Raw genomic sequence first — 56387 nt, 5'->3', positions numbered from 1 at the left:
CCACCGGAGTCTGATCGCCGTCGGCGAGCCGTCATCGGGCGAGGAGGCCGTCCGGAGGGCTCGCCGACGGACGAGCGGCCGTCAGAGGGGCTGCCGCCCGGCGAGGAGTCGTCAGGCGAGCCGCTGTCACGTGAAGGGGCATGAGGCGAGAGGTTCCAGGGCTCTCAGGTGAGTGGGGCGTGGCGGGTCCACGGCCGGGCGGCCTCGAGCTGCCCGGCCAGGGCGAGGAGTTGCGCCTCGCCACCGGGGGCCGCGACGAGCTGGACACCGATCGGCGTGCCGGTGGAGTGCCTGCCGTAAGGGACGCTCATGGCGGGCCAGCCGGCCATGTTCCATGCCGCCGTGGCGGGCGCGTACGTGAGGTTGACGCGGGCGTTGGCGAGGAGCCCTCGGCGGCCCCAGCGCTCGGCGGGCGGCGGTACGGCGGCGAGTGTCGGGGTGACGAGCACGTCGGCGTTGCCGAACCACTGGTCCGCCCCGTAGGCGCGCCAGCGGTCGCGGCCCGTCGCGCCGTCCGCCCCGACCTTGGAGAGCAGCCGGCCGGCCCTCGCCAGGGACCGGGTGCGCCGCTCCAGCCCGCGCGGGTCGAGCCCTTCGACGTCGCCGGCGGCGCATGCGAACCAGGTGGTCACGGCGGCGGCACCGAGCCGCAGGGACATCCGTTCGGTGTGTTCCACCACGGTGTGCCCCGCCGCGCCCAGGACCTCCGCCGCCCCGGTCACCGCCCGCTGGAACTCGGCGTCCACCGAGAAACCCGGCGGCAGCGGCATCGGCGCGACCGCGATCCGCAGCCGTGGCGGATCCGACAGGGTGAGCCCGCCCGGGTAGTCGTCGATGGCGCGGCCCACGCCGAGGGCCTCGCTCTCGTCGGGCGTCGCCAGCGACATGTCACCCGCCATGACGGCGAGGGCGAGGGCGAGGTCGGCGACGGTCGTGGCCATCGGCCCGTTCTCCGACATCCGGTACCAGTCGTGCTCGGGCGGTGGGACCACCCCCTGCCCGGGCTTGATCGAGACCAGGCCGCAGCAGGCGGCCGGGATGCGCAGCGAGCCCAGCCCGTCGGCGCCGTGGGCGAGCGGGACCATCCCCGCGGCCACGGCCGCCGCGCTGCCTCCCGAGGAGCCGCCGGGGGTGCGCCTCAGGTCCCACGGGTTGCGCGTGACGCCGTACACGCTGTCGGTGACCCCGGCCAGGCACAGCTCGGGCACGTTGGTGATGCCGACGACCAACGCGCCCGCCGCCCTGAGCCTGGCGACCACCGGATGATCCTCCTGCGCGGCCACGTCGGGCGTCGCCGCGGAACCGTTGCGCGACGTCTCACCCCCGACCGCGACGTTGTCCTTGACCGCGATCGGCACCCCGGCGAGCGGCAGCCCGGCGAGGTCCTCCCGCTCCTGCAGGACCCGTGCCTCGGCCAGCGCCCGTTCGGCGAGGACCACGCGGAACGCCCCGACGCGTCCGTCACGCTCGGCGATGGCGTCGAGGTGCTCGGCGACCACCACGGGTGCCGTGACCTTCCCCCGTCGCACGGCATCCGCGATCTCCACTGCGGAACTTCCCACCCACGACATGCACCGAGTGTGGTCCGGCGAGTCCGCCAGGGGAAGCGTCCTACATCTCAATCAGATGACTTGTCCGGCTCGTCGGTGTTATTCCGCTCACCCCGCCGAGGCTCGCGCCCCGCCGCCTTGAGCGCCAACCGGAGTGCGTACTCCAGTTGGGCGTTGACGCTTCGCAGGTCGTCGGCCGCCCATTTGGCGATCACCTCGTAGACGGCCGGGTCGAGCCTCAGCAGGATCTTCTTGCGCTCAGCCATAGAGGCTGCCGGCATTGACCACCGGCTGCGTCGCCTTGTCACCACAGAGGACGACCAGCAGGTTGGAGACCATCTGCGCCTTGCGCTCCTCGTCGAGTTCCACCACCTCATCCTCCCGTAGTTTGGTCAGTGCGAGCTGGACCATGCCGACCGCGCCGGCGACGATGTGGGTGCGCGCCGCGACCACCTGGGCGGCCTGCTGTCGGACCAGCATCGCCTGGGCGATCTCCGGAGCATAGGCGAGGTGGGTGATCCGCGCCTCCAGCACCTCCACCCCGGCGAGCTGTGTGCGGTCGCTCAGCTCGGTGGTGAGTTCGGCGGCCACCTCGGCGCCGTCACGCAGGCTGGTACGGCCCTCCTCGTGGGCGTCGTACGGGTGACTGGTGGCCAGGTGCCTGACGGCGGCCTCGGACTGGATCGCCACGTACTGCTCGTAGTCGTCCACGGAGAACGTCGCCTTGGCGGTGTCGGAGACCTTGTAGACGACGACGGCGGCGATCTCCACGGGGTTGCCGTCGGCGTCGTTCACCTTGAGCTTGGTCGTCTCGAAGTTGCGCACCCGGAGGGTGACACGTGCCTTGCTGGTGAACGGCAGCACCCACTGGAACCCGGCCTGGTTCACGGTCCCGACGTAGCGGCCGAAGAACTGCACGACCTTCGCCTCGTTCGGGTTGATCACCGTGAATCCGGTGGCCGCAACCATCGCGACGACCCCCCACCCGGTCGCCGCGGCGATCAGCCCCGTTTCCCCCGCCGCCCACCCGGCCCAGGCCAGGACGGCCCCGAGCGCCAGGAGCCCGATCAGGACGCCGAATCCGCTCGCCCGGAAAGCACGTCGTTCCATGTACGCCACCTTTGCTATCGAAGTGATATCACTACGATAGCTCACGAAAGACGTCCGCGCGGGTCGCCGGGCGAGGTTTCCGGCATTGCCGCCGGGAGCGCCGGGAGCGCCGGGAGCGATTGCCCGGCTGGTACGGGAGGTGAGGGGGCGTGTGCCGGGCGATCGTGCCTGCTGCTCCGGGCCGGCGCCGTGTCAGCGTCGCGGGTTGGTACGGCGGGTGGCGGTGGCCGACATGGGGTCGTCCGGCCAGGGATGCCGGGGATAACGGCCGCGGAGCTCGGCACGGACCGCGCGGTAGCCCTCGCGCCAGAACGAGGCGAGGTCGGCGGTGACGGCGGCCGGGCGGCCCGCGGGGGAGAGCAGGTGGATCACGAGCGGAACTCCCGCGACGCGCGGGGTCTCGGTCCAGCCGAACAACTCCTGCAGCTTGGCCGCGAGCACCGGCCGCTCTCCCGAGTAGTCGATCCTGATCCGCGACCCGCTCGGCACCTCGACCCGCTCGGGGGCCGTCTCCGCCAGCCGCGCGTTCCACGGGACCAGGCGGTGCAGGGCGGAGACCACGTCGAGACGCTCCAGGTCGGACCGGCGGCGGGCCCGCGACAGCTCGGGCTCCAGCCAGCGATCGGCCGCCTCGATCAGCGCGTCGTCGTCCGTCGCGGGCCAGGGATCGCCGAGCGTACGGCGGCAGAAGGCGAGCCGCTCGCGCAGGGCCACGGCCTCGGGAGTCCAGCGCAGTATCGACAGGCCCTCGGAGCGCAGGCCCTCCAGGACGGCGGGCCGCACGTCGGCGTCGCGGAGCGCGCCGCTGGACAGCTCGATCGCGCCCAGCCGTTCCACCCGGCGCGCCGACACGTCTCCGCGCCGCTCTCCCGGCGGCACATGCCAGGTGATCTCCTCGCCGGAGTCGTACAGGGAGGCCGCGGCGAGCCTGGCGATCTCCTCGTCGATCACCACCGCCTGCCTGATCCTCGCCGACGCCGCTCCGGCGGGCCGGTCCGCGACCGCGACCGCGAGCCACTCCGCCGTCCCCAGCCGTGACCCGCGCGGCAGTTCGGCGGCCGTTCCCGAGGCCATCAGGTACGACCCGCCGCGCCGCCGCGCCACCCGCTCCGGGTAGGCGAGCGCCACGACGATCCCGGCCACGGCGTCGTCGCCCCCGGCCGTCGGAGCACCCGTGAACGTGGTGCCCTTGGACGTGGCGCCTGTGAACGTGGTGCCCTTGGACCTGGCGCCGGTGGATGTGCTGCTTGTGGACGTGGCGCCGGTGGATGTGGCGCTGCCGGCGCGGGCCGCCTCGGCGCCGCCGCTTCTCGCGGGTCTTCCCGCGGCATCGCCTTTTCCCGGCCGGGCGGCACCGGCGTCGGCGGGTTTTCGCCCCCGGTGCCGGTCGGTGGCGGGCACGGCTCGGGCCAGGCGCCTCGCCTCCTGGCGCCACCGGGCGGAGAAGCCGTCACCGCCCTGGCGCGCGGAGCGCCAGATCGCCACCAGGTCGTCGGCCGCGTCCCTGGGCAGCTGCTCCGACAGCAGCGCCACGACCTCGGCGGCCCGTGGGCCGGCGTCGATACCGTCCGCGCCGGTGTCCGTCCCCGCGTCGATCAGGGCACGTGCCAGGCGCGGGTGGACCCCGACCCCGGCCATTCGTCGTCCCCGGTCGGTCACCCGGCCGGGAGGGGGGCCCGAAGAGCGCTCCGGCCCGCCCGGTGTCCGCGGGGTGGCGGGGGAGTCCAGCGCGCCCAGGGCGTACAGGGTGCGGCGGGCGGCGTCCATCGCGGCGGGCGGTGGCGGGTCGAGCAGGGCGAGGCCGGTGGCCGAGGGGTCGCCCCAGCAGGCGACCTGGAGGGCGAAGCCGGTCAGGTCGGCGAGTGCGATCTCGGGCCGCGCGTGCTCGGGCAGCCGGTCGTGCTCGGCCCGCGACCAGCACCGGTAGACCACGCCGGGCGTCTCACGGCCCGCCCGCCCCGCCCGCTGGGTGGCCGAGGCCCTGGAGGCGCGGACGGTGGTGAGCGAACCGAGACCGCGGGCATGATCGGTGCGGGGCTCCCTCGCCAGGCCGGAGTCGACCACGATCCGCACGCCCGGCACGGTGAGGCTCGACTCGGCGACCGAGGTGGCGAGCACCACCCTTCTGCCCTCCCCCGGGGACAGGACCGCGTCCTGGACCCGGGCCGGGGCCTGACCGTGCACCTGGAGGACGTCGACGCCGGGGAGCATCGCGGCCACCCGGCCGATCTCGCCGACGCCCGGCAGGAAGCAGAGCACGTCACCCTCGTGCTCTGCCAGCGCACGCCGTACGACGGCCGCGACATGGGTGAGGAACGCCGGGTCCACCCGCATACCGTGGGGCGGTGCGACGGTCCCGGTGGGCGGCACCCAGACGGGCGTGACCGGATGCATGGTCCCGGAGGCGTGCACGATCGGCGCGGGATCGCCGGGACCGCCCAGGTCGCGGGAGGTGTCGGGATCGCCGGGACCGCTCAGGGCGCGGGAGGTGTCGGGGTCGTCAAGGTCGCCGGGGTCGCGGGAGGCGTCGGAGCCGGCGGGGTCGCCCGGGGTATCGGACAGGTGAGGGCCATCGGTGCCGCCGGACGGTGGGAGAGCGCCGGGGGAGCCGAGGAGGCGGGCCCAGGGGGCGGCGTCGGCGGTGGCGGAGGTGGCGACGATCCGCAGGTCGGGGCGGAGCGTGGCACGGACGTCGAGGAGGAACGCCAGCGCGGTGTCGGCGTCCAGGTGGCGCTCGTGGCACTCGTCCAGCAGGACCGTGTGCACGCCTTCGAGGTCGGGGTCGCGCTGGAGCCGCTGCAACAGCACTCCGGTGGTGACGACCTCGACGACCGTCCTCGGACCGGCTCTGCGCTCGCCGCGTATCGAGAACCCGACCTCCGCGCCCACCTCGGACTCCAGCAGCCACGCCATCCGCTTCGCCGCCGCCCGCACCGCCATCCGCCTCGGCTCGGCCACGATCACCCGCTTCGGTCCCGAGCCGTCGAGGAGCCCGGCGAGCGCGAGCGGGACGAGCGTGGTCTTGCCTGTGCCAGGGGGAGCGGTGAGCACGGCGACGCCCCGCTCGTCCAGCGCCGCGAGCAACTCGGGCAGGACGTGACGTACGGGCAGGCCGGACCAGTCGGAACGCACCCGTCCAGTGTCCCCGGTTCCGCCCGTGCGCGGGACGCGCGACCGGAATCGGGGGACGGTGTCGTGATCCAGAGTTCGCACGTGCGCGGGACGCGCGACCGGAACCGAGGACAGGAGCGGCACCATGATCCCGAGTCCGTTCGCGCGCGGGACGCGTGGCCGGATCCAGGGACCCGCACCGTGATCCCGAGTCCGCCCGCGCATGGGACGCGCCCTCGGGTGAACGGCGACCCGGGCTTCCCGGACCGGGCCTCGCCGGGCGCCGGTCCCGAGATCACCGCGACAGGTGGTCGAGGAGCAAGCCGATCATGATGCCATGGCGCCGTCGGCGTTCTCGGCGCCCTCGGGCCCTCGGTGGCGTTGGGGTTCCCGAGGTTCCCGAGGTCCTCAGCCTGACAGCGGCAGCGGTGGGTTGGCCGAGTCGAGGTGCTCGACGGTGGTGAAGACGAGGACCTCTTCGCCGACGTTCTCGATGTCGTGCAGGAGGAACCCTCCGGCGCCGAAGGCGAAGTGCCGGGTCTCACCGGCGACGTAGGACACCTCGCGGGTGGTGCCGTCGGCGGTGTGCTGGCGGCTGCGGCCCGCGTTGACGGCGGTCCAGAAGTAGTCGAGGACGTGCCGGTGCGCGTGCCACCGCTCGCCGGGTTCGAGGCGGATCTCCCACACCCGGACGCGGTCGTTCTCGCTGAGCAGCCGTGAGCCGACGTGCGGGTCGTAGGCGTGGGTCTCGAACTCCTCGCGAAGCGCGTCGGACCACCCCTCGAAGTCGGTGGCGACGACGGTGCCCGCCAAGGGGGCGTCGGTCAGGAATGCCGGTGTCGTGGTCATCGGGACCTCCTTTCTTATGGTGTCGTCACTGGCCTGGGCCGTAGAGGCCGAATCGCAGTTCGGGGTCGCCGGGCACCCAGGTGCAGTCGACCTGTGAGCGGGTGCCCATCTCCTTGACCCGGCGCAACAGGCGCTGGCCGAGTTCGAGCTGGCCCGGTTCCCACTTCGCCAGGGCGGCGGGGATGGCGCCCTCGGCCTCGCTCAGGGCGTCGTACAGGGCCCAGGCGTTCGCGGCGGCCTTCGCCGTACCGGCCGCCGCGTGCGGGCGCGCGGCGCTGGCCGCGTCGCCGATCAGCGCCACCCGGCCGGCGGTCATGCGCTCGACGCCGACGTCGTAGACCGCCTGAAGGTAGGGCTGCTCGGTGCGTCGCACCACCTCGGCCGCGGCGGGCGCCAGAACCGTGCCGGCCACCTCGCGCATCTCCTCGACGAACCGGTCCTGCACCTGGCCCGGGTGCACCGACACCTTGCCGAGGAAGCCGCGTTTGTCGGTCATCATCTCCTCGAGGTCGGCACCCTCGGCGACGTTGCGGTACCAGACGTAGTTGAGCAGCCGGTTCCCCGCCGTCAGCCCGCCCTCGTCCGAGGGGATCGGGTAGATGTTGATGTGGGTGTACGGCGCCACGCTGAAGCTGATCGAGTCGTGCAGGACCTCGAAGGTCTCCGGCGAGACCTCGGACTCCCGCACGGTGCCGCGCCAGCCGACGTAGCCGGAGTACTCCGGGACGCTGCCGGGTGAGATCCGGCTGCGGCTCGCGGAGCCGATCCCGTCCGCGAACACCACGAGATCGGCTCGCTCACGGCGCCCGGAGACGAAACGGACCTCGACGCCGTCGCCGTCCTGGTCGAAGCCCGCGGCGTACTCCCCGAGGTGATACCGCTCGGTGCCGAAGTCGGCGAGCAGGGCCCGGTAGAACGTGCCCCAGGACGTGTAGCGCCACGGCGTGGGGTCGCGGTGCAGGACCTCGTTGCCGGCGCCGAGATACTGGACGTACCGGGTCGCGGTGCTGACCTGCTCGGGGTGCTGCTCGCTGCACTCGGCGAACCAGCGCAGCGTGTCGGGCTGCAGCACGATGCCCCCGCCCCGGCCGTCCAGGCTGGTCGGCGTACGCTCGAAGACGGACACGTCGAAGCCCAGGCGACGCAGCAGCAGCGCGGAGGTGAGGCCGCCGATCGAGCCGCCGACGACCAGCGCCCGCCGGCCGGAGTAGGGGGAGTGGCCGTTCGTCTCATGCATCGTTGTCGCTCCCGGGTTCTGGCAGGTCGAGGAAGCGGCGGGCGGCGGCCTCCATGGCCCCGGCCCCGATGCCTTCCGAGACCGGCAGGTCCTGTGGGCGGTCCACGCCCATGTCGAAGGGGTAGTCGCTGCCGCACAACAGCCGGCCGGGATCCGCCTTGGAGCGCAGCAGACGCAGCGCGGGGCCGTCGTGGGTGAGCGTGTCGAACCACAGGTCGCGGAAGCCCTCGTGCGGTGTTCGGCCGGTGCCGGCCCCGGCGTCCGCGCGCCGCTCCCAGCCGTGTCGCCATCGGCCCAGGAGCGCGGGCGCGCATCCTCCGCCGTGGACGAAGCAGATGCGCAGCGAAGGAAGTGCCTCCGTGACCCCGCCGAGCACACAGGAGGCGACGGCCGTCGCCGTCTCCGTGGGGTTCCCGATCAGATTGGCGAGGTAGTACGACCGCCACTCCGGCCGAGGCAGCTGCATGGGGTGTACCAGGACGGCGAGGTCCAGCTCGGCGGCGATGCGGGCGATCTCGTGGAGCGGACCCTCGTCGAAGGAGGTGGCGTCGACCAGCGGGGGGACCGCGACACCGCGGACGACCGCCGACCCGGCGATCGCCTTCATCTCGGCACGGGCCGCGGCCGGGTCGTGCAGGGAGACCAGGCCCAGGCCCAGCAACCGGCCGTGGCTGTCGTGGCACAGGCGGGTGAGGGCCTCGTTGAAGTGGCCGACGTATTCGCCCACGCCGGGGTCGGCGACCACGGGGAACGCGAACGGCGGAGCGGACAGCACCCGGGCGCCCAGCCCGGCGCGGTCGGTCTCGGCGAGCACCCGGCCGGGATCGCTCATCGCCGACGCCGCGATGGACAGGGGGGTGTCGCCGAGGTACAGCTCCTCGTCTCGCGCGTTCAGCGGCGGGACCGGCGAGCCCGGCGGGAGGTCGAACAGCTCCCGGGGCAGCCAGTGGGCGTGGACGTCGATGACGCCCCGCCTCACCGCCGGGGGATCGAGGGCCGTCACGCCGCCGCCTCCAGTGCCTCGAAGCGGGCGAGCACCTCGGCCTGCAGCATGGCGACGGCCGGGTCGGAGGCGCGGCGTGGACGAGGGAGGTCCACCTCGATGGTCTCGTGGATCCGGCCGCCCGGCGCCAGGACGACGATCCGGTCGGAGAGCTGGACCGCTTCGGTGACGTCGTGGGTGACGAACATGACCGTGCGCTGTGACTCGAGCCAGATGCGCTCCAGGTGTTCGCGCAGGGAGCGTGAGGTCATCGCGTCGAGGTGGCTGAACGGCTCGTCCATGAGCAGGATGTCCGGCTCGACGGAGAAGGCTCGGGCGATGCCGATGCGTTGCTGCTGACCGCCGGAGAGCTGGGCCGGGTAGCGGTCGCCGAGGTGGCCGAGGCCGACCAGGTCGAGGTAGTGCTGAGCGCGCCGCTCCCAGCCCGAACGGTCGCGCTGGACGAACTTGAGGTTCTGCGTGACGGTGCGCCAGGGCAGCAGCCGTGGGTCCTGGAACACATAGCCGATCTTGGCGTCGCGGTCACCGGCGCGTAGGCGGACCGAGCCGCGGCTGAGGCTCTCGATTCCGGAGACGATGTTGAGCAGGGTCGTCTTGCCGCTGCCGGAGGGGCCGACGACCGAGACGAAGGTCTCGCCGCTGATGGTGAGGTCGATCCCGTCGAGCACGCGCGTCTGCCTGCCCTGACGGTTCTGGTATTCCTTCACCAGGCCGTCGATTTCGATGGAGGCCATGGGTTTCCTTTCGAGAAGGGACGTGCTGCTCAGGCGGTGCGCCAACGGGTGACGAAGCGCTCGATCGGGCCGAGGAGGATCTGGTCGGCGAGGACCAGGAAGACGATGAAGACGACGACCCAGGCGAGGAAGCCGTCGAGCTGGTTGGCGTCGTACCAGTAGCGGGAGCGCCAGCCGACGCCGGAGGTCGAGCCGAACCACTCCGCGAGGAGCAGGCCGTTCCAGGCACTCATGATCGCGAAGCGCACCGCCGCGACCGTCGAGCCCGCGACCGCCGGAGCCACGATGTGACGAAGGACGTGGGGGCGGCCGACACCGAACGAGCGGGCCATGAGCACGAGGTCGGCGGGCACCGCCCTGACCGCCTTGGCGATGTTCACGACCACGAAGGGCAGGGCCGAGAGGAAGACCGTCGTGACCGGGGTGAGCCAGCCGAAACCGAACCACATCGTGGTCAAAAGTGCCCAGATCACCGCCGGGGCGGCGAGCGCGGCCATGGTCAGGTCGGACAGGGCGTGATCGGCGAACCTGGACAGTCCCATCAGCACGCCCAGGGCCGTTCCGACGACGAGCGCCACGACGAGACCCAGGGTGAAGCGGTTCATGCTCACGGCCAGGTTGGCCCACAGGTGACCGCCGGCCGCCTCGCCGCCCAGCCGGCCGAACGTCTCGCCGATCGAGGGCACGCGGTGTCCGTACTCGGCCGCGAGTTGCCAGACGGCGAGCATGGAGAGCAGCGAGGTGACGAGCGCGATCACGGAGGACGACGTCGAGCGTCCGTGTCGCGACCACAGGGATGCCGTACCGCCGGCGGGCAGGGGACGAGGTGTCGCCTCGGGCGCGGTTGCGGTGCTCATCAGAGTTCCTTCCTCCAGGCGAACACCCTGGTCTCGATCCGGGCGAGGCCGCGCTCGATCAGCACCATCGCGATGACGAACAACATGGTCCAGGCGAGCATGTCGGCGACCTTGAACTCCTGGTAGGCGCGCCGGATCATGAAGCCGACCCCGTTGTCGGCGCCGAAGACCTCCGTGAGGGCCTCGACCTTCCAGGCCATGGCGAAGGCGTAGCGGACGCCCACGAACACGAAGGCCGTGACGGCGGGCAGGTAGACGTGGCGCACCACGTCGACGGGCCGCCGATCGAAGGCCCGGCACATGCGGAGCAGCCCGCCGTCGACGGAACGGACGCCCTCGGCGACGTTGATCGCGATGAACGGGACGGCCACCAGGGCCGACACCACGATCGGCCCGGTGGAGCCCACGCCGAAGATGACCAACCCGAAGACGGCGTAGGCGAGGCCCGGAACGTTCCCGAGCACGAACAGCGGCATCGAGAAGTAGGTCGTCATGAACCGGCTGCGGCCCATCACGAACCCGATCGGCAGGCCGACGGCGAGCGCCAGCGCGAAGCCGATCCCGATCTTCACGATGCTCGCGGCGAAGTTGCCGAACGCCTCACCGGAGGCGACGAGGTCGGCGACGCGTCCGAAGACCTTGAACGGGGCGGGCAGGATGTTGTCATCGATGATCCACGCGACCAGGGCCCAGGTGGCGAGTGCCCCCAGCAGCGCGACCGCCGAGACGAGCCACCGTGAGGAGCCCCGGGCGCCTTCGGGGCCGTTGAGTTTGTTGAATCCCGACCGCCGGCCGCGGACTCGCGCGTTCGGCGAACTCTGGCCGGGCTGGGTGACGGGTGGTTCGGTGGTGGTCGGCGAAGTCACCGGCGATCTCCTGCCGTGGGGAGGAATTTCGGGTTTTTCACGTCGTCCTCGATGACGCCGGTCTCGCGCATGAGGTCGAAGATCTTGCTTTCGTCGTCGGCCCACCGCCTGTCGAAACGGATGTCCTGGACCACCCAGTCGTGTTCGGCCACGTAGCTCTTCATGAACTCCACGTAACGGGGGGACTCGACGGCGAAGTGCTGCGGGTAGCGCTCGATGATCTCGTCGCGGTGCTCGCGCCACTCCTTGAGGCCGCGCGACCACAGGTCCAGGAAGGCCTCGACCTCCCGGGGGTGCTCCGCGGCCCAGTCCTCGCGGGCGACGAACACGTTGCCCATGGGACCGTCGTGGCCGGGTGCCTCCAGGTCGGCGAACAGGTCCGCGGACGACTTGCCGTCGTACAGGGCGCGGACGCTGCCCTCGCGCAGTTCGCGCGCGGACAGGTCGGGATAGCAGATGCAGGCGTCGATCTCGCCGCGGGCGAGCAGGTTGGAGAGGTTCTGGATGTCGGCGACGACGATCTTGAAGTCGGATTTCTCTCCGGCGATGGCGAGTCCGTGCATCTTCTCCACCAGGGCGTGCCACACCAGGGTTCCGGAGACCGAGGTGAACACGCCGAGCCGCTTGCCCCTGAGGTCGGCGAAGGACTTCGCCGGGTCGTCGGCGCGCACCATCAGCCGGCTCCGCTCGGAGTTGTAGCGTCCAATGATCACCGTGGCCCGCTCGGTCTCCGCCTCGAGTCCCGGCACCTCGAAGGACGCCGAGGAGATGATGTCGGCGTGGCCGCCGGCGAAGAGCCCGAACTCGTCCCAGGTCGCCGAGGTCTCGATGGAGATCCCCGTCTCCTTCTCGAAGTCCTCGATGATCCCCTCGTCGTGCATGTAGTCCCAGATCGGGTCGGGGGCGAAGGTGAACCGGATGACACCGTCGCGTGCCGCCCGGGAGGAGGCGGGACCGCCCAGACCCGCTCCGCAGGCCGTCGAGACGAACATGGCGCCGACCGTGAGCAGAGCCGCCAGCGCTCGGGATCTGTATTTGTTCAACCGCACGGCTTCCCTACCCTGCTTTCGTGGCACCGTGTGACGGAGGTCACCGGCCAGAACAACGATGCTCCAGCGGTAGCCACCTCCTCAATGTCTCAGCGCTCACACCTGCGGGCTTTATAGTGTGATTTCGAACATGAGGGGGGGCGCCGCGATCGTGGAACCGCATCATGACGAACTGCGGCGCTGGCTGGCCGGGATCGCCGACATCGGCGCCGCCGTCAGCCGCCAGGAGCCGCTCGGCGATCTCCTGAACCGGGTGGCCGAGACCGCGTGCTCACTCATGGGATACGACTTCTGCGGCGTCTTCCTGCCCAACCCCGAGGGCACCGCGCTCGTCATCCGCGGCTACCACGGGCTCTCCCCCGAGTACGTCGACCTGGTCAACGCCGAACGCCCGATCCTGCTCGGCGTCGGGCGGGAGGGTGAGGCACCCACCAGCCGGGCGTTCCGCACCGGCGACATCGTCGCCCTGGAGGACATCGGTCTCGAACCACGGTTCGGCCCGTGGGGCGGCGTCGCCCAGGAGCAGGGCTACCGGGCCCTGGTGTCCGTGCCACTGCGCAGCGCCGGCACGGTCGTCGGCACCCTGAACTGCTACCGTCAGCGGCCCCACCACTTCGACGACGCCGAACGCGAGCTCGTCGGCACCCTCGCGACCCAGGTCGCGATCGCGCTGGTCACCGCCCAGCTGCAGGTCAGGGAGCGGGCGACCATCGGCGAACTGCGCGAGCTCAACCGCTCCCTCTCCAGGCAGCACGCCCTGCTTCGCCGCGCGGAGGAGATCCACGTCGAGCTCACCGCGATCGCCCTGCGCGGCGAGGGGATCGGCGGTGTCGTCACCGCGCTCGCGGACCTGCTCGGCTCCGACGTTCTCGCCGACGACGCCCACGGGTCGGTGCTGGCACGTAGCGACGGCCGGTCGCTGGGGACCGACGCGCCGCCCTCGACGGCTCCCGATCTCACCGAGGGGTCGTTGGTGGAAACGATGCTTGAGGGCGAGACCTTCGTCGTATCGGCGGTCCTGCTCGACGGCGAGGTCGTGGGAAGGATCTGGGTCCGTCGGCCCCTCGCCTCCTTCACCGGGCTCGACATCCGCGCCACCGAGCACGCCTCGGTCGTCGCGGCCCTCGAACTGCTCAGGGAACGCACCGCCGCGGACGTCGAGGGGCGCCTGCGCGGCTCCCTCGTCGCCGACCTGCTCTCCGACGAGTCCCTCGACGTCGCCGCCGTGGTCGAACGGGCACGTCGCATGGGCCACGACCTCACCGGCACGCACACCCTCAGCGCGATCGCGGTACGCGAGACCGACGGCGCCGCCGGACTCCCCGCCGCCGAACGCGCGCTCGCGACCATCACCCGGCTCCTCGCGGGAATGAACCCGCCTCCGCTCGCCGCCGCGCACCGGGGCCTGGTCGTCGTGCTCTGGCCCGACCGGACCGTGTGGCGAGACGGTACGACGGACACACCGCGCGAGGCGACCGAGCGGCTGGCCGAGGTGCTCGGTAAAGCCCGCTCGGTGAGACAGGTGACCGCCGCCGTGGCGGCTCCGACACCGACCCTGCCGGGACTTCGGACGGCCTTCCGGACGGCGAGAGGGGCACTGGAGTTGGCCGCCGAGTCGCCGGAACCGGTCGTCCTCCATCTCGCCGAGCCGACCGTCGACAACCTGCTGCTTCAGGTCGGCGACACCGACGGGCTGCGCCGGTTCGCCCGGCGGGTGCTCGGACCGGTGCTCGACTACGATCGCGAGCGCTCGACCGACCTGGTGACCACCCTGCGTGTTCTCGTGGAGAACGACATGGACAGGAGGGCGGCGGCGAGGGAGTTGCACATTCACCCCAACACCGTGCTTCAGCGTATGCGCCGGATCGAGGACCTGACCGCTCTGAAACTCTCGCGTCCGCGCGACCTTCTTGAGATCACGACCTCGCTGGCGGTCGCCAGAATCGCCGGCCTGCGAGATCCGCGTCCTGGCGGGTCCGGGAAGTGACCTGGCCGGGTCTCTAGGCCGACGGGTCGAGGATTCCGAAGCTCACCAGGGCGATGATGATGATCCCGAGGGCGATCCGGTAGATCACGAAGCCGGTGAAGCGGTGGGTGCTGATGTACTTCAGGAACCACGAGACCGCCAGATAGCCCACGACGAACGAGATCACGGTGGCCAGGATCGTGGGCCCCCAGTCGGGGGCGCTGCCGTCGCCGATCTTGAACAGCTCCAGGAAGCCCGAGCCCAGCACGGCCGGGATGGCCAGCAGGAAGGAGTACTTCGCGGCCTCCTCCCTGCGGTAGTCCAGCAGCAGCCCGGCGCTGATCGTGCCGCCGGAGCGGGACACCCCGGGGATGAGAGCGAGCGACTGGGCGAAGCCGTAGATCATGGCGTGGGTGAAGCTGAGGTTCCGCTCCAGGGTGAGCTTGTTGCGGGCGGTGTGGTCGGCGAACCACAGGACCAGGCCGAAGACGATCAGCGTCGTGCCGATCAGCCGCAGGTCGCGGAAGGCACCCTCGATGGAGTCCTTGAAGAGCAGGCCGAGCACCACGATCGGGATGGTGCCCACGATGACGTACCAGCCCATCCGGGCGGAGTGGTGGCCGCGCAGGCCGGGGGTCCACAGGGAGCGCGTCCAGGTGGAGATGATCTCCCAGATCTCCTTGCGGAAGTAGATCAGCACCGCGGCCTCGGTGCCGAGCTGGATGACCGCGGTGAACGCGGCCCCCGGGTCCGGCCAGCCGAAGAACGCCGACGCGACCCTGATGTGGGCACTGGAGGAGATCGGCAGAAACTCCGTCAATCCCTGAATCAGCCCGAGGACCACCGCTTCGAACCAGCTGATCACTTGAAGCACCTTCCGTGCCTGCGCGTGGATAACCTACGCGAGGCTAGCGGAGCAGCGGGGCCGGTGTGACACGGGTCGTTCAGGGCACTGCCGAGTGGGGGCCAACGAAGATCAGATGGCGAGTCGAGTTGGCTCCTGAGCGCCGTTCGGCGAGGGTGGCACAGTACTCGGGCGTCGTCCGAGGACGACGATCGGAGGGCTGGGAATGACGATCAGGACGATCGCGGACTTCTGGTTCGACCCCTCCTGCCCGTACACCTGGATCACCTCCCGGTGGCTGGTGGAGGTGGAGAGGGTGCGGCCGGTCGAGGTGCGCTGGCACGTGATGAGCCTGGCGGTGCTCAACGAGGGCCGCGACGAGGATCCCGAGGGCGACACGGAGGGATACCTCTGGGTTCCCGTGCGCGTCTGCGAGGCCGTACGACAGGAGTACGGGCAGGAGGCGCTCGGGAGGCTGTACACCGCGATGTGGACCGTCGGCCGCGCTCGTGGGCAGGACTGGGCCGGTGCCCTGCACGACTCCCTCGCCGCCGCGGGCCTGCCGCCGGAACCGGCCGAGGCCGGGATGTCGACGGCCTACGACGAGGCGGTGCGCGCCTCGCACGCGGAGGGCATCGGCCTGATCGGCGAGCACGTCGGCACCCCGGTGGTCGCCGCCACCGGTCCCGCCACCGGTGGCGGGCGCGTCGTGTTCTTCGGCCCCGTGATCTCCCGGATTCCCGTCGGCGAGCAGGCGGGCCGCCTGTGGGACGGGACGCTGCTCGTGGCGGGAACCCCGGGCTTCCACGAGCTCAAGGGCACCGCGCACGAGAAACCCCGGCTCGACGATTCGGACTGACGGGGGTTCGCCCCGGAACGCGGGTTTTCCGCCCGCGGACGCCGGGTCGTTCGAGGGCGGTTCGTTCGAGGTTCGTCGGAAGGCGATTCGTTCGAGGGCGGTTCGTTCGAAAGGGGCCGCGAGAGGTCGTCCACGAGACCCGGGAGGGGTGCGACCCGCGTGGCGGGCCGTCCGGAGGTGATCCGGACGGCCCGTGGAGGGGGAAGGCGCGGGCCGCACCCGGTCTCGTCTACTGCCGCCGGGTCACCGCCCCGCTCACTGGCGGGTCACCTTGACGTCGTCCACCCCGGCCTCCACCAGGGAGGCGCCCGAGGCGTCGGCGGCCTCGACCAGGATCCGGACGCTCTGCCCCGCGAAGGCGGAGATGTCGACGTCCGCCGTACCCCAGGCGCCGTTGCGGTTGGAGGCCGCGCCGAGCTGCTGGAACACCTGGGTGGTGGTGGAGCCGACGACCTTCACGCGCAGGTAGTCGGCGCTTGAGGAGTTGGAGCCGTGCGCGAGATACCAGGAGAAGGCGAGCTTGAGCGTCCCGGTCGACGGCAGGGCGACGGCCGGGGAGCGGACGCTGGTGATGCCTCCGTCGACGTCGTAGTCGCCGGCCGCGGAACCCGCGAGCCTGCCGGTGACCAGGTCGTTGGTACCGCTCACGGTGGTGCCGAGCTGCTTGGCGCCACTGGAGTTGGTGGCCTGCGGGACGCCGCGCTCCCACTGGCCCGAGGTGGCGGTGTCGGTCCCCGACGGGTTGGTCGTCCAGCCGGTCGCCGTCTCGAAGGTGTCCTGCCAGACGACCGTCGGAGGTACGGCGGTCGCGGTCGTCCACACCGCGTAGGCGATGGCGTCGGCGTTGCGGTTCAGCGCGGTGTCACTGATGTTGGACGTCGTGTCGCACGCCCGGTGGTAGCAGGGGTCGAACGCCTGCCCCGCCGTACCGCCCCAGAGGGTGGCCTGGGCGCTGGACTTGACGCCCTCGGCGCCGGTGAAGGTGCCGCCCGCGGGGATGCCGACGGCGATGAAGGGCCCGTAGTCGGAGCGGCCGTCGAAGTCGGTGCCCCGGGTGGCGACGCCGATCGAGGTGAAGTACGCCTGGAGCGTCGCCTCCAGCTGCGCGGAACCCGCCGGGCCGGGGCCCGAGCCGACGCCGTCGGAGTTGTCGCCGTCGTAGATGAAGTAACCGGCGTTGGGCGAGCCGACCATGTCGAAGTTGTAGTAGCCCTTGATCTTGGCGCGCTCGGTGGCCGAGAGGTTGTTCACGTAGTACTGGGAGCCGCGCAGGCCCAGCTCTTCCGCGCCCCACCAGGCGAAGCGGAGGTGCTTGGTGGGTGCCAGCGACTGGCGGGAGACCTCGAGGGCGGTCTCCAGGATGGCGGCGCTGCCGGAGCCGTTGTCGTTGATGCCCGGTCCCGCGGTCACGCTGTCGAGGTGGGCGCCGACCATGAGGATGTCGTTCGGGTCGCCACCGGGCCAGTCGGCGATGACGTTGTAGCCGGTCGCGCCGTTGTAGGTGAACGACTGCAGGGAGGTGGTGAATCCCGCGCCGTCCAGCAGGCCCTTGACGTAGTTCGCCGAGGCGAGGTAGCCGGGGCGGCCGTGGGCGCGGTTGCCGCCGTTGGCGGTGGCGATGGACTGGAGCTGTGTGAGGTGTGCCTTCACGGCGGTCAGCGAGATGTCCGGTGGGACGGCGGCCGACGCCGATGGTGCGGTGAACGCCAACGGGATGGCCAGGATCGCCGCCATGCCCATGGTCCACAGACTGCGCATCATGCTCCTCGGGTTTGAGGGGTGTGGGGGGTCCCCGAGCGGCGCGCACCCGTGGCGGGTGCGCGCCGTACAGCGTGGTGGTGCGCTTGCGGAGCGAATCCCTAGCGGGCGGCCTCACCGTGGTGGTGGTCCGCCGCGGCCGACGCCGCGGACCTGGAGAGTGCCTTGGTCGCGGCGTTGCGGTCGGGAATGCCCTTCAGGTCGTAGGCGAAGTACGCGGTGGCGTAGCCGACGGCCTTGGAGTTGCGGTCGAGCGCGGCGGCGCTGATGTTGTTGATGCCGTCGCAGGCGGCGTGGTAGCAGGGGTCGTAGGCGACGCCCGCGGTTCCGCCGAACCTGGCGGCCTGCTCGGGGGTCTTGATGCCTTCGGCGCCGGTGAAGATACCGCCGGCCGGGATGCCGTTGGCGATGAACGCGCCGTAGTCGGAGCGGCCGTCGAAGTCGGTGCCCTCGAACGGCAGCTTGCGCTTGTTGTAGAACGACTCAAGGCGCTTCTCGACCTGGGCGGAACCGGCAGGACCCGCCGGGGCGCCCTCGGCGTCGGAGTCGTCACCGTCGTACAGGAAGGTGACGTCGTTGGGCGAGGCGATCATGTCGAAGTTCAGGTAGAGCCTGATCTTGTCCTTCTCCGCCTGGGACAGGCCCGCGACGTACTGGTCGGAGCCGAGCAGGCCGAGCTCTTCCGCGCCCCACCAGGCGAAGCGCACCTTGTACTTGGTCGGCACGTAGGCCAGCTTCAGCGCGGTCTCCAGGATGGCGGCGCTGCCGGAGCCGTTGTCGTTGATGCCCGCGCCCTCGGGCACGCTGTCGAGGTGGGCGCCGACCGCGACGATCTCGCCGGACTTGCCCCAGCGGGAGTCGGCGATCAGGTTCTTGGTACGGCCGACCTCGGTCTCGGCGTCGACCTTGAGACGGACGGTGGTGTTCGGGGCGGCGGCCAGCTCAAGGCCGACGGCCGTGCTCGTCATCACGATGGGGAAGCCGAAGCGCCACTCGCGGATGTCGAAGACGAGCGGGTCGGTCCTGCCGGGCTGGCCTTCGTTGAAGAAGATCACACCGGCCGCGCCGGCCGCCTTGGCGTTGGTGGCCTTGTCGATGAACGGGCAGGTGCCGCGCTGGAGCAGCGCGATCCGGCCGGGGACGAACCCGGCGAAGTCCGAGGCCTCACAACCCGCCGTCGAGGTGTTCGCGACCGGGGGCGGCGGGAGGACCGCGTCGACGACCTGCACCTGCGCGGTGACGTCGCCTCGGCTGGAGGAGATGACGGTGACGAAGTCGGCGGGGTTGGCGTAGGTCTTCGCCACGGGAGCGGTCTGCTGCAGGACGGAGGGGCTCGCCTCCTCCCAGCCCAGCGGGAACTCGACGTCGGTCGTGGAGGTCTTGTATCCGGCCTTGCGCAGCTTGTCCTGCACGTAGGCGAGGGAGGCGTCGTAACCGGGAGAGCCGGCGGCGCGGTTGCCGCCGTTGGCGGTCGCGATCTGCTGGAACTTGTCAAGGTGCTTCTTGACGTTGCCGCCCTTGATCTGCGTCGCGAACACGTTCGCGAGGACGTCGGTGACGTCCGTGGACGTGGTCGCGCTCGCCGGTGCGGTGAGGGCGAGAGGGAGGGCGAGGGCCGTGACCAGGGCGGCGGTCTGGACCAGGCTGCGTCGTAACCTCAGGCGCATAGCGCTCCTCGGGGTGGAACGGAGGGGAATCCCCTATTAGGTACATGGCGGAACGTACCGTGATCAACCGGTTTCGCCTAGATGTGCCGACGTTCGGGTGCGAAAAAAGTTATCAAGCCGACCCTGACAGGGTTTTCTCAGGGGTGTCTCGGGAACGGATGGGTTCCGGTCGTTCGTTTGAAAGGACGAAGAACATCGATTCGAGAGAGGCAACGTGTACCGTTCGAGAAATCACAAGATAATCGCCGGAGTCTGCGGCGGGATCGCGGACAGTCTCAACATGCCGCCCACCCTTGTCCGGGTGTTCTGGCTGTTGCTCTCGCTCATTCCAGGGCCCCTGTGGGTCGCCTACGTGCTGATGTGGATCTTCGTCCCCAAGGCGCCCGCGGCCCGCTACTAGGACGAGGGCCGGTGTTCCGGCCCCCGGGTCGCGACGCGTCCCGGTGAAATTAAGCTGGGGGCATGAGGCGACGCCCACTGTCCCTGGTCCAGGACGACCTGGTCGACTACGAGAAGGCGATGGAGCGGATGACCGACATGGTCGGTCAGCGGCAGCGCGACGAGCGCTCCGACACGCTCTGGTTGCTCAGCCACCCGCAGGTGTACACCGTGGGCAGGCGAACCCCTGAGCAGCACCTGCCCGACCCCGCTCACGGCATCCCGGTCGTGAGCACGGGTCGTGGCGGGCAGCTCACCTACCACGGCCCCGGCCAGCTGGTCGGATACCTGATCGTCAAGCTCGGCGAGGGCGAGGGGATCGTCGACTACGTCCGCGAGGTCGAGCTGAGGCTCGTCGGCGCGCTCGGCGCGCTGGGTGTCCCGGCCGAGCGCCGCGACACCCCGCCGGGCTCGGAACTGCTCACCGGCGTGTGGACGGCCGAGACGGGACGCAAGATCGTCTCGATCGGCATGCGGCAGAGCCGCGGTGTCACCAGTCACGGGTTCGCCCTCAACGTCGACGGCGACCTGACCCCGTGGAACTGGGCCGTGGCCTGCGGCATGCCGGATGTGGACATGACGTCCGTGGGACGGGAGGCCCCGGCCGCCGGGGGGACGACGTTCACGATGTTCGGTGGGGCCCCCGCCGCCACGGCGATGGATCGGGTCCGTGCGGCGGTGGCGGAGGCCTTCGAGGCGAGCTGACCGGCCCTCTCCAGGGCCGGTCGGCTCGTTTCCCGGTCCTCTCCGGGAACGTCGGCGGCGCGGCCTCGCGGCGCGGGGCTCGTTTCCCGGTCTTCTCAGGGAACGGTCGGCGGGGAGGTCCCGCGGGGCGGTCAGCCGGTCGGTTCCCCGCCGGCCGTGCCGGCCGGGTCGAACGCCTCGTTCATGTCGATCGTGCGGCGCGGGCCGGTGAACCAGTGCCTCGCCGACAGCACCCACCACAGGTCCACGGCCAGCACCATCACGCCGACCACGATCGGCGCGTAGTTGACCGCGGTCCAGGTGAAGTCGTCGCTGAACGGCACGGCGGCCGGGACGAGCGGCATGATGAAGTAGATCGAGACGATGACGATCTCGACGATCGCGATCCAGCACATGACCTTGTACTTCGACCCCAGCGTCCAGGGGCCGGGCTCGAACCGGTCACCCATCCGCAGCCGCAGCCAGATCGGGATCGCGAAGGCGATGTAGAGGCCGATGACCGCCACCGACACGACCGCGTAGAAGGCGAGCGGCAGACCGCCGGGGGCCTCGTACAACGCGGGCAGGGTGAGGACGAGCGCGGCCGCGCAGCCGAAGACGATCGCGTTGACGGGGGTCCGGTTGGCGTCCACCTTCGACCACAGGCGCCAGCCGGGGATGGCGCCGTCGCGGGAGAAGGCGTAGGTCATCCGGGACATCGAGGTCACGCAGCTCATCCCGCAGAAGAACTGGCCGATGGTGGAGATCGTGAAGATCGCGGTGGCCAGGTTGCCGGGGAGCGCGCTGTCGAAGATGGCGCCGACGAAGCCGCCCGCCTCGTTCACCGCGTCCACGTCGGTCGCCGCGAACAGGAAGGCGAGCAGCAGGATCCAGCCGCCGATCGCCGAGTAGAAGATCGACTGCCACAGCCCTCGGGCGGCGGCGGTGGAGGCGCCCTGGGTCTCCTCCGACACGTGGGCGCACGCGTCGAACCCGGTGATCGTGTACTGGGTGAGCAGGAAGCCGAGCGGCAGCACGTAGAACCAGTACGACGAGTCGGAGAAGCCGGAGTTGTTGATCGTCTCGGTGAAGACGAACGACATCGACTGGTGCGAGTCGGGGCCGAAGATCAGGATCAGTACGACGACCGCCGCGCCGAAGACGTGCCACCACACCGAGACGTTCTGCAGCGTCGAGATCAGCCGGTGACTGAAGATGTTGATCAGGCCGTGCAGGGTGAGGATGACCGCGAACAGGATGAACGCGTTGGTCAGGCTGGGGTCCCAGGCGGGGAAGAACCGGTTGAGGGTGATGTTCAGGAAGGTCGCGCAGCCGTAGTCGACCGAGGCCGTCACGGCGATCAGGCCGACGAGGTTGAACCACCCGGTGAACCAGCCGTGGATCGGCCTGCCCATCTTGGCGGCCCACCAGTAGATGCCACCGGCGGTCGGATAGGCCGAGACCAGTTCCGACATGCACAGCCCGATGATCAGGATGAAGATCGAGATCAGCGGCCACCCCCACGAGATGGCGATGGGTCCACCGTTGTTCCACGCCTGGCCGAACGTGGTGAAGCAGCCGGCCAGGATGGAGATGATCGAGAAGGAGATGGCGAAGTTGGAGAAGCCGCTCCAGGTCCTGGAGAGCTCCTGCTTGTAACCGAGTTCGGCGAGACGCTTCGCGTCCTCGTCGACCGACGTTGGCTTGGTCACTCAAGCCTCCTTGGGGGGTTATGCGGGGGGTGGAAATCCGGAGCTCGCGCCCCGGACGTCGTCGACGAGCCGTCCGAACCCCGGGTCGTCCAGGTCCCGCACGGCTTGCGAGAACTTGTCGGCGGCCTCGGCCTCGTAGTCGAAGTCGGCGTCGGCGGCCTGCTCCTTGAGCAGCCCGTGGTGTACGGAGAACCAGAGCGTCCAGGTCAGGTTGGACATGATCAGGTTGAGCCGGACCCTGGAGGTGAGCCGCCGGTCGTCGGTGCCGAAGTAGGCGCGGGCGAGCCGGGCGGTCAGGTCCGGGTCGTAGTCCGCCTCGGCGGCGATGTCGCCCAGTTCGAAGGCCGGGTCGTTGTTCCCCGAGAGCTGGTAGTCGACGATCCGCACCTCACCGCCGCAGCGGATGAAGTTCTCCGGCAGCAGGTCGTTGTGACACGGCACCGTGGGCAGCGGATCGGCGGCGAGCGCCCTTTCGATCTCCGCCGCCGCGGGAAGGCGGTCCCGGTAGCCGTCGGGTGTGCTCAGTTCGTGGGTACGGCACAGGGCGAGAAACTCGTCGAGCTTGCGGAAGATGGAGAAGTCGTTGACGAACCGAGGTCCGGCGTGCAGCCGGCGACAGGCCGCGGCGATGGGGCCGGGAATCGTCCGTACGGCGTGGGCGTCCAGGGTGACACCGTCGAGATACTCCAGCACCAGCGCGTCCGGCAGCCGGTGCAGCACCCTGGGTCCGACCCCGGCGTCCGCCGCGTGGACCGTGTTGGCGATCTCCTGGTCGAGAGGTATGCCCAGGCCGGCCTCCGACACCCGGGGATCCAGCACGCGCAGCAACCAGCGCTGCCCGTCGGCCGTGGTGAGCCGCGAGATCCGGTGGCTGAGGCCACCCTTGATCGGGGTCTCGGTTATGGGCTGACCAGCCCATTTTCGGACGTCCGCTCGAGGATCTGGCATGCCGCCCTCCTTTGGCCTACCTTCATACCATTGATCCGATTCTGTGGACTAGTTGTTACAGAGGGGTTCCCTGCCGTGAAACTTCCCGGATCCGCGCGAGCCGTCGTGATCGGCGGTGGAGTGGCCGGTTGCAGCGTGGCCTACCACCTCGCGAGGCTCGGCTGGAGCGAGGTGATCCTCGTCGAGCGGCACGAGCTCACCGAGGGCACCACCTGGCACTCGGCCGGTTTCGTGGGCCAGCTCCGCTCGACCGTCACGCAGACCAAGATGATCATGTACTCGGCCGGTCTCTACCCCGAACTGGCCGAGCTCACCGGGCTGGACCCGGGATGGCACGGGGTCGGCGGCCTCCGCCTGGCGACCACGCCCGAGCGGGTGGAGGAGTCGCTGCGGCTCGCCGGGGCCGGAGAGACCTACGGGCTCGGCCTGGAGATGATCTCCGGTGCCGAGGCGAAGGAGATGCTCCCGCTGCTGCGCGCCGACGACGTGCGGGCCGCGCTCTGGCTGCCGGGGGACGGCTGGCTGGACCCGGCGCTGCTGGCCAGGGCACTGGCGGCGGGGGCGCGGAAGCTGGGCGTGCGGATATACACCGGCACCCGGGTGACGGGAATCGACGTGAAGAACGGCACGGTCGCCGGGGTGCGGCTCGCGTCGGGGGCCGGGGGCTCCGGCGACGCCGAGGAGTGGTCGGTCCAGGCGGAGACCGTGGTCGTCGCGGCGGGCGCGGCGAGCGGGCGGGTCGGGCGGATGGCCGGGGTGGACATTCCGGTTGTGCCGATAAAACATCAATATGTAGTCACCGAACCATTCGGGGTTCCTTCGTCCATGCCTACGGTGCGGGATCCGGACAACATTGTCTATTTCCGGGAGGAGAATGCCGGAATTTTGGTAGGCGGATATATCAGGAACCCCGAGATATGGGACACGGCTGCTCCACTGGAGGAGCCTCGGACTCTCTTTCCCCCTGATATGCCGAAATTTCAAGAATCGTGGGAATCGGCGGTGCGGAGGGTTCCCGACCTGGCCAATGCCGAGATCACAAAGGTCGTTCACGGCCCCGAGGCGTTCACCCCCGACGGGGAGTTCCTGCTCGGTGAGACCCCGGTCCGCGGGTTGTGGGCGGCGGCCGGATTCTGTGTGCACGGCCTGGCGGCCGCCGGCGGCGTGGGCAAGGTGATGGCCGAATGGATCGTGGATGGTTCGCCGGAGTACGACATGTTTGGTATGGATCTGAGGCGTTTCGGATCCCATGCCCGTTCCGCATCGTGGACCCGCGCCAAGGCCCTGGACTCGTACTCGAAGTACTACGACATCGTCTACCCCGGCGAGGAGCGTACCGCCGCCCGCCCGCTCCGCCGCTCTCCCGCCTGGGTGCGGCATGTGGAGCTGGGGGCGGCGTTCGGCGAGAAGTCCGGCTGGGAACGGGTCAACTGGTACGAACCCGGCGGGCGCCCGGTCGGGGCGGGTGAGACTCCTCCGGTGGACGCCCCGCTCACCCGGGATCCGGAACCGGGCGTCCGCGAGGTCTCCCCGGACGTTCGCGAGGCCCATGAGGTCGCTCCGGCCGGCCACGGTGTCTCCCCGGACGTTCGCGAGGTGTCCCCGGACGTCCGTGACGTCCCCCCGGACGGCCGTAGCCCTCGCCCGCACGGCTGGGCGGGCCGGATCTGGTCGCCCGCCGTACGCGAGGAGTGCCTGGCCACCCGCGACGCCGCGGGCCTGTTCGACCAGACCTCGTTCTCCAAGCTGGAGGTCTCGGGGCCCGGAGCCCTGGAGGGGTTGCAGCGGGCCTGCGCCGGGCAGCTCGACAGGCCCGTGGGCTCGATCGTCTACACCCAGCTCCTCAACGGGCGCGGCGGCATCGAGGCCGACCTGACCGTCACCCGCCTGGCGGACGACCGTTTCCGTCTGGTCACCGGCACCGCCTTCGGCGTTCACGACGCCGCCTGGCTCCGGGGCCGGGGTCTCGACGTCCGAGACGTCACCTCGGCCCACGCCTGCTACTGCCTGTGGGGGCCGCGGGCGCTCGACATCCTCGGTTCCGTGTCCGGCGACGACCTCACCTTCGGCTACATGAAGGCGAGGGAGATCAGCGTGGGGAACGTCCCGGTGCTGGCCCAGCGGGTGACGTTCGTGGGCGAGTTCGGCTGGGAGCTGTACTGCCCGTCGGAGTACGGGCTGACGCTGTGGGACACGCTCATGGAGGCCGGAGCGCCGTACGGCATGCGGCCTGCCGGGTACCGCGCGATCGACTCGATGCGCCTGGAGAAGGGCTACCGCGTCTGGGGCATGGACATCACCCCGGAGACCACCCCCTACGAGGCCGGTCTGGGGTTCGCGGTCGCCCGCGACAAGGACTTCGTCGGCCGCGCGGCCCTGGAATCCGCGCGCCGCCTCACCGGCGACCGTCCAGCAGACGACCGCTCGTCCGGCGATCGTCTCGCTGCGGACAGCCCGGCCGATGCCCGTCCCGCCGACGACCACTCGACGGTCGACCATTCGACCGTTGACCGAGCGGTCGGCGCTCGTCCCGTGCGGCGTCTGTTCTGCCTGGTCCTGGACGACCCCCGCCAGGTCTGCCTCGGCGGGGAACCGGTCCGCGTCGGTGGGCTGCCCGCCTCGCGGGTGACGAGTGGCGGGTACGGCCACCGCGTCGACCGCTCGATCGCCTACGCCTACCTGCCCGAGGGCACCGCCCCCGGCGACCGGGTCGAGGTCGGCGTCACCGGGACCTGGGTGGGCGCCGCCGTCACCGCTGAACCTCTCTACGACCCGTCCTCGGAGCGTGTCCGGCGTCTGCCGTTCTCAGAATTCCGGTAAGTCTCTTCATCCTCCTGCGCATCGGTCATCCTGTGACCTGGAGGCCGGCGTCAGACATACCCCCCAGGGGTTGCTGAAAAGGGTGGTGGTGTGGCACTGTAGGCGAGCGAAAGGATACCCCCCATGGGTATTCGAGAGGGGTGATCGCGATGAACGGCGCGCTCAAGGTGGGTGCGTACGCGCTGGTGCTGACCGTGGTGTTCGGCGGCGCCCTGGGGGCGGGCCGGATGGCCGGTCCGATCGGAGACGCGGAGGCCCAGAGCTCTCAGGGCGCCGGCGCGGAGCAGGGCGAGGGTGGGGGCGCGGATCATGGAGCCCACCAGGACACGACGGCCGCGAAGGCGCCGACCGTTCCCGCGGGGCTCCAGGTCTCCCAGGACGGATACATGCTCATGCCGGAGACCGACGAGGTCAAGGTGGACAAGCGGACCGACTTCCGCTTCACGGTGATCGGTCCCGACGGCTCTCCCGTCACCGGGTTCACCACGCAGCACGACAAGAAGCTGCACCTCATCGTGGTGCGCCGCGACCTGACGGGCTTCCAGCACCTGCATCCCACCCTGCTGGGAGGCGGGGTGTGGTCGGTCCCGCTCAAGCTTCCCGCCGCGGGGGAGTACCGCGCGTTCGCCGACTTCGCCCCCGAGGGGGCGGAGCCGCTGACGCTCGGCATGGATCTGTCGGTGGCGGGCGACTACCGGCCCGAGCCGCTCGCGGTCCCGGCCGAGACCGCCACCGTGGGTGACTACACCGTCACCCTGAAGGGCGATCTCATCCCCGGCCGGACGAGCATGCTCACGCTCTCGGTCGCCAAGGACGGCGAGCCGGTCACCGACCTGGAGCCCTACCTGGCCGCGTACGGGCACCTGGTCGCGCTGCGCGACGGCGACCTGGCCTATCTGCACGTGCACCCCGACGGCGAGCCCGGTGACGGGCGCACCACGCCCGGCCCGAACATCACCTTCTACGCCGAGGTGCCGAGCGCGGGGACCTACGGCCTCTACCTGGACTTCAAGCACGGCGGGACCGTGCGCACCGCCGCGTTCACCGCCGCCACCAGCCCGGACCCCGAGGGTGGCGGAGCCTCCTCGGGTGACGGCCACGGGCACAGCCACCAACCGTGAAATACCCCATAGGGGTTACGTGTTCTCATAACGAGGAGAGACATATGTCTGGGCACACCCATCACGTGCCGGGACGGTGGACGGGCCCGCTCCCGGAGGGCGCGCTCCCGGACGGTGAGGTTTCCGCCCCGGCGGGCCGTCCGGTGACGACCCCGGACCACGCACGACGACCGGGACACGAGGCAAGGGACGAGGAGAGGTCGTGATGTCCATGACCACCGGCGAAGCATCCGCCCGCGGCGAGATCGAGCTCGCCATCGGCGGCATGACCTGCGCCTCCTGCGCGGCCCGCATCGAGCGCAAGCTCAACAAGCTGGACGGCGTGACCGCGACCGTCAACTACGCCACCGAGAAGGCGAAGGTCACCTACCCCGCGGCCATCACCCCCGACGACCTCGTCGCGGAGGTGGAGAAGGCCGGATACACCGCCGAGCCGCCCGCGCCGCCGGCGTCGGGGGAGTCCGGGGAGACGGAAGGGGCGGCCGGTGAGGAGGGGGAGCGTGACGTGCTCACCCCGCTCAGGCAGCGCCTGATCACCTCCGTCGTGCTCTCGGTGCCGGTCATCGCGATGGCGATGATCCCGGTGCTTCAGTTCGACAACTGGCAGTGGCTCTCCCTCGCCCTGGCCGGTCCCGTCGTGGTCTACGGAGGGTGGCCCTTCCACCGGGCGGCCTGGACCAACCTGCGGCACGGCGCCGCGACCATGGACACGCTGGTCTCGATGGGGACGATCGCCGCCTTCTCCTGGTCCCTCTGGGCCCTGTTCTTCGGCACGGCGGGCATGCCGGGCATGCGACACGGCTTCGAGTTCACCCTGTCCAGGGGCGACGGCTCGGGAAACATCTACTTCGAGGCCGCCGCCGGGGTGACCACCTTCATCCTCGCGGGCCGCTACTTCGAGGCGCGTTCCAAGCGCCAAGCCGGTGCCGCGCTTCGCGCGCTGATGTCGATGGGCGCCAAGGAGGTCACGCTCGCCTCGGGGGAACTCGTCCCCGTCGGTGCGCTCAAGGCGGGCGACCTCTTCGTCGTACGGCCGGGGGAGAAGGTCGCGACGGACGGCGTGGTCGAGGAGGGCTCCTCGGCCGTGGACACGTCCATGCTGACCGGCGAGTCGGTCCCCGTCGAGGTACGGCCGGGTGACGCGGTGGTCGGCGCCACCGTGAACGCCGGGGGGCGGCTCGTGGTCAGGGCCACCAGGGTCGGCTCGGACACCCAGCTCGCCCAGATGGCCAGGCTGGTGGAGGACGCGCAGAACGGCAAGGCCGCCGTGCAGCGGCTGGCCGACCGGATCTCCGCGGTGTTCGTGCCGATCGTGATCGCGCTGTCCGTGGCCACCCTGGGCTTCTGGCTCGGGACCGGTTCGGGCGCCGCCGCGGCCTTCACCGCCGCCGTGGCGGTGCTGATCATCGCCTGCCCCTGCGCTCTGGGCCTCGCCACACCGACCGCGCTGATGGTCGGCACCGGCCGGGGCGCCCAGCTGGGAATCCTGATCAAGGGTCCGGAGGCGCTGGAGTCGACCCACGGCATCGACACCGTGGTCCTGGACAAGACCGGCACCGTGACGTCGGGCACGATGACCCTCAAGGACGTCTTCCCCGCCGCCGGTGAGGAGCGCGAGGAGGTGCTCCGGCTGGCCGGAGCCCTGGAGGGCGCCTCCGAGCACCCCGTGGCCCGCGCCGTCGCCCGCGCGGCGGACTCCACCGCCGAGGTCGAGGACTTCGCGAACATCGAGGGCCTCGGCGTCCAGGGCGTCGTCGACGGGCACGCCGTCCTCGTCGGGCGTCCCCAGCTGCTCGCCGACTGGTCGCAGCACCTGCCGCCGGAGCTGGAGGAGAAACTTGAGGGGGCGCGGGCGCGCGGGGAGACGGCCGTCGCGGTCGGCTGGGACGGGAAGGCCCGCGCGGTGCTCACCGTCGCCGACGCGATCAAGCCCAGCTCGGCCGAGGCGGTCGCCGCGTTGCGCGCGCTCGGCCTGCGTCCGATCCTGCTCACCGGAGACAACGAGACGGTGGCCCGTACGGTCGCCGAGGCAGTCGGCGTCGAGGACGTGATCGCCGACGTGCTGCCCGCCGACAAGGTGGAGGTCGTCAAGCGGCTCCAGTCCGAGGGCCGCACCGTGGCCATGATCGGTGACGGGGTGAACGACGCCGCCGCGCTCGCCCAGGCCGATCTCGGCATGGCGATGGGCACCGGTACCGATGTCGCGATCGAGGCATCCGACCTCACCCTGGTCAGGGGCGACCTGCGGGTGGCCGCCGACGCGATCAGACTGTCCCGCCGCACGCTGCGCACGATCAGGGGCAACCTGTTCTGGGCCTTCGCCTACAACGTCGCCGCCATCCCGCTGGCCGCGTTCGGTCTGCTCACCCCGATGATCGCCGGGGGTGCGATGGCGCTCTCCTCGGTGTTCGTGGTGAGCAACAGCCTGCGACTGCGCCGCTTCAGGTGAGATGAAGAGAATCACGAGCGTGTCCCGGCAGGCGGCCGGGACACGCTCGTGGGGCGATCAGGGAACGGGGCAGATCCGATGATCGGGGCCCGGTGCTCTCTCGCCGGGCCCGTCACCCTCCGAGAGCCGGAGGATCTCCCCGACCGTCGCCTCGTCCGCGGCGTAGATGTGCGGCACGTCGACGAAGACCCGCATCGATCCGCAGCCCACGGTGAGGCCGTCCGCGACCTCGCGCTGGATGCCGCGCAGCGGTACGTAGTTCAGATAGGACGTGTAGACGTTCTGCGACCGGAAGGCGGCGGTCATGACCAGCCGCCCGGCACGGAGCCTGAAGGCGAGGCTGGTCAGGCAGGGCACCGCGTCGGGAGACTCGCCGGGGGCGGTGAGCGAGATCCAGCCGCTCTTGGTGTACGGCTTGGCGCGCAGCACGTCGGTGATCCAGCCGAGCTGGTCGACGCCGAGAAACTGGCGGAGGCGCCCTCCGTAACTGTATTTGAACGGCGGGACGATCGAGCGTTCGCTGAACTTGCTGGAGTACAGCGGGATCTTTCCGGCCTCGCCGTAGCTTTTCAGGACGGGATCGTCCCAGGCCAGGCTAGTGACCTCGAAGAGCACCGCCGGAGCCTCGATGATCGGGCCGCGGTCGTCCAGGGCGGGCCCGCCGTTGTGTGTCACGTGTCGCATCAGCCAGATCCACGTCTCCCCACAAGACGCGAATCTGAGGAGGTCGGGCATTCAGGTCTCCACGTTGGGGAAATGGAAGGGATTGTGTGGGAGCCGGCGTTGCCGGGAAACATTGGCGCGGACGTAGTAGACGAAATAGTGGACCAGCGCGAGCAGTCCGATGACCACCAGGAGCAGGGCGACGGCCGGTGCGGCCCCGATCATCCCGAGCACGCCGACCGCGATGTAGGAACTGTTGACCAGGGCGAGCATCATCACGTTGATCCCCGGCCAGGCGAGCGGCGCGTACGTCTCCGGATAGCGGGGATCCACCGGCAGGTTGGGAGTCCAGCCGAGGGCGGCGAACTGGTCCTTGAGGTGGACCGTGTAGAGCAGGCGGAAGTTGTTGAGCGCCCGCGCGGTCCTCATGTGCGCGTTGACCGCCTCGATCAGCCGGAGGAAGGGCAGCACGCTGAGCAGCCCGAACGCGGCGGTCATCGCGAACAGATACCAGGGCACGCTGTGCCAGGTGGTGAGCATCGCCGGGCTGACCACCTTCGCGCCGGCCAGGGCGACCGCGGCGGCGAACGGGGCGGCGAGCAGGCTCATGGACAGCCGGGTCATCTTGATCCGCTCGTCCTTGGCCGCCAGGTAGACCTGGTAGGTCCCGGTGAAGTCCACGGACACGAGGGCGAGGAATTCCCCGGGTTTGACGGGGAGCCCGTCCATGGTCTCGGGCAGTGCTTCCGCGGTCATCCGCGGTGACATCCTCCGCATCGGGACCCCACTTTCGAGGGATAGTGGATTTTCCCGTATGAAGATGTTGACTTATTTGTCAGGCGAATGAGCGCTTTTTAACGATATACGTCTCAGACTTCTGACGTCCGTGGAGGCCCCTCCCGGGGCGTGCCTTTTGTGGGTGTGGCTGCGGGGTGGCCCGGAGCCACCCCCAACGTCAGGATCCTTCCGCCGCCCCGAGTTCCTCTCCCGCGAGGGCCGTCTCCACGGAGGTGGCCAGCGTGAAGTGGGCGAGGAGCCCGGTGACGGCCATCATGTGACGCAGTGTCCGGCTCGCTCCGGCCAGCACCAGGCGGGTCCGCGTCTCCTGGCTCTTGCGCATGACCCACAGCAGCTCCGCGAGCCCAGTGGAGTCACAGAAGGTGAGCCCTTCCAGATCGAGGATGAGCCAGGGCTCGACCTCGGCTCCCGCCGCCGGGGACGTCTCAGGGGAGGGGGAGGCCGGTGGCGGGGAGAAAGGCGAGGTCATCGTGGGGGCCGATGACGGCCCGTCCGCCGGTGGCGTGTCCGGGGGGAGGGGAGAGGGCTCCTCGGGGAAGATCGGTGGCGGGCTTCCCGGGGCGGGGGGAGGCGGGCTCCCGGGGAAGAACGGTGAGGGAGGTTCGGGCGACAGCGGTGGAGGCGGGCCCGAGGGGTGCGGATCCTTCGGGGTGAGCGGGCCTTCCGAGAGGAGTGATGTCTCCGGGAGGAGAGGGGACTCCAAAAAGAGCGGTTTCTCCGGGAAGAAGGGGGTTTCCGGGAGGAGCGGTGTCTCGGGGAGGAAAGGCGAGCCCGAGAGGAGTGACGCCTCGGGGGGAAGCGGTGTCTCGGGGAGAAGCGGTGCCGGAGGCGCTGGAAGTTCGGAGGGTGCGTCCATCGGTGCCGAGGGTGCCGGCAACCCGGACGGTGCGTCGAGTGACGGGGGCGCCGCGAGTTCGGAGGGCGTGCCGAGTGACGGGGGCGCCGCGAGTTCGGAGGGCGTGCCGAGTGACGGGGGCGCCGCGAGTTCGGAAGGTGTGCCGGGTGCCGAGGGGGCCGGCAACCCCGGTGGTGTGTCGAGTAATGAGGGGGCCGCGAGGTCGGACGACGCGTCGGGGGTCTGGGACGCTGGAAGCTCCGATGGTGTGCCGGGTGCCGCAGGCGGTGTAAGCCTGGATGACAGGTTGCCGGTTCCCAGGCTCCAGGCCTGGGTGAGTTCCCTCCGCAAGATCGGCGCGTAGTCGTAGTCAAGCTCGCCGATCAGACGGACCACGATGGCGTTTCCGCGTACGTCGGCCGAGATCGAGAGCGTGTTCACACCTTCGGGTGACATGGAAAGACTCCTTAGACCCGCAGTTCACAGGGCGGGCGTTCCCTCCGTCTTACCAGGTATGCGACCGAGGCGGTCCCGGTCGGAGAATTACACTATAGTTGCACGCTTTCGTCCTATCTGGCGGATGTGGGATGAGCACCCGGCGTCCTGGCCCGTCGGACCCTCGCTCGGACGGGCGCCTTTCCTCGCGGACTTGACCGGCCCGGATGTGGGGGAGCCGGGGAGGCTGGAAACCGGGTGAGCGGACCGGGGCAGGCTGGAAGAGGCCCTGAAGAGGCTTGAAAAACCGGCAGGCCGGCCCCTCGTTCGAGGGACCGGTCTGTCGGCTCGGACAGGGGGACGGCCCGATCAGAGGCCGAGGGGTGTGCCCGATGCGGTCTGGGCCATCGTCGCGGGCTGAGCCGTCCTGGCGGAGGCGTGAGGTTCCGTACGGGATCGTGCCGCTTCTCCGGGAACCTCCTCCACCTCGGGTGTCCTCGGTGCCGGGCGGCGGCGCATGCCGCGCTCCGACATCGGTCGCGGCCCGATCTCCTTGCCGAAGCCCAGCTGGTGGAGGAGCCATCCCAGCGCACCGCCCAGGATCACAACCCCCGCGCCGATCCAGAAGAAGAGGACGCCGCCGGCCGTCATCGCCACCCCGGAGATCGCGAATCCGATGATGCAGACGATCGAGCCGGTCCAGCCCGCCACGGTGTGTCCCATGTCGTGCTCTTCGTGGATCGCGGCCAATTCCGCGAGGTCTTTCCTGATCCCCACGTCTCCTCCATCGAAAAGCACCGTCCCCGGGGGTCGCGGCGGATCGCGGGGGCGGCGGGCGCTAGGTTGGGTCGGCTCGTATAATTTAACTCACGAGCTAAGCTTCTTAGATAGTAAGGGGATTTTGTGGTGGAAGGCAAATCCGAAGCCGTCGTCTCGCCGCCGGAGGTCCTCGCCCGGATGGACCAATTGATCGCGTTGAGCCTCGTGGGGCAGCACACGATCGCCGAGCGCCTCGGGGTCAACGTCACAGATCTGACGTGTCTCGGCTTCATCCTCGGTGCGGGAGAGGAGGCGCTCACCGCAGGACGCCTCGCCGAGCTGGCCGGCCTCACCACCGGGGCCGTCACCGGGGTGGTCAACCGTCTGGAGAGCGCGGGCTACGCCCGGCGCGTCGCCGACCCCCGTGACCGCCGCCGCGTCCGGATCGTCCCGGAAGAGAGCTCGGCCGCCCGTGTCGCGACGGCGTACGAGCCCACCTATCGGCGGCTCACCGAGCTTTTCGAGAGCTATGGCCCGGACGAACTGGCCGCCATCTCCGACTGGTTCACGCGTGCCGCCGACGCCATGAGGATCTCTCTGGCCGAGATTCGCGAATCCCCGGCGTCCTGAGGGGAGCGGGTCTCATCCGGCTGCCGACGGGGCGGCCCCGAGTGCCGCCAGCGCGGCGGCCACCGCCGGAGGGCCGAGTGTCGCGGCCGGCACGTCGGCGAACTCCACGGTGCAGTCCGAGAGTCCGCCGATGGCCACGACCGCGCGGGCGCGAGCGGCCAGGTCGGGGTCCGGGCCGAGCAGCAGGGCGATGAGCCGCCGACGCCAGTGGCCCATGCGAGACCCCAGATCGAGGTGGGCCAGGGTGGACAGATCGCGTACCACCATCACGGTCACCTCCCGGTGTCTGAAGGTGATGTCGAAGTAGCCCTGGAGAAGGTCGCGAGGGCTCTGCGGGGCGTTCGCCTCGATGTCGGCCAGGAAGTCGTCCACATCGTCGACCAGCGGCTGGACGATGCTGCGGAGCAGGTCCTCCCGCGAGGTGAAGTGGTAGTAGAGCGCGGGTTTGGTGATCCCGAGCCGGTGGGCGATGTCCCGCAGGCTCGTCTGTTGCACGCCCTTCTCGGCGAACAGTTCTCGTGCGACCGCCTGGATGCGCGCCTTGGTGTCGGACGGCCTCGCCACCTGTTGTTCTCTCCTGTCCTCGCGCCGGGTCTCCCGTACGCGCGGGCGTCCTTGGGCTCGGGCCAAGGGTATCGGCACGGGGAGAGCGACCGGTTCGACGACAGGTGGAGACTTGTGCGGGCCTCCGACGGGTCACCTTCCGCCGGGCCCGCTCCCGGCGATCAAGAACTACTCGCGCGGGCGACGGGCAGGGCGCGAGCGGGTGCGTCGATCGGGTGATGCTCAGACCTCGTACTCGTCGTGCAGGCGCCACCACGTGTAGGGCGAGGTCTGCGGCCGGCCTTCCGGGGAGTCCTCCCAGGTCTCCTGCCGGCCGAACGGTGTCAGGTCGAGGAAGGTCCAGCCGCTGCCGAGCCGCTCGACTCCCCGCCCCGTGGTGAGGTAGGTGCGGTAGACGGTGTCGCCGTCGCGCAGGAAGACGTTCAGCGCGAACCCGTCACCGGCTCCCATGTCGTCGTTGAAGTCGTTGCCCAGCGAGGAGAACCACGGGATCGTCCAGCCCATGCGCTCCTTGAACGGTGTGATCTCGGCCATCGGGCCACGGGAGACCAACGCCACCGTGGTGTCGCGGGCGTGGAGGTGGCTCAGGTGCCCGATGTTGTCGGTGAACATCGAACACCCCGAACAGAAGGTGTCGGCCCCCAGCCACATGAAGCTGTAGACGATGAGCTGGCGCCGTCCCTCGAACAGGTCGAGCAGGCTCGCCTGTCCGTCCGGACCCTCGAACACGTACCCCCCGCCGGCCCCGCCCTCGCCGTTCTCGCCCCCGATCCGGACCATCGGCATCCTGCGCCTTTCGGCGGCGAGCGCGTCCTGCGCGCGGGTGAGCTCCTTCTCCTTCGCCAGCAGCGCTTCCCGCGCGGCCTGCCAATCCTGGGCCGAGACGACCTGAGGACGGTCCATGATGCTCCCCCTCCATTGGGTTCCCTCAAGGAACTAACGAGGGAACGTTAGCAGGAGACCGTTTCTTCAGGGAACCCTCTCGCCTAGACTGCCCCCATGCAGCGAACCCGATTCGGTGATATGGCCTGCTCGATCGCCCGCACGCTGGACGTCATCGGTGAGCCGTGGTCACCGCTGATCCTGCGGAACGTCTACGTGGGCATCAACCGCTTCGACCAGATCCAGCAGAGCCTGGACATCTCCCGCAAGGTGCTCGCCGAGCGGCTCAGGTGGCTGGTCGAGAACGGTGTGCTGGAGCGGCGGGAGTATTCGAGCCGACCGCCTCGCCACGAGTACGCGCTCACGACCAAGGGCATGGAGCTGTGCGACCTGCTCCTGGTGATGGTGCGCTGGGGCGACCGGTGGACGGCGGGCGAGGCCGGCCCGCCGGTTCTCTACCGCCACCACGCCTGCGGTGAGATCGGCCACGTCGAACTGCGCTGCGCGGTGTGCGACCGGCCGATGAACGCCGCGGATGTCGACGTGCTCCCCGGTCCGGGAGCGGAGCCTCCGGCCACCTCCCCCGACCGGGTGCGCGCGGAACGGTACGGGCACTGAAACGTGCGAGGGCACCGCGAACGGCGTCGCCGTCAGTCGTTCTTGAAGGGGTCGTGCTCGGCCAGCAGCTTGTCCAGCCTGGCCTGGTCGACGCGGCTGACGACGGCGGCCTCCTCGTTCCGGTCCCGGACGCACTTGGCGAGCGTGAAGGTCGAGGTCACCACATAGAGCAGCCCGAGTCCCATGAAGGACCGGACCCAGGTGTTCACCGGCAGGTAGGCGATGCCGATCCCCAGGGCCGCCACCGACAGTCCGAAGGAGATGACGGCCTGCGCGTAGAAAGCGGACGTCGTCGTGTTTTTCACCGGTCGTGTCATGCACATCATCTTCGGGACGATCGGTTCCCGGGGCGTGAGCGCCGCTACTTAGTTACTGGTGAGTACGACAGCTGGAACTCTCGACAGGAGGACTCCGGTTCACGGTGCCGGGCATTTCCCGCAGCCCGCGCCCTCAGCCGCCCGCGAGGCCAAGCGGGCGCGGAATCGGTGGCCGACGCTCGTCACATCGCGTGGGGTGCGGAATCTGCGGTCAGTGCTCGGCGGTCGCGCGGGCGAGGAAGAGGGTCCGTTCGCGCTCGTTTCCGGTGAGTGCGGCGGCCCGCTCGAACTCCGCGCGCGCCTCGTCGAGGCGGCCCAGCTTCGCGAGCAGGTCACCCCGTACCGCCGCCAGCAGCGGATAGTTCCTGAGCGCGCGCTCCGCCACCAGCCCGTCCACGATCTCCAGACCGCGTTCGGGGCCGTACGCCATGTCCACCGCGACCGCGCGGTTCAGCTCCACCACGGGCGAGGGGGCGACGTGGGCGAGCACCCGGTAGAGGGCGGCCATCCGCTCCCAGTCCGTGTCGCCGGCGGACAGCGCGCGGGCGTGGCAGGCGGCGATCGCGGCCTGCAGACCGTACGGGCCGAGTGTGCCGAGCGCCTCGGCTCGGGCGAGCGAGTCCAGCCCGCGGCGGATGAGCAGCCGGTCCCACCGGCCCCGGTCCTGGTCGAGGAGGAGGACCGGCTCGCCGCCGGGGCCCGTCCTGGCGCGCGTGCGGGACGCCTGGATCTCCATCAGGGCGACGAGGCCGTGCACCTCGGACTCCTCGGGCATGAGACCCGCCAGGATCCGGCCCAGGCGCAGCGCCTCCTCGCAGAGCGAAGGGCGCATCCAGTCGTCACCGGCGGTTGCCGAGTATCCCTCGTTGAAGACGAGGTAGACGACCTCCAGGACCGACGAGAGCCGGTCGCCCAGCTCGGCCGGGGTGGGCATCTCGATCCGTACCCGCCTGTCGGCGAGGACGCGCTTGGCTCGGAAGATCCTCTGCCCGACGGTCGGCTCGGGCACCAGGAAGGCGCGGGCGATCTCCTCCGTCGTCAGGCCGCCGAGCAGGCGGAGGGTGAGCGCCACTCGCCCTTCCGTGGACAGTACGGGATGGCAGGCCGTGAAGAGGAGGCGCAGCACGTCGTCGCCGATGTGGTCGTCGAGGGCGTCGTCCAGCTCGGCCTCCGCCGACTCCTGTCGGATCTCCATGTCCCGGCCGACCTCTTCGAGCTTGCGCTCGTACCGGTTCCTGCGGCGCAGCAGGTCGATCGCCCGGTGCTTGGCGGTGAGCATGAGCCAGGCACCGGGATTGTCGGGCACACCGGCCGTGGGCCACTGCTCCAGCGCGATGACCAGGGCGTCCTGTGCGAGCTCCTCCGCCAGGCCGACATCGTGCACCATCCGGGCGAGTCCCGCGATCACCCTCGCGGATTCGATCCGCCAGACCGCCTCGATGACCCGGTGGGGATCTCCAACCGTCATGCCCCCGATCCAACCACCTCGTCCGACGCCCCGGTGAGAGTCCTCTCGTGGGAACTCTCACCGGGGCGTCGGCGAGGACGGTCTCACGCGGGGGCGGCGAAGTCCTCGGGGCCGAAGACGCGGTGGATGTCGGCCTCGCCCTCCCAGCCCTCCCAGTGGTCGCGGTGGAGCTTCATGAAGCGGGAGGCCCACTCGACGGCCTCCTCCTTCGACCGGACCTGGTAGAGGGCGTAACTGATCAGTTCCTTCGCCTCGGCGAACGGACCGTCCGTGACGCTTATCCTGCCTTCGGTGAGCTCGACCCGCGCCCCCTCGACGCTCGGAGCCAGCCCGCCGTTGTCGAGCAACGCGCCCGCTCCGGTGGCCTCCTCGCCGAGCTTCATGATCGCCTCCATCAGCTCGGCGGGCGGCGGGGTGTCGGGCCGGTGGGTGACCTTGAGGGTGATCATGTATCGCATCGTGTCTCTCCTTGATCTTGTTTTCGAACGGGACGGCCGGTTCTCGTGTTCCTCCGGCCTTTGACCACGCTTCGAACGAGCACGGATCGATTCGACACGGCGGCCGGATTTTCTTTCAAGATTTTTTCTGACCCCGGGCCGCCTGCGGATCTCGGACATGGCGAGGGGGGATCACCCGGTGGGTCTCGAACTTCGCACCGCCGGGGTGGCGTGGGATGATTTCCCCATCATGCCCGCGACGTTGCCCTTCCGCCTCGCCCGCGCGGCCGCCTTCGCCGCGGTCTGCCTGGGGCTGAGCGTGCTGGCGCACGTCCTGGCGGGAGGCTCGGTCTCCGTGCCGAGCGCGGCCGCCGCGCTGGCTCTCGCCTTCCTCGCGGCCTTCGCGGTCTCGGGGCGCGAACGGACACTCGCGGTGATCCTGCCGCTGCTGGCGGGCGTGCAGGCGGGGGTGCACGTGATGTTCTCCCTCGCGCACGCCGCGTCCCCCGCCGAGATGGCCCAGATGATCGGGCACGTCCACTCGGGGCTGCTGCCCGGCCTGGGCATGCTGGTGGCGCACGGCTGGGCCGTCGGGCTCACCGCTCTGTGGCTGGCGCGCGGCGAGGCGGTGCTCTGGGAGTTGCTGCGACGGCTCGGTGTCCGGCTGTGCCGGGTGCTCGTCGCGGTCGTGACCCCGGCGTACACGTCCTTCCTCACCGCGGGCGCGATCGAGCCGGGAGCCCTGCGCTCCGCCGTGCTGCGCCACGTCGTCAGCCGGCGCGGCCCACCCCGGATCGTCACCGCCACCTTCGGCTGACCGGCTGACCGCTCTGGGTCATCCGGGCACCTGACCCGTTCCCAACCGCCGTACGCACCGTACGCGCGGTCCTGCGCCGACGCGGCATTTCCGGCTGCTCGGCGGACCTGTACCAGCGTGACAATCCCGGCCGCGTGTCCGGCATGGCCCTATCGAGGCGGCGTTCGGCCGCGGCCTGCCGATCCGGCCAGAAGAAAGGCGTCAACGTGCCTGCTCGTCGTATCACCCGTGCCGGAATCACTGGATTCCCCCGTAACGGAGTTCGCCGGACCACCCCCGCGGGACTCCTGGTCGCGGTCGCGATGGTCCTGGGCGGATGTGGTTCCCAGGGCGCCCAGGAACCGGCCGCCGCCCCCGGCACCGCCGCGCCCGCCGCCACCCCCTCCGCGACCCCTTCCGCGGCCGCCTCCGTGCTGACGGTCACCGATCCGTGGGTGAAGACCACGAAGAAGGGGATGAGTGCCGCGTTCGGCACCCTGGTCAACAACACCGACGCCGAGGTGACGATCGTCTCCGGCGTCTCGCCGATCTCACCGGTGATCGAGTTGCACGAGGTCGTCGACTCCAAGGGAAAGATGATCATGCGTCCCAAGGAGGGCGGGATCGTGATCCCTCCGCAGGGCACCCACCAGCTCCAGCCCGGTGGTGACCACATCATGCTGATGGGCGTCACCGAAGCGGTGAGGCCCGGCGCGCAGATCCCCTTCACCCTCACCCTCAAGGACGGCCGGACCGTGGAGTTCACCGCGGTCGGCAAGGACTTCGCCGGAGGCAAGGAGGACTACCAGCCCGGCATGGACATGGGAGGAGACAAGGCCGACAAGGGCGACGGCGACATGCACATGGGCGAGAGCGACGGCTGAGCGGGAAACGGAGAAGAGCCCATGCCAGAACCCCGACTCAGCCGCAGGGGACTGCTCGCGGGAGGCGCCGCCACCGCGGTCGGCGCCCTCGCCGCGTGCGCCCCCGACCAGGCTGTCCCCCCGGTCGCCCCCCAGCCCGCTCCGGCGTCCGGAGGTCCCGAAAGCCCCGAAAGCTCAGCGGGTGCCGCGACGGAGCCCTTCGACGGCCTCCATCAGGCCGGGATCGCGACGGCGCCCCAGACGTACGGGGTGTTCGTCGGACTGGACCTACGGCCGGAGGTCGACCGTGAGGCGCTCGCACGGATGATGCGGCTGCTCACCGACGACGCCCGGCGGCTCACCCAGGGCAGGCCCGCCCTGGCCGACACCGAACCTGAGCTGGCCGTACTGCCCGCGCGGCTCACCGTGACCTTCGGGTTCGGCCCCGGCTTCCTCACGGCGGCCGGGCTGACCGGCCGCGCTCCGGAGGCGGCGGCGCCGCTGCCCGCCTTCGCGATCGACAAGCTCAGGAAGGAGTGGAGCGGCGGGGACCTGCTGCTGCAGATCTGCGCCGACGACGCCCTCACCCTGGCCCACGCCCTGCGCATGGTCGTCAAGGACGCCCGTTCCTTCGCGAAGGTCCGCTGGATCCAGCGGGGTTTCCGGCGCGGCGCCTACACCCAGCCCGCCGGGCTGACCCAGCGCAACGTGATGGGCCAGCTGGACGGGACCGTCAACCCCGTACCCGGCACTGCCGAGTTCGACCGGGCGGTGTGGGTGAGCGACGGCCCGGAGTGGCTGCGCGGCGGCACCACGCTGGTGCTGCGGCGCATCCGGGCGGAGATGGAGACCTGGGACGCCGTCGACCGGGTCGGCAAGGAGTTCACCGTGGGCCGCCGCCTCGACAACGGCGCCCCGCTCACCGGGCGCGACGAGCACGACGAGGCCGACTTCGAGAAGCTCAACGCGATCGGCTTCCCCGTCATCTCCGAGCAGGCCCATATCCGCCGGGCCCATGTCGCCGACCCGAACCTGCGGATCTTCCGCAGGGTCTACAACTACGACGAAGGGCTCACCTCGCAAGGGCACGCCGACTCCGGGCTGCTGTTCGCCTCCTACCAGGCCGACGTCTCCCGGCAGTTCCTGCCGATCCAGCGCAGGCTGGCCGAGGCCGACCTGCTCAACGAGTGGACGACCCCGATCGGCTCGGCCGTCTTCGCCGTCCCGCCGGGCTGCTCACCGAACGGCTGGATCGGGGACGGTCTCCTCACCTGACAGGGGGCGCGGTACGTCCGTGACGGGCGAAGGGAGTCGCTCTCGGGGAGTCGCGGTACGTCCGTGACGAGCGGGTGTCCACGGCTCTCCGGGAGAGCCCTCCTTCGGCGAGCCGCCGTACGTCCTCGCGGGCGTACGGCGGCCTGGTGGGATCACGCTTCCGGCCGGGCGGAGAACCACGCCACCCACCGTCGTTGCCAGGGGGTTTCGACCGCGCGGCGGTGATAGTGCGCGCGAGTCCACTCGACGGCCTCCCGAGGGGGCAGGCCGGTGAGGGTCGCGAGGCAGGCCATGACGGTGCCGGTCCTGCCGACCCCGCCGTCGCAGGCGACCTCGACGGCGAGTCCCGATCGCGCCTGGTCGCGCAGGTGGACGATGGAGCGGGCGGCCGCGTGCCGGTCCACGGGCAGCAGGAAGTCCGGCCAGCGGATCCATTCGTGCGGCCATGACAGATCGCTCTGGTGGCGCTGCCGGAGGCGCGCGGAGCCGAGGTAGAGCGCGAAGTCGGGGGCCGGGCCGGTGGGGGCGGCGTTCCGCAGCCCTCGGCCGCGCACCCAGGTTCCGTCGGGGAGTTGGACCGCGCCGGTCAGTGGTGCCGTCATGAGGCGATTGTGGCTCACCGCCACACGCTCGCTCACTTGGTTCAGCTATCGGCGATCATCCGTGACGACGAGGGCCGGCCTCTCCCGGCAGGGATCGCCGGAAGCGAGGGCCACCGGAAACGGGCCGCCCGGCCGAAGAACCGGCCCTACCGGACCGATCTCGTACAGGTGGTTGTCGTCGGCCCGCCGTGGTCGGCCACGAGGGCGAGGAACTCCCCGGCACCAATCGCTCTTACTTCACGCCGTAAAAGCTGTAAAGAGCCGCCGTTAACGAATATCGGCGCAGATCTTCACGGAGATCTGTCTCGGCGTCACAGGATATTTCGCCTCATTGTTAGGCCGTGGCGGCGTCCCGCCGCGAGAGGTATCCCCCGGACAAAGGCAGAGTCCATGGTCAAGCGCGCCCTCGCAACCGTCTCCCTCTCCTTCGCCGTACTACTCGGATTAACCCTGCCCGCCTACGCGGTGACGTTGCAGCAAAAACTCGCCGCACTTTCCAATTTCAGTCAGCCTACGGCGGCGAGCGCCGCGAGCTGGGTTTCCGCCTGGCAGAACCAGGGAAGCTGGGCGGACTACAACTTCGACTGGTCGACCGACCTGTGTTCGGCCAGCCCCGACCAGCCGCTCGGCTTCGACTTCAGAATGTCGTGCCGACGCCACGACTTCGGCTACCGCAACTACAAGGCGGTGAGCCAGTTCCCGGCGAACAAGGCGCGCATCGACGACGCGTTCTACTTCGACATGAGGCAGGTCTGCGCGGGATATTCCACCATTCCCAGGGGTACCTGCAACAGCCTCGCCTGGACCTACTACCAGGCGGTCAAGGAATTCGGCACCCTCAACGTCACCCAGGCGCAGATCGAGCGGATCCGGCAGAGTGCGGAAAGGGCCACCCCGACGGGGGAGCAGGCCACCCCGACGGGGGAGCAGGCCGCCCCGACCGGCGAGCAGGCCGCTCCGACCGCGGAGATGTGAACCATCCCGCTCCCCCGCGGCGGCGGAATCGCCGCTACCCGCTGAAAACCCACTGAAGAAGAGAAGAGCGGCGGGCCGATGGGAGACCGGCCCGCCGCTCTGCTTCAGCTCCGCTCCCCGTCGGCGGTGGTGATCGTTCCCCCGGGGTTCCCGGCGAGCGCGCGGCCGATGACCAGGCGCTGGATCTGGTTGGTGCCCTCGAAGATCTGCATGACCTTCGCCTCGCGCATGTAGCGCTCGACCGGGAAGTCCCGGGTGTAGCCGTAGCCGCCGAGGACCTGAACGGCGTCGGTGGTGACCTTCATGGCGTTGTCGGTGGCGACCATCTTGGCGATGGAGGCCTCCCGGCTGAACGGGAGCCCTCGGTCCTTCAGACGCGCGGCGTGCAGCGTCGTCGCGCGGGCGCTCTGGACGGCCGCCTCCATGTCGGCGAGCAGGAACGCGAGGCCCTGGTGCTCGATGATCGGCTTGCCGAAGGTCTGCCGCTCCTTCGCGTACGCCACGGCCTGGTCGAGCGCCCCCTGGGCCAGCCCGGTGGCGACCGCCGCGATGCCCAGCCGGCCGGAGTCGAGGCCGGCCAGTGCGATCTTGAGGCCGTCGCCCTCCGCGCCGATCCTGCGCCCGGCGGGAACGCGGACGTGGTCCAGGCGTATGGTCGCGGTCGCCGATCCGGTCAGGCCCATCTTGCGCTCGGGCGGGTCGGCGCTCAGGCCCTCGGCGTCGGCGGGGACGAGGAAGCAGGAGATGCCCTTGCGGTCGTCGGAGGTCCGCGCCATCACCTGGTAGAAGTCGGCGTGCCCGCCGTGGGTCGTCCACGCCTTCGCGCCGTCGAGCACGTAGTCGTCGCCGTCCCGTACGGCGCGGGTGCTCATCGCGGCGGGATCGGAGCCCGCGTGTGCCTCGCTCAGGCTGTACGCGCCGAGCAGGTCGCCGCCGAGCATGTCCGGCAGCCACTCTCGCCGCTGTTCCTCGGTGCCGAACCTGACGAGCCCGAAGCACGACAGGGCGTGCACGCTGACGCCGACACCGACGCTCGACCAGACCGCCGCGATCTCCTCGAGCACCTGCAGGTACACCTCGTACGGCTGACCCGCGCCACCGTACTCCTCGGGGTAGGGGAGACCGAGGAGGCCGACGGCGCCGAGGGTCCTGAAGACCTCGCGAGGGAACTCCTCGTCGGCCTCGGCCTGGGCGGCCCTGGGCAGGAGTTCCTTGGCGGCGAGGTCTCGGACGAGGGTGATCAGGTCGGCGCTCTCGCTGGTGGGCATGACACGTGACGCGGGCATGTGATCCTCCAGAAACCGATATGAGTACTACGGTATCAGTTTCGGTACTCTGCCGTAGAGTCGGCCTCATGCCGATTCCGGGGAAGGCTCGCATGCGCCGCGAGGAGACGCTGGTCCAGCTTCGAGAGCTGTTCCTGAGTGAGGGATTCTCCTCGTTCGGCATCGGGGACCTGGCGGAACGGCTGAGGTGTTCGAGAACCACCCTGTACGCCGTGGCGCCGAGCAAGGAGCAGATCGTCGTCGCGGCCGTGCGCTCGTTCTTCAAGCACACGGCGGAACGCATCGAGGCCCGGGTCGCGGCCTCCGACGACCCGGCGCGACGACTGGTGATCTATCTGGAGGCCGTCGCCTCGGAGCTCCAACCGGCCTCGGCCAGGTTCTTCGCCGACGTGGCCGACTTCGGCCCGGCCAACGACGTGTATCAGGAGAACACCCGGTACGCGGCCAGGCGGGTACAGGCCCTGGTGACCGAGGGAGTGCGGGCGGGTGCGCTGCGCCCGGTGCACGCGTCGTTCGTGGGGGCCGTCGCGGCCGAGATCATGGGCGCGATCCAGCGCGGGACCATCCAGTCGAGCACCGGCCTCGACGCCGCCGAGGCGTACCGGCAGCTCGCCGACCTGGTCATGACCGGCCTGACCGATCCGAAGGAGCGAACGACGACCTGACCGCCGACGATCGGCTCCCGGTTCGCTCCCCACACGGAGAAGCAGAGTTCGTCAGTCGCGTTTGCGGGCGGTGAGCAGGAGATACTCCCATTCCATCACCGTTTTCTCCTCCCCCTGGAGATGGCCGCGTGCCAGTTCGGTGAGAGCCTGGTCCAGGGCGGCGACTCGGTCGGGATCCCCGGCCAGCCCTCGGTAGACGGCGATGGTCGGGCCGTAGTTGGCCTTGAAGTAGTCGACGAACGCGCCGGGGTGAGCGAACCGGTCGATCGTGACCGTCCGCCGGCGCGTGACGACGTCGGTGACCGCGTCGCCGAGCAGCGCGCGGACGTGATCCTCGTCGCCCCACAGCGGAGGGGGCTGCGCGCCGGGCGGGGGCGGGGGTGCGTACGGCTTCATCGCCGCGAACATCTGACCGATGAACCCCTGCGGCGTCCAGTTGAGCAGGCCGATCGTGCCGCCCGGGCGGCAGACCCGGATCAGCTCGCCCGCACTGGCCCGGTGGTCGGGAGAGAACATGACCCCGACACAGGACATGACCGTGTCGAACTCGCCGTCGGCGTACGGCAGGGCCTCCGCGTCGGCCTGCCGCCACTCGACCGTCGCGCCGCGCCGCGTCGCCAGGGCGCGTCCGGCCTCCAGGAGTTCCGGGGTGAGGTCGCCGGCCACCACGCTCGCCCCGGCGAGCGCGGCGGGAATGGCTGCGTTCCCCGATCCGGCGGCCACGTCCAGCACACGGTCGCCGCGTCCCACCCCGCAGGCCTCGACCAGGATCGCGCCCAGATCGGGGATGATCTCGGCGGCGACCGCGGGATAGTCACCCAGCGCCCACATGTCGCGGTGCCTGGCCTTCAGGGCACGGTCGGCCTCTAGTGGGTCGTTCTGTGGCGTCATCGCGCTGCTCCCTCGTCGTGATCCGCGGTGGACTGGAATCGACGGTAGGGAGTGCTGGATTCGCCATCCAGTACACGATCTGTACTGCCGTCCGGTGCTGTCCCCGCCGCCCTCCGTCGTCGCCCCCTGGCGTTTGTGGCGGCTGAATCTAGACTCCGAGGTATGGGCTCCTCGTATCACCAGTTCTGCCCGGTTGCCAAGGCCGTCGAACTGCTCGACGAACGATGGACGCTGCTCGTCATCCGGGAACTGGTGTGCGGGACCGAGCGTTTCAACGAACTGCGTCGCGGCCTGCCGCGCATGTCCCCCACGCTGCTTTCCCGACGGCTGCACCAGCTCATCCGCGCCGGCATCGTGGAGAGGCACGTCAAGAACAACGACGTGCGCTACGTTCTCACCCCGGCCGGCCACGAGCTGCGACCGGTGGTCGAGGCGCTCGCCGCATGGGGCATCCGCTGGATCGGTGAGCTGGGCGACGAGGACCTCGACCCGAAGCTGCTGCTGTGGGACATGCACCGCAACGTCGACCGGAGCGTCGTTCCCGACGGGCGGACGGTCATCGAGTTCCGCTTCCCGGACGTTCCGCCCAAAAGTCGGCGCTGGTGGATTGTGATCACAAGCGACGAGGTGGACGTCTGCGACACGGACCCCGGCCACGCCGTGACCGTGACGGTGACCGCCGGTGTGCGCAGCATGGTCGAGGTCTGGCGCGGCGAGCTGAGCTGGCCGGACGCGCTGCGCCTGCACGAGGTCGAGGTGCAGGGGCCGGAGGCGCTGCGCCGCGCCGTGCCCCGGTGGTTCACCCTTCCCGCGTGGGCCTCCGTGCCCCGGCCCGTCTAGCGTCCGCTCGTCGAGGCCGTGTCGCGGCCCTTCGTATCCACCTAGGATCGTCGGCGCAGGTGGGACGCCGGGAAGAAGCCCCGATCGAGGCGAGAGGTCGTGCGATGAGCGGCAGAGTGACCGGGGGCGCGAGAACGGCCCCGACGGACGGGGCGCCCCGGACCTCCGAGGCGGACCGCCCCCAGCTCAGCGACGCGGCCGCCTCCTACATCCGCAGCATGATCATGTCGGGCCGGTGGCGTCCTGGCGACTCGGTCCGGCCGGAGGCGGTGGGCCAGGCGCTGGGCATCTCCGCGACGCCGGCCCGCGAGGCGCTGCACGTGCTCCGGGTGGAGGGCTTCCTGCAGTTGCTGCCCCGGCGCGGCTTCCAGGTCGCGCCGCTCACCGGTCAGGACGTCCGCGACCTGTTCGAGGCGCACGCGCTGATCTCGGGCGAGCTCGCGGCCCGCGCCGCGGTACGGGCGACGCCGGAGGATCTGGCCGAGTTGGAAGCGCTGCACCACGAGCTGCTGGCCGCGGCGCACCGCAAGGACCTGACTCTGCTTGAGGAGAGGAACCACGCCTTCCACCGGCACATCAACCTGGTGGCGGGCGCCAGAAAGATCACCTGGGTGCTCGGCCTGACCGGCCGCTACATTCCCACCCGCTTCTACTCCGCGATCGAGGGCTGGCCCGAGGCGACCCTGCACGACCACGCCGGGATCCTGGCGGGGCTGCGGGCCGGGGACGCGGAGGCCGCGCGCAGGGCGATGCACGATCACATCGTGAACTCCGGCGACCTGCTGGCCAGGCAGTTCGATCGGCAGGCCGCGGACGATGAGACCCCGTCAGGGACCTCATAGGATATTTTCTCTCCGTTCACGCCCTCGGTCATGAATCGGCTGATCAGAAGGCATACCCGAGTAAAGCCTGATCACCCTGATGCCCTAGAGTAAAACTCTATATTTTATATTGATCAACCGAGGGGGAGCCGTGCTGCCGCTGACCGGGATCACCGTCGTGACGTTGGAACACGCGGTCGCCGCGCCGTTCGCGACCCGCCAGCTCGCCGACCTCGGCGCCCGCGTGATCAAGATCGAGCGACCGGGCTCCGGCGACTTCGCCCGTCGCTACGACGAGTCGGTGCACGGCCAGTCCAGCTACTTCGTCTGGCTGAACCGCTCGAAGGAGTCGGTCACCCTGGACGTGAAGTCCCCGCACGGCAGGGAGATTCTGCACGAGCTGGTGGACCGGGCCGACGTGCTCGTCCAGAACCTCGGCCCCGGCGCCGCCGACCGGCTCGGGCTCGCCGCCGCCGCCGTCAGGGAGCGGGACCCACGCAAGATCGTGCTCGGCATCACCGGGTGGGGCGGTGACGGACCGTGGGCCGGGCGCAAGGCGTACGACCTGCTGGTCCAGTGCGAGGCCGGTCTGGTCTCGCTGACCGGGTCGGCGGACGAGCCCGCCAGGGTCGGCGTCTCGGTGGCCGACATCGCCGCCGGGATGTACGGCTTCGGCGCGGTGCTGACGGCCCTGTACCAGCGGCAGGTCACCGGGCGGGGGGCCACGCTGGAGGTGTCGCTGTTCGAGGCGCTCGCCGAGTGGATGGGGCAGCCCGCCAACTACACCGCGGGCAGCGGGCGCCAGCAGCCGCGTGCCGGTGCCCGGCACGCCACCATCGCCCCGTACGGACCGTTCACCGCCCGCGACGGGCGGACCGTGCTGCTCTCCATCCAGAACGAGGCCGAGTGGATCCGGTTCTGCGCGGTGTTCCTCAAGGATCCCGAGCTCGCGACCGACCCGCGTTTCGCCACCAACACGCTGCGGGTGGCCGACCGGGACGCGCTGGAGGCCATCGTCGACGCGCGCTTCGCCGAGCTGGACGGCGCCGACGCCGCCGAACTGCTCGACCAGGCCGGGGTCGCGAACGCCGGGGTGAACACGGTGGCCGACTTCCTGGACCACCCGGTGCTGCGCGAGCGTGACCGATGGCGGGACGTCGGCACACCCGGTGGCCCCATCCGGGCACTGTTGCCGCCGATCTCCCTGGACGGGGCCGAGCCGCGGATGGACCCGGTGCCCGAGCTGGGGCGGCACACGGCCGACGTACTGGCCGAGCTGGGCCGCTCGCCGGAGGAGATCGCCGACCTCGCCGCGCGGTCCGTCATCTGACCCTCGCCCGGCCGGGCGAGGACGAGGGCGTGACGCGGTCGACGACGCGCACGCGCGAGGGCGCGGGACGTTCGAGCAGCCGATCCGGCCGTACGGGGACAGGGGCGGGGTAACGCCGCCCGATCCGGTGGCGCACGGCCGGTTAACGTTCCGTCCGTACGGTCGGCGGCATGGCTGAAGCATTCATCATCGACGCCGTCCGCACTCCGGTGAGCAGGCGCGGCGGGCCGCTGAGCACGATCCATCCGGCAGACCTGGGAGCGCACGCCATCCGCGCGTTGATCGAGCGAGCAGGGGTGGACCCCGGGCTCGTCGACGACGTGGTGTTCGGCAACGTGGACTCGGTCGGCCCGCAGTCCTTCGACATCGCCCGCACCTGCTGGCTGGCGGCGGGCTTCCCGGCCCACGTGCCGGGGGTCACCGTCGACCGGCAGTGCGGTTCGGCGCAGCAGGCCGTGCACTTCGCCGCCCAGGCCGTGATGAGCGGCACGATGGACCTGGTCGTGGCCGGCGGCGTGCAGAACATGAGCATGGTGCCGCTGATGTCGGCGGCCGACTCCGGTAGGGCACTCGGGTTCGAGGACCCGTTCTCCACCTCCGAGGGGTGGACGAGCCGGTTCGGGAAGGGGGAGGTGAGCCAGTTCCGGGGCGCCGAGATGATGGCGACACACTGGGACATCTCGCGCGACGAAATGGAGCGGTTCGCGGTCGAGTCGCACACCCGTGCGCTGCGCGCGAACGCCGAGAGGCTGTTCGAGCCGGAGATCGCGCCGCTGGGCGGCCTGTCCGCCGACAACGGCCCGCGCGAGCCCGACTGGGAGAAGATCAGGTCGCTGCCCACCCTGCTGCCCGACGGCCGGATCACCGCCGCCTGCGCCAGCCAGATCAGCGACGGCTCGGCCGCCCTGCTGATCGCCGGGGAGCGCGCGGTGAGGCATCTGGGGCTGACGCCGCGGGCGCGCGTTCACCACATGACGGTGATGGGCGACGACCCGCTGATGATGCTCTCGGCGCCGATCCCGGCGACCAGGCGGGCACTGGAGCGGACCGGGCTCACCCCTGACGACATCGACACCGTGGAGATCAACGAGGCGTTCGCGCCGGTGGTGCTCGCCTGGCTGAAGGAGACCGGGTTCGACCCGGCGAAGGTGAACCCGGACGGTGGGGCGATCGCGCTCGGCCACCCGCTCGGGGCGACCGGCGCGCGGCTGATGACGACGATGCTCAACCGGCTGGAGCGTACGGGCGGCAGGTACGGGCTGCAGACGATGTGCGAGGGCGGCGGCCAGGCGAACGTCACGATCATCGAACGCCTGTAGAGAGAGCCCCGGTGGTCCGGGCCGGGGGAGGCCGGACCACCGGGACGTCGGAAAGACGGGAAAGCCTCAGGCCAGGTAGGTCTCCAGCAGGCTGTTCTCGTCCATGTCCTTGCTGCGCCCGGACGCCACGATGTCCCCGACCACCATCACGTACGCCCGGTCGGCCACCTCCAGCGCGAGGCCCACGTTCTGTTCCGCCACCAGCACCGCGGTGCCGGTGGCGACCACCCGGTGCAGCGCGTCCAGCACGTCGCCCACGATGCGCGGGGCGAGCCCCATCGACGGCTCGTCGATCATGAGCAACCGCGGGCGGGCCATCAGCCCGCGCGCGATCGCGAGCATCTGCTGCTCGCCGCCGGACAGCACGCCGCCGAGGGAGTCGATCCGCCGCCCCAGCACCGGGAACAGTTCGATCATCTCGTCCATCCGCTCGCCGGCCTCGGAGCCGGGCAGCCGGCTGCCGCCCATGAGCAGGTTGTCCTTCACGGTGAGGGGGGACAGGATCGCCCGGCCCTCGGGCACGTGGCTGACGCCCAGCCGGGCGACCCGGTAGGCGGCGCGGCGCCCGGTCGCCCTGCCGTCGATCGTCACGGTCCCGGCCGTCGGCCGTACCAGACCGGAGATCGTGCGCAGCAGGGTCGTCTTGCCCGCGCCGTTCGGCCCGACCAGGGCCACGGCCTCGCCCGCACCGACCTCCAGGCTCACCCCGTGCAGCGCTTCGACGGCGCCGTAACGGGTGACCAGGGAATCAACGACCAGCATCCGGTGCCTCCACGGTGTCCGCTGTGCGACGTTCCTTGACGCCGAGGTAGGCCGTCTTGACCCGCTCGTCCTGCCACACCTCGTGCGGGCCGGCCTCGGTGAGCACGCTGCCCCAGTCCAGGACGACGACCCGGTGGCAGACCTCGGTGACCAGTCGCACGTTGTGGTCGACGAGCAGCACGGTCACGCCCTCGTCATTGATCATCTGGATGAGCCGTCCGATGTCGTCGGACTCGGCCCGGTTCATTCCGGCGGTCGGCTCGTCGAGCAGCAGCAGCCGAGGCTCGGTGGCCATCGCCCTGGCGATCTCGACCCGTCGCCGCATGCCGTAGGAGAGCTCGGCCACGTCCACGTCGATCACCGAGGTGAGGCCGACCCGGTCGATCAGCCGCCGCGCCACCTCGTGCTGCTCGGCCTCCTCACGCCTGCGCACCCGGCCGAGCTGCCAGCGGCGGCCCTTGAAGGACAGATGCCGGCCGATCAGCACGTTCTCCAGAACGGTGCTCTCGTCGAAGAGCTTCAGGTTCTGGTAGGTGCGGGCGATGCCCGCGGCGGCGAGCCGGTGCGGGCGCAGGTCGGCGAGATCGGACCCGGCGAGGGTGATCCGCCCGGCGGTGGGCTTCAGGTAGCCGCTGATCAGGTTGACCACCGTGGTCTTACCCGCGCCGTTGGGGCCGATCAGGCCGTAGATGGCGCCCTCTCCCACGGAGAACGAGACGTCGTTCACGGCCTTCATGCCGCCGAAATGCTTGCTGACTCCGGACAACTCCAGCAGCGCGGTCATCGGCTCGCCACCTTCTCGGCAGGATCTTGGACGGTGGGCGCGGGCTGGTCCCGTCTGCCGCGCCAGCGGCGCCGCAGGCCCCGGTAGAGCGAGCGGTCGGACAGGCCGTTCGGCGCGACCAGCAGGATCACGACGAGCAGTACGCCGTAGATGACGTCCTCCCAGTTGGAACCCGCGAAGTGCAGCGAGTCGCGCAGGATCGTGAGCCCCCAGGTGACCAGGATCGGCCCCGCCCAGTGCCCGTTGCCGCCCACCAGCACGTAGGTGAACACGATGACCAGCGTGGCGAAGCCGTACTGGTCGGGGCTGATCACCGTGGTGCGGTGCGCCTCCAGGGCACCCGCGCACCCGGCGACGGCGGCGGCCGCGGTGAAGCTCACGAACCGGACGCGGAACACGTTCACCCCCATGCCCTCCGCGGTGCGCTCGTCCAGCCGTACCGCCTTGGCGGCCCGGCCGAAGTAGGAGCGGTGGCTGAGCTCAAGCAGTACGAACGCCACCAGCAGCGCGACGACCAGGTGCTCGGTCCTGACCTCGACCGGGATGCCGGCGATGCCGTTCGGACCGTTGGTGTAGTCGTTGATCCGGATCAGCACCACGATGGCCTGGGCGAGGGCCAGGCTGCCCAGGGCCATGTAGATGCCGCGCAACCGCAGCACCGGCGGGGCGAACAGCGCGCCGATCATGCCCGCCAGCACCGTGGCGGCGAGCAGGCCGATCGCGAACGGCAGCTCGGACTTGGTCGCGATGAGGGCCGCGGTGTAGCCGCCGACCGCGGCGAACCCCATCGGGGCGAGCGACATGATGCCGACCCGGAACGTGATGTGCACGCTGATCACGAGCAGGGTGAGGATGAGCGCGGTGTCCAGCCGGAACAGCTGGAGCGGTTCGAGCCACTCAAACACGGGCGGCCTCCTTCTTGCCGAAGAACCCGGACGGCCGCGCGACCAGCATCGCGAGGATGACGGCGAACGCGATGATCTCCCTGAACGAGCTGGAGACGTAGGTGGTGGCGTAGACCTCGACCACGCCGAGGACGAGACCGCCGATGATCGCGCCCTTCACCGAGCCCATGCCGCCGAGGATGATCACCGCGAAGGCGATGAGCAGCAGCCCGTCGCCGGACGAGTACGACACCTGCGCCGCCGACGCGGCGACGAAGATGCCCGCCACCGCGGCGAGCGCGCCGGCGACGAAGAAACAGATCGAGAAGACGAGCTGGCTGTTCACACCGAGCAGCTCGGCGGTCTCCCGGTCGTGGGCCACCGCGCGGACGGACCGGCCGGACTTGGTCCGGTTCAGCCAGTACGCGAGGCCCACCATCGCCACCACCGCGATCACGAACATGACCACCTGGAGCCGGGGCACGTTCTGGCCGGCGAACTCGAAGGCGCCGACCGGGAAACCCTGCCGGGGGAACGCCTCGGTCTGCGCGTCGGTGTAGGTGCGCAGCACCGTGGTGAGCACCAGCGAGACGCCGATCGTCGCGACCACGAAGGAGAACTCCGGTGCCTTGCGACCGCGCAGCGGTGCGAGGACGACCAGGTCGATCAGCACCGACAGCACACCGGCCGCCACCATGCCCACCAGGATCGCGACCGGTACGGGGACGCCCAGGCGCAGCGAGGCCAGGGCGGCGAAGGTGCCCCAGGTCAGGATCTGCGCATGGGCGAAGTTGAGGAGGTTGAGAACACCCCAGACCAGGGTGACGCCCACGCCCAACAGGGCGTAGGTACTCCCCAAGGCCAAGCCGTTAATGGTCTGTTGCACACCGTCCTCCGTTCCCTCTCGTGGCCCCGGCCCTGGCTGTCCGCGGTGTGACGAGATCGGGGCCAGCGTTGCGTTTCCTCGTTAACACCGGCGTTACGTGAGCGGGAGAGCCCGGCGGGGGTATGGTCGCGGCCGTTATCGGTGTCCCGCGCGGGGCGGCGGCGCCGGTCATCCGCGCCCGCTCCCGGCCGGGGGTGCGGAGGGGCCGGAGAACTCCATCAGGTTCAGCAGCGTCCCGTCGGGGTCGAGGATGGTGACCACGCGCCGCTCGCGGCCCGGCATGGGGACGAGCGTGACCGGCCCGCCGACCACGGGGATGCCGTGCTCGGTGATCCAGGCCATCGTGGTGTCCATGTCCTCGACCCGCAGCCCCAGGCGGGCGAGCCCCGCGTCCTTGGCCGTGCGCGGCGCCGGTGCGCCGCCGTCGTCGGTGAAGTGCAGCAGGTCCAGATAGGTGTCGGTGTCCCGGGAGCTCCAGCTGAGCAGGGCCGCCTTGCAGCGGACCGGTCCGGTGACGTCCAGGATCGTACGGAAGTCGTCTCCGGCGTCGAACTCGAACGGCTGCCCGAGGACCCGGGCGCCGAGCAGGCGGGTGTAGAAGTCGAGCGACCGGTCGAAGTCGCTGCAGACCACGTTGGCGTGGACGAGGTGGTCGATTTTGAAGGTCATCGCGAGGTTTCCTCCGGGATGGGCGGCAGGGGCGATGGGCGAGGGTGATGGGCGGCGGGGGTGACGGGTGGTGGGGGCACCCGCCGACGACGACGCCCCGGCACACCGTGGTGCGGCGTGCCGGGGCGGCGGGTCGGTCTGGGCGGTCGGGTCGGTCTGGGCGTCAGGGCGGGTGGCGCGGGTCAGGCCTTGCAGCCGGGGGACTTCTGCTCGTCGAACAGGGTGATCTTGCTGTCCACGATCTGGAGCTTGGTGCCCTTGACGTCGGCGGCCCGGTTCTGGGTGAAGCCGATCTTGCCGAACGGGGTGTCGAGGTCGCTCAGGGCCGCCAGCGCGTCCCGGACGGCCTTCTTGTCGTTGCTGCCGGCGTTCTTGAAGGCGTGCGCCATCGACCACAGCGACGCGTAACCGGCCGCCTCGAAGACGGTGGCGGAGCGCTGCGCGCCGTTCTGCTTCCAGTAATCCAGGAAGTGGCTGTTGTTGCCCTCACTGCTCTGGCCGTTCCAGGCCGTCACGTACACGAAGCACTGCATGGCCTCGCCGGCCTGCTCCATGGTGGCGTCGCTGACGTCCGGCGCCATGAACACCTGCTTGTCGAAGCCGATCTCGTCGAGCTGCAGGTAGATCGTGCTCATCATGCCGGGCAGCGGCATGGTGACCAGCACGTCGGGGTTCAGCTGCTTGAGCTTGGTCAGCTGGGCGCGCACGTCGGTGTCGGTGCCGACGAAGGTCTCGGTGCCCAAGGTCTGGAGACCTGCCTGCTCCAGTGCCTCCTGGCGCTTGCCGATGACGTTCTTGGCCGCCTCGGAGTCGCTCTGGTACAGGTACGCCGCGGTCTTGAGGTCGCCGAACGCGGCGGCGAACTCCTTGTCGGCCGGGGGCATCACGTTGGCCATGTCGGGATAGAGACGGAACATGTAGTCGCCGATCTCGGTGACGCCGCCCGAGGAGAGGCCGACCGCCATGGTCGGGATGCCGTTCTGCTGCAGTTGCGGTCCCGCGGCGAGGAACGACGGGGTGAGGGTGAAGCCGACGACCGCGTCGACCTGGTCGGAGGCGAGCTTGAGCACCGCCTGCACGGCCTCCTGCTTGTCCGCCTTCGTGTCGATCTCCACCAGCTCGATCTTCGAGCTGCCCAGGAAACCGGTGTCGTTGATCTCCTTGGTCGCGAGTCGTACGCCGTCGCGCTCGCTGGTCCCCACACCGGCGATGCCCGCGGCGCCGCTGACGTCCAGCGGAACACCGATCTTGATGGTGGCGGGCAGGCCGCCCGACTGCGCGGTGCTTCCCTCGTCACCGCCGGAGCCGCACGCCGTCGCCAGCATGGCTATCCCGAGAACAGCTATTCCGAGTTTGCTCTTTCGCATGTGAACCTCTCATATCGCCGGCTCCGCTGCGGGGAGCCACCTGGGACGTGACGGCGAAGCGCCGGCAGGACCAGATACTGCGGAGGTCTCGTTAACGTGCGCGTTACGTTGGGCGGGCGGAGTCGCGGGGTCACAGACGGCAACGGTCGAATCAGGACAGACCTGGCCGATTTGCGGACGGCGACGGCCGATTCACGACGAACTCGGGGACGGCAACCGGCGATTCAGGACGGACCTGGCCGATTCGCGAACGGTTCAGGACGGACCTGGCCGATTCGCGAACGGCAACGGTCGATTAGGGACGGACCTGGCCGATTCGCGGACGGCAGTGGTCGAATCAGGGCGGATCGGCCGATTCACCGACCCAGCAGGTTCTCGGTGGGCCGGTCGGCGGCCGACAGGATCTCCGCCACCCGGGCGAGCACCTCCTCGTCGAGCTCCACCGCGAGGCCGCTCAGCCCGTCCGCCACCTCGGACGCGTTGCGGCAGCCGAACAGCGCGATGTCCGAGTACGGCTCCCGCACGGTCAGGGCGAGGGTGAACGCGGCCAGCGAGAGGCCCAGCGACCCGGCCAGCTCCCGCAGCCGCCCGGCGATCGCGACGTTGGCGGCGAAGGCGTCCCCGGCGAAGAACACGTTGCCCGACGTCCCCGAGCGGCCCTCGCGCCGGCTGCGGCCGCGCCAGTCCTCCGGCTCGAACTCGTGGTCGGGGCGGAAGTCCTCCGACAGCAGACCGTGCACGTACGAGCCGTAGGTGACGCGCAGCCCGCCGCGCGCCCCGGCGTCCGACAGCTCGGTCAGGTAGCGGTGGTCGAGCAGGCTGAAGCTGTACTCGACCGCGGACGGGATGCCGGTGGCGAGGGCCCGCCGGCTCGCCTCGGCGCCGAAGTTGCAGAAGCCGACGTCGCGGACGAGGCCCTCGTCCTTGAGCCGCTGCAGGTTCTCCATCTGCTGCTCGGGGGTGAGCGCCGGGTCGAACTGGTGCAGCAGGTACACATCGACCTGGTCGGTGCGCAGCCGGGTCAGCGACTCGTCCATGAACCGGCGCAGCGCGTCGTAGGAGGAGTCGCAGACCAGGGTGAGCAGGTTCGTCGGGTCGCTGTAGCGCACGCCTCCCTTGGTGCACAGCCGGACCTCCTCGCGCCGGCCCTCCAGCATCTCGCCGACGATCGCCTCCGACCGGCCCGAGCCGTAGAAGTGCGCGGTGTCGAAGAACCGCACCCCGGCCGTGTACGCGGCGTCGACGGCGCCCCGGGCGGACTCCTCGTCCACCGCGCCGTACCCCTGCGCGATCATCGTGCCGCTTCCGAAGCCGACGCGGCCGATCAGTTCGTT

54 protein-coding genes (2 of these 54 running past the window's edge) are annotated in these 56387 nt (G+C 70.3%); 19 read left to right on the top strand and 35 right to left on the bottom strand.

Annotated features, from left to right (window positions below; genetic code table 11):
- Nucleotides 1-14 carry the end of an aldehyde dehydrogenase family protein gene (locus AB0B96_RS04935; RefSeq protein ID WP_350942886.1) on the top strand. 961 nt of this gene lie to the left of the window's left edge, so only the last 14 of its 975 coding nucleotides appear in the window; its start codon lies off the left edge, out of view; it ends in the stop codon at nt 12-14.
- A 150-nt stretch (nt 15-164) separates the two neighbouring features.
- Here the strand turns inward: AB0B96_RS04935 and AB0B96_RS04930 are convergent, their stop codons facing one another.
- From AB0B96_RS04930 to AB0B96_RS04880, 11 genes are all read right to left on the bottom strand, one after another.
- Entirely contained in the window at nt 165-1571 is a 1407-nt protein-coding gene (locus tag AB0B96_RS04930; RefSeq protein WP_362896602.1) for an amidase, read from the bottom strand.
- Nucleotides 1572-1618: 47 nt separating this feature from the next.
- Nucleotides 1619-1816, bottom strand: coding sequence for a hypothetical protein (locus tag AB0B96_RS04925; protein WP_326635151.1), 198 nt, complete (start codon nt 1814-1816; stop codon nt 1619-1621).
- Entirely contained in the window at nt 1809-2660 is an 852-nt protein-coding gene (locus AB0B96_RS04920; RefSeq protein ID WP_362896600.1) for an SPFH domain-containing protein, read from the bottom strand. Before AB0B96_RS04920 ends, AB0B96_RS04925 begins: the two co-directional genes overlap by 8 nt.
- A gap of 192 nt (nt 2661-2852) precedes the next feature.
- Entirely contained in the window at nt 2853-5792 is a 2940-nt protein-coding gene (locus AB0B96_RS04915) for an ATP-dependent helicase C-terminal domain-containing protein (protein ID WP_362896598.1), read from the bottom strand.
- 387 nt (nt 5793-6179) lie between these two features.
- On the bottom strand, nt 6180-6620 hold the full coding sequence (locus AB0B96_RS04910) for a hypothetical protein (protein ID WP_362896596.1): 441 nt from the start codon (nt 6618-6620) through the stop codon (nt 6180-6182).
- Between the two features lie 25 nt (nt 6621-6645).
- Nucleotides 6646-7857 carry an FAD binding domain-containing protein gene (locus tag AB0B96_RS04905; RefSeq protein WP_362896594.1) on the bottom strand — a complete coding sequence of 404 codons (1212 nt, stop codon included), beginning with the start codon at nt 7855-7857 and terminating at the stop codon, nt 6646-6648.
- Nucleotides 7850-8860, bottom strand: coding sequence for an amidohydrolase family protein (locus AB0B96_RS04900; protein WP_362896592.1), 1011 nt, complete (start codon nt 8858-8860; stop codon nt 7850-7852). Before AB0B96_RS04900 ends, AB0B96_RS04905 begins: the two co-directional genes overlap by 8 nt.
- The gene (locus tag AB0B96_RS04895) at nt 8857-9594 is read right to left on the bottom strand and encodes an ABC transporter ATP-binding protein (RefSeq protein WP_362896590.1); all 738 of its coding nucleotides are present in this window, start codon (nt 9592-9594) and stop codon (nt 8857-8859) included. The genes AB0B96_RS04900 and AB0B96_RS04895 overlap by 4 nt, the downstream gene beginning before the upstream one ends.
- A gap of 29 nt (nt 9595-9623) precedes the next feature.
- The gene (locus AB0B96_RS04890) at nt 9624-10451 is read right to left on the bottom strand and encodes an ABC transporter permease subunit (protein WP_362896588.1); all 828 of its coding nucleotides are present in this window, start codon (nt 10449-10451) and stop codon (nt 9624-9626) included.
- Complete coding sequence (locus AB0B96_RS04885; protein ID WP_362896586.1) at nt 10451-11317, bottom strand: ABC transporter permease; 867 nt, start codon at nt 11315-11317, stop codon at nt 10451-10453. Before AB0B96_RS04885 ends, AB0B96_RS04890 begins: the two co-directional genes overlap by 1 nt.
- Nucleotides 11314-12360 (bottom strand): ABC transporter substrate-binding protein, encoded by a 1047-nt coding sequence (locus AB0B96_RS04880; protein WP_362896584.1) that lies wholly within the window; start codon nt 12358-12360, stop codon nt 11314-11316. The genes AB0B96_RS04885 and AB0B96_RS04880 overlap by 4 nt, the downstream gene beginning before the upstream one ends.
- 157 nt (nt 12361-12517) lie before the next feature.
- On the opposite strand from AB0B96_RS04880, the gene AB0B96_RS04875 reads away from it, so the two are divergent.
- Complete coding sequence (locus AB0B96_RS04875; RefSeq protein WP_362896582.1) at nt 12518-14353, top strand: GAF domain-containing protein; 1836 nt, start codon at nt 12518-12520, stop codon at nt 14351-14353.
- A gap of 13 nt (nt 14354-14366) precedes the next feature.
- On the opposite strand, the gene AB0B96_RS04870 is transcribed toward AB0B96_RS04875, so the two are convergent.
- Nucleotides 14367-15197, bottom strand: a complete 831-nt coding sequence (locus AB0B96_RS04870) for an undecaprenyl-diphosphate phosphatase (RefSeq protein ID WP_350942890.1) — start codon at nt 15195-15197, stop codon at nt 14367-14369.
- Nucleotides 15198-15402: 205 nt separating this feature from the next.
- Between AB0B96_RS04870 and AB0B96_RS04865 the strand changes: the two genes are divergently transcribed.
- Nucleotides 15403-16035: a disulfide bond formation protein DsbA gene (locus tag AB0B96_RS04865; protein WP_362896580.1), complete on the top strand. Its 633-nt coding sequence runs from the start codon at nt 15403-15405 to the stop codon at nt 16033-16035.
- 255 nt (nt 16036-16290) lie between these two features.
- On the opposite strand, the gene AB0B96_RS04860 is transcribed toward AB0B96_RS04865, so the two are convergent.
- A complete protein-coding gene (locus AB0B96_RS04860) occupies nt 16291-17796 on the bottom strand; it encodes a M28 family metallopeptidase (RefSeq protein ID WP_362896578.1) in 1506 nt (501 codons plus the stop codon).
- 98 nt (nt 17797-17894) lie between these two features.
- Entirely contained in the window at nt 17895-19460 is a 1566-nt protein-coding gene (locus AB0B96_RS04855; protein WP_362896576.1) for a M28 family metallopeptidase, read from the bottom strand.
- A 214-nt stretch (nt 19461-19674) separates the two neighbouring features.
- On the opposite strand from AB0B96_RS04855, the gene AB0B96_RS04850 reads away from it, so the two are divergent.
- Together AB0B96_RS04850 and lipB are read left to right on the top strand one after the other, a co-directional pair.
- Nucleotides 19675-19860: a PspC domain-containing protein gene (locus tag AB0B96_RS04850; RefSeq protein WP_350942895.1), complete on the top strand. Its 186-nt coding sequence runs from the start codon at nt 19675-19677 to the stop codon at nt 19858-19860.
- Between the two features lie 62 nt (nt 19861-19922).
- A complete protein-coding gene (gene lipB / locus AB0B96_RS04845) occupies nt 19923-20603 on the top strand; it encodes a lipoyl(octanoyl) transferase LipB (RefSeq protein ID WP_350942897.1) in 681 nt (226 codons plus the stop codon).
- A 131-nt stretch (nt 20604-20734) separates the two neighbouring features.
- Here lipB and AB0B96_RS04840 read toward each other — a convergent pair whose 3' ends face one another.
- Both AB0B96_RS04840 and AB0B96_RS04835 read right to left on the bottom strand, forming a co-directional pair.
- Nucleotides 20735-22294, bottom strand: coding sequence for an amino acid permease (locus AB0B96_RS04840; RefSeq protein ID WP_362896574.1), 1560 nt, complete (start codon nt 22292-22294; stop codon nt 20735-20737).
- Between the two features lie 18 nt (nt 22295-22312).
- Nucleotides 22313-23242, bottom strand: a complete 930-nt coding sequence (locus tag AB0B96_RS04835) for a phosphotransferase (RefSeq protein ID WP_362896572.1) — start codon at nt 23240-23242, stop codon at nt 22313-22315.
- Between the two features lie 75 nt (nt 23243-23317).
- Here AB0B96_RS04835 and AB0B96_RS04830 point away from each other — a divergent pair, with 75 nt between their 5' ends.
- From AB0B96_RS04830 to AB0B96_RS04820, 3 genes are all read left to right on the top strand, one after another.
- The gene (locus AB0B96_RS04830) at nt 23318-26062 is read left to right on the top strand and encodes an FAD-dependent oxidoreductase (RefSeq protein ID WP_362896570.1); all 2745 of its coding nucleotides are present in this window, start codon (nt 23318-23320) and stop codon (nt 26060-26062) included.
- Nucleotides 26063-26211: 149 nt separating this feature from the next.
- Nucleotides 26212-27183, top strand: a complete 972-nt coding sequence (locus AB0B96_RS04825; RefSeq protein WP_362896568.1) for a hypothetical protein — start codon at nt 26212-26214, stop codon at nt 27181-27183.
- Between the two features lie 211 nt (nt 27184-27394).
- Nucleotides 27395-29632 carry a heavy metal translocating P-type ATPase gene (locus AB0B96_RS04820; protein ID WP_362896886.1) on the top strand — a complete coding sequence of 746 codons (2238 nt, stop codon included), beginning with the start codon at nt 27395-27397 and terminating at the stop codon, nt 29630-29632.
- Between the two features lie 57 nt (nt 29633-29689).
- On the opposite strand, the gene AB0B96_RS04815 is transcribed toward AB0B96_RS04820, so the two are convergent.
- From AB0B96_RS04815 to AB0B96_RS04800, 4 genes are all read right to left on the bottom strand, one after another.
- The gene (locus AB0B96_RS04815; RefSeq protein WP_362896566.1) at nt 29690-30316 is read right to left on the bottom strand and encodes a hypothetical protein; all 627 of its coding nucleotides are present in this window, start codon (nt 30314-30316) and stop codon (nt 29690-29692) included.
- Between the two features lie 51 nt (nt 30317-30367).
- Nucleotides 30368-31051, bottom strand: coding sequence for a hypothetical protein (locus AB0B96_RS04810; RefSeq protein WP_350942902.1), 684 nt, complete (start codon nt 31049-31051; stop codon nt 30368-30370).
- A 199-nt stretch (nt 31052-31250) separates the two neighbouring features.
- Entirely contained in the window at nt 31251-31562 is a 312-nt protein-coding gene (locus AB0B96_RS04805; RefSeq protein ID WP_362896564.1) for an STAS domain-containing protein, read from the bottom strand.
- Between the two features lie 1170 nt (nt 31563-32732).
- The gene (locus AB0B96_RS04800; protein WP_362896562.1) at nt 32733-33140 is read right to left on the bottom strand and encodes an HGxxPAAW family protein; all 408 of its coding nucleotides are present in this window, start codon (nt 33138-33140) and stop codon (nt 32733-32735) included.
- A 129-nt stretch (nt 33141-33269) separates the two neighbouring features.
- On the opposite strand from AB0B96_RS04800, the gene AB0B96_RS04795 reads away from it, so the two are divergent.
- Nucleotides 33270-33752, top strand: a complete 483-nt coding sequence (locus AB0B96_RS04795) for a MarR family transcriptional regulator (protein ID WP_350942907.1) — start codon at nt 33270-33272, stop codon at nt 33750-33752.
- 12 nt (nt 33753-33764) lie between these two features.
- On the opposite strand, the gene AB0B96_RS04790 is transcribed toward AB0B96_RS04795, so the two are convergent.
- The gene (locus AB0B96_RS04790) at nt 33765-34316 is read right to left on the bottom strand and encodes a TetR/AcrR family transcriptional regulator (RefSeq protein WP_362896560.1); all 552 of its coding nucleotides are present in this window, start codon (nt 34314-34316) and stop codon (nt 33765-33767) included.
- Nucleotides 34317-34538: 222 nt separating this feature from the next.
- On the bottom strand, nt 34539-35219 hold the full coding sequence (locus AB0B96_RS04785; protein ID WP_362896558.1) for a DUF899 domain-containing protein: 681 nt from the start codon (nt 35217-35219) through the stop codon (nt 34539-34541).
- 96 nt (nt 35220-35315) lie between these two features.
- Between AB0B96_RS04785 and AB0B96_RS04780 the strand changes: the two genes are divergently transcribed.
- Nucleotides 35316-35816: a helix-turn-helix domain-containing protein gene (locus AB0B96_RS04780; RefSeq protein WP_362896556.1), complete on the top strand. Its 501-nt coding sequence runs from the start codon at nt 35316-35318 to the stop codon at nt 35814-35816.
- Nucleotides 35817-35848: 32 nt separating this feature from the next.
- Here the strand turns inward: AB0B96_RS04780 and AB0B96_RS04775 are convergent, their stop codons facing one another.
- From AB0B96_RS04775 to AB0B96_RS04765, 3 genes are all read right to left on the bottom strand, one after another.
- Nucleotides 35849-36133: a YiaA/YiaB family inner membrane protein gene (locus tag AB0B96_RS04775; protein WP_350942913.1), complete on the bottom strand. Its 285-nt coding sequence runs from the start codon at nt 36131-36133 to the stop codon at nt 35849-35851.
- Nucleotides 36134-36344: 211 nt separating this feature from the next.
- Complete coding sequence (locus AB0B96_RS04770) at nt 36345-37601, bottom strand: RNA polymerase sigma factor (protein ID WP_362896554.1); 1257 nt, start codon at nt 37599-37601, stop codon at nt 36345-36347.
- A gap of 83 nt (nt 37602-37684) precedes the next feature.
- The gene (locus tag AB0B96_RS04765) at nt 37685-38059 is read right to left on the bottom strand and encodes a YciI family protein (protein WP_362896552.1); all 375 of its coding nucleotides are present in this window, start codon (nt 38057-38059) and stop codon (nt 37685-37687) included.
- A gap of 178 nt (nt 38060-38237) precedes the next feature.
- Here AB0B96_RS04765 and AB0B96_RS04760 point away from each other — a divergent pair, with 178 nt between their 5' ends.
- The 3 genes from AB0B96_RS04760 (at nt 38238) to AB0B96_RS04750 (ending at nt 40972) form a co-directional block, all read left to right on the top strand.
- Nucleotides 38238-38855, top strand: a complete 618-nt coding sequence (locus AB0B96_RS04760) for an MFS transporter (protein ID WP_350942917.1) — start codon at nt 38238-38240, stop codon at nt 38853-38855.
- A 206-nt stretch (nt 38856-39061) separates the two neighbouring features.
- The gene (locus AB0B96_RS04755) at nt 39062-39718 is read left to right on the top strand and encodes a copper chaperone PCu(A)C (protein ID WP_362896550.1); all 657 of its coding nucleotides are present in this window, start codon (nt 39062-39064) and stop codon (nt 39716-39718) included.
- A gap of 21 nt (nt 39719-39739) precedes the next feature.
- On the top strand, nt 39740-40972 hold the full coding sequence (locus AB0B96_RS04750) for a Dyp-type peroxidase (protein WP_362896548.1): 1233 nt from the start codon (nt 39740-39742) through the stop codon (nt 40970-40972).
- 152 nt (nt 40973-41124) lie between these two features.
- Here the strand turns inward: AB0B96_RS04750 and AB0B96_RS04745 are convergent, their stop codons facing one another.
- The gene (locus AB0B96_RS04745; protein ID WP_350942920.1) at nt 41125-41574 is read right to left on the bottom strand and encodes a protein-tyrosine phosphatase family protein; all 450 of its coding nucleotides are present in this window, start codon (nt 41572-41574) and stop codon (nt 41125-41127) included.
- A 390-nt stretch (nt 41575-41964) separates the two neighbouring features.
- On the opposite strand from AB0B96_RS04745, the gene AB0B96_RS04740 reads away from it, so the two are divergent.
- On the top strand, nt 41965-42549 hold the full coding sequence (locus AB0B96_RS04740) for a phospholipase (RefSeq protein WP_362896545.1): 585 nt from the start codon (nt 41965-41967) through the stop codon (nt 42547-42549).
- 104 nt (nt 42550-42653) lie between these two features.
- Here the strand turns inward: AB0B96_RS04740 and AB0B96_RS04735 are convergent, their stop codons facing one another.
- The gene (locus AB0B96_RS04735) at nt 42654-43835 is read right to left on the bottom strand and encodes an acyl-CoA dehydrogenase family protein (protein WP_362896543.1); all 1182 of its coding nucleotides are present in this window, start codon (nt 43833-43835) and stop codon (nt 42654-42656) included.
- 68 nt (nt 43836-43903) lie between these two features.
- Here AB0B96_RS04735 and AB0B96_RS04730 point away from each other — a divergent pair, with 68 nt between their 5' ends.
- A complete protein-coding gene (locus AB0B96_RS04730) occupies nt 43904-44500 on the top strand; it encodes a TetR/AcrR family transcriptional regulator (protein ID WP_350942923.1) in 597 nt (198 codons plus the stop codon).
- A 51-nt stretch (nt 44501-44551) separates the two neighbouring features.
- Here the strand turns inward: AB0B96_RS04730 and AB0B96_RS04725 are convergent, their stop codons facing one another.
- The gene (locus AB0B96_RS04725) at nt 44552-45391 is read right to left on the bottom strand and encodes a class I SAM-dependent methyltransferase (protein WP_362896541.1); all 840 of its coding nucleotides are present in this window, start codon (nt 45389-45391) and stop codon (nt 44552-44554) included.
- A 162-nt stretch (nt 45392-45553) separates the two neighbouring features.
- On the opposite strand from AB0B96_RS04725, the gene AB0B96_RS04720 reads away from it, so the two are divergent.
- The 4 genes from AB0B96_RS04720 (at nt 45554) to AB0B96_RS04705 (ending at nt 49701) form a co-directional block, all read left to right on the top strand.
- Nucleotides 45554-46231 carry a helix-turn-helix domain-containing protein gene (locus AB0B96_RS04720; RefSeq protein ID WP_362896539.1) on the top strand — a complete coding sequence of 226 codons (678 nt, stop codon included), beginning with the start codon at nt 45554-45556 and terminating at the stop codon, nt 46229-46231.
- A gap of 104 nt (nt 46232-46335) precedes the next feature.
- On the top strand, nt 46336-47073 hold the full coding sequence (locus AB0B96_RS04715; protein ID WP_362896537.1) for a GntR family transcriptional regulator: 738 nt from the start codon (nt 46336-46338) through the stop codon (nt 47071-47073).
- A 130-nt stretch (nt 47074-47203) separates the two neighbouring features.
- On the top strand, nt 47204-48382 hold the full coding sequence (locus AB0B96_RS04710) for a CaiB/BaiF CoA-transferase family protein (RefSeq protein ID WP_350942927.1): 1179 nt from the start codon (nt 47204-47206) through the stop codon (nt 48380-48382).
- A gap of 170 nt (nt 48383-48552) precedes the next feature.
- A complete protein-coding gene (locus AB0B96_RS04705; RefSeq protein WP_362896535.1) occupies nt 48553-49701 on the top strand; it encodes an acetyl-CoA C-acetyltransferase in 1149 nt (382 codons plus the stop codon).
- 66 nt (nt 49702-49767) lie between these two features.
- Here AB0B96_RS04705 and AB0B96_RS04700 read toward each other — a convergent pair whose 3' ends face one another.
- The 7 genes from AB0B96_RS04700 to AB0B96_RS04670 all read right to left on the bottom strand — a co-directional run.
- Entirely contained in the window at nt 49768-50463 is a 696-nt protein-coding gene (locus AB0B96_RS04700) for an ABC transporter ATP-binding protein (protein WP_362896533.1), read from the bottom strand.
- Nucleotides 50450-51247 (bottom strand): ABC transporter ATP-binding protein, encoded by a 798-nt coding sequence (locus AB0B96_RS04695; RefSeq protein WP_350942932.1) that lies wholly within the window; start codon nt 51245-51247, stop codon nt 50450-50452. The genes AB0B96_RS04700 and AB0B96_RS04695 overlap by 14 nt, the downstream gene beginning before the upstream one ends.
- On the bottom strand, nt 51244-52152 hold the full coding sequence (locus AB0B96_RS04690) for a branched-chain amino acid ABC transporter permease (protein WP_350942933.1): 909 nt from the start codon (nt 52150-52152) through the stop codon (nt 51244-51246). Before AB0B96_RS04690 ends, AB0B96_RS04695 begins: the two co-directional genes overlap by 4 nt.
- On the bottom strand, nt 52145-52996 hold the full coding sequence (locus tag AB0B96_RS04685; protein ID WP_350942934.1) for a branched-chain amino acid ABC transporter permease: 852 nt from the start codon (nt 52994-52996) through the stop codon (nt 52145-52147). The genes AB0B96_RS04690 and AB0B96_RS04685 overlap by 8 nt, the downstream gene beginning before the upstream one ends.
- Nucleotides 52997-53185: 189 nt before the next feature.
- Nucleotides 53186-53686, bottom strand: coding sequence for a VOC family protein (locus tag AB0B96_RS04680; RefSeq protein ID WP_362896530.1), 501 nt, complete (start codon nt 53684-53686; stop codon nt 53186-53188).
- A 182-nt stretch (nt 53687-53868) separates the two neighbouring features.
- The gene (locus tag AB0B96_RS04675) at nt 53869-55053 is read right to left on the bottom strand and encodes an ABC transporter substrate-binding protein (RefSeq protein ID WP_350942937.1); all 1185 of its coding nucleotides are present in this window, start codon (nt 55051-55053) and stop codon (nt 53869-53871) included.
- A 356-nt stretch (nt 55054-55409) separates the two neighbouring features.
- Nucleotides 55410-56387: the 3' portion of an aldo/keto reductase gene (locus AB0B96_RS04670; protein ID WP_350942938.1), read on the bottom strand. 12 nt of this gene lie beyond the right edge of the window; the window shows 978 of its 990 coding nt (coding positions 13-990); its start codon lies off the right edge, out of view — the gene reads right to left on this strand; it ends in the stop codon at nt 55410-55412.

The organism is Streptosporangium sp. NPDC049046 (assembly GCF_040649155.1).
Lineage (GTDB): Bacteria > Actinomycetota > Actinomycetes > Streptosporangiales > Streptosporangiaceae > Streptosporangium.
The sequence above is the reverse complement of the archived record's forward strand: the minus strand, read 5'-3'. Positions and strand labels throughout refer to the sequence as shown.

Coding starts and splice junctions, on each gene's coding strand:
- AB0B96_RS04680 (WP_362896530.1), bottom strand. CDS start 53,686: ATGACCTTCAAAATCGACCACCTCGTCCACGCCAACGTGGTCTGCAGC.
- AB0B96_RS04725 (WP_362896541.1), bottom strand. CDS start 45,391: ATGACGCCACAGAACGACCCACTAGAGGCCGACCGTGCCCTGAAGGCC.
- AB0B96_RS04930 (WP_362896602.1), bottom strand. CDS start 1,571: ATGTCGTGGGTGGGAAGTTCCGCAGTGGAGATCGCGGATGCCGTGCGA.
- AB0B96_RS04715 (WP_362896537.1), top strand. CDS start 46,336: ATGAGCGGCAGAGTGACCGGGGGCGCGAGAACGGCCCCGACGGACGGG.
- AB0B96_RS04735 (WP_362896543.1), bottom strand. CDS start 43,835: ATGCCCGCGTCACGTGTCATGCCCACCAGCGAGAGCGCCGACCTGATC.
- AB0B96_RS04765 (WP_362896552.1), bottom strand. CDS start 38,059: ATGCGATACATGATCACCCTCAAGGTCACCCACCGGCCCGACACCCCG.
- AB0B96_RS04775 (WP_350942913.1), bottom strand. CDS start 36,133: ATGACACGACCGGTGAAAAACACGACGACGTCCGCTTTCTACGCGCAG.
- AB0B96_RS04910 (WP_362896596.1), bottom strand. CDS start 6,620: ATGACCACGACACCGGCATTCCTGACCGACGCCCCCTTGGCGGGCACC.
- AB0B96_RS04895 (WP_362896590.1), bottom strand. CDS start 9,594: ATGGCCTCCATCGAAATCGACGGCCTGGTGAAGGAATACCAGAACCGT.
- AB0B96_RS04750 (WP_362896548.1), top strand. CDS start 39,740: ATGCCAGAACCCCGACTCAGCCGCAGGGGACTGCTCGCGGGAGGCGCC.
- AB0B96_RS04675 (WP_350942937.1), bottom strand. CDS start 55,053: ATGCGAAAGAGCAAACTCGGAATAGCTGTTCTCGGGATAGCCATGCTG.
- AB0B96_RS04695 (WP_350942932.1), bottom strand. CDS start 51,247: ATGACCGCGCTGCTGGAGTTGTCCGGAGTCAGCAAGCATTTCGGCGGC.
- AB0B96_RS04860 (WP_362896578.1), bottom strand. CDS start 17,796: ATGATGCGCAGTCTGTGGACCATGGGCATGGCGGCGATCCTGGCCATC.
- AB0B96_RS04820 (WP_362896886.1), top strand. CDS start 27,395: ATGACCACCGGCGAAGCATCCGCCCGCGGCGAGATCGAGCTCGCCATC.
- AB0B96_RS04920 (WP_362896600.1), bottom strand. CDS start 2,660: ATGGAACGACGTGCTTTCCGGGCGAGCGGATTCGGCGTCCTGATCGGG.
- AB0B96_RS04785 (WP_362896558.1), bottom strand. CDS start 35,219: ATGGACCGTCCTCAGGTCGTCTCGGCCCAGGATTGGCAGGCCGCGCGG.
- AB0B96_RS04890 (WP_362896588.1), bottom strand. CDS start 10,451: ATGAGCACCGCAACCGCGCCCGAGGCGACACCTCGTCCCCTGCCCGCC.
- AB0B96_RS04815 (WP_362896566.1), bottom strand. CDS start 30,316: ATGCGACACGTGACACACAACGGCGGGCCCGCCCTGGACGACCGCGGC.
- AB0B96_RS04865 (WP_362896580.1), top strand. CDS start 15,403: ATGACGATCAGGACGATCGCGGACTTCTGGTTCGACCCCTCCTGCCCG.
- AB0B96_RS04720 (WP_362896539.1), top strand. CDS start 45,554: ATGGGCTCCTCGTATCACCAGTTCTGCCCGGTTGCCAAGGCCGTCGAA.
- AB0B96_RS04805 (WP_362896564.1), bottom strand. CDS start 31,562: ATGACCTCGCCTTTCTCCCCGCCACCGGCCTCCCCCTCCCCTGAGACG.
- AB0B96_RS04905 (WP_362896594.1), bottom strand. CDS start 7,857: ATGCATGAGACGAACGGCCACTCCCCCTACTCCGGCCGGCGGGCGCTG.
- AB0B96_RS04705 (WP_362896535.1), top strand. CDS start 48,553: ATGGCTGAAGCATTCATCATCGACGCCGTCCGCACTCCGGTGAGCAGG.
- AB0B96_RS04810 (WP_350942902.1), bottom strand. CDS start 31,051: ATGACCGCGGAAGCACTGCCCGAGACCATGGACGGGCTCCCCGTCAAA.
- AB0B96_RS04925 (WP_326635151.1), bottom strand. CDS start 1,816: ATGGCTGAGCGCAAGAAGATCCTGCTGAGGCTCGACCCGGCCGTCTAC.
- AB0B96_RS04770 (WP_362896554.1), bottom strand. CDS start 37,601: ATGACGGTTGGAGATCCCCACCGGGTCATCGAGGCGGTCTGGCGGATC.
- AB0B96_RS04780 (WP_362896556.1), top strand. CDS start 35,316: ATGCAGCGAACCCGATTCGGTGATATGGCCTGCTCGATCGCCCGCACG.
- AB0B96_RS04745 (WP_350942920.1), bottom strand. CDS start 41,574: ATGACGGCACCACTGACCGGCGCGGTCCAACTCCCCGACGGAACCTGG.
- AB0B96_RS04855 (WP_362896576.1), bottom strand. CDS start 19,460: ATGCGCCTGAGGTTACGACGCAGCCTGGTCCAGACCGCCGCCCTGGTC.
- AB0B96_RS04730 (WP_350942923.1), top strand. CDS start 43,904: ATGCCGATTCCGGGGAAGGCTCGCATGCGCCGCGAGGAGACGCTGGTC.
- lipB (WP_350942897.1), top strand. CDS start 19,923: ATGAGGCGACGCCCACTGTCCCTGGTCCAGGACGACCTGGTCGACTAC.
- AB0B96_RS04700 (WP_362896533.1), bottom strand. CDS start 50,463: ATGCTGGTCGTTGATTCCCTGGTCACCCGTTACGGCGCCGTCGAAGCG.
- AB0B96_RS04835 (WP_362896572.1), bottom strand. CDS start 23,242: ATGCCAGATCCTCGAGCGGACGTCCGAAAATGGGCTGGTCAGCCCATA.
- AB0B96_RS04825 (WP_362896568.1), top strand. CDS start 26,212: ATGAACGGCGCGCTCAAGGTGGGTGCGTACGCGCTGGTGCTGACCGTG.
- AB0B96_RS04740 (WP_362896545.1), top strand. CDS start 41,965: ATGGTCAAGCGCGCCCTCGCAACCGTCTCCCTCTCCTTCGCCGTACTA.